The sequence below is a fragment of the Pseudonocardia ailaonensis genome, from assembly GCF_039531635.1.
Lineage (GTDB): Bacteria > Actinomycetota > Actinomycetes > Mycobacteriales > Pseudonocardiaceae > Pseudonocardia > Pseudonocardia ailaonensis.
Genome location: NZ_BAAAQK010000019.1, coordinates 111,682 through 167,240, shown reverse-complemented (window position 1 = coordinate 167,240; position 55,559 = coordinate 111,682). Strand labels below are relative to the sequence as shown.

Sequence of the window (55,559 nt, the reverse complement as noted above, 5' to 3'; positions counted from 1 at the left end):
CATCGCGGTGCTGGCCGTGGACCCGACCCGGCGCAAGGGTGGCGGCGCGCTGCTCGGCGACCGGATCCGGATGAACAGCCTCAAGGGCGACCAGGTCTACTTCCGCTCGCTCGCCACCCGCGGCAACGACGGGGTCATCCCGGAGAACCTGGGCGACGTCATCTCCGTGCTCAAGGCCGCCGCGTTCGACCTGATCATCGTCGAGACCCCCGGCATCGGCCAGGGCGACGCGGGCATCGTCCCGTTCGTCGACCGCTCGCTGTACGTGATGACGCCGGAGTTCGGTGCCGCGTCGCAGCTCGAGAAGATCGACATGCTCGACTTCGCGGACGTCGTGGCCATCAACAAGTTCGAGCGCCGCGGCGCCGAGGACGCGCGCCGGGACGTGGGGCGCCAGCTCGTGCGCAACCGCGAGGCGTTCGACAAGAGCTGGGAGGACATGCCGGTCTTCGGCACCTCCGCCGCCACCTTCAACGACGACGGTGTCACCGCCCTCTACCAGGAGCTCGGCGCGCTGCTGGCCGAGAACGGGCTCGTCCTACACGACGGGCGCCTGCCGCGCGTCGACACGAAGACCTCGCACACCCACGCCGCGGTGATCCCGCCGGAGCGGGTCCGCTACCTCGCGGAGATCTCCGACACCGTGCGGAAGTACCACGCGGACACCGAGTCCGAGGCGGCGAAGGCCCGGGTGCGCCAGCACCTGCGGACCGCGCAGGAGATCGTCGGATCCAGTGTGGACGAGGCACTGCACAAGGCCGAGCAGGACCTCGGCGGCGCGTCGGCCGAGCTGCTCGACACCTGGCCGCAGGTCGTCGAGGACTACTCGGGCGACGAGCTCGTCACGAAGGTCCGGGACAAGGAGCTGCGCACGCGGCTCACCCGGGAGACCCTGTCCGGCAACAAGATCCCGCGGGTCTCGCTGCCGAAGTACACGGAGGACGCGGAGCTGCTCCGCTTCCTGCGCAAGGAGAACCTGCCCGGCCGGTTCCCGTTCACCGCCGGCGTGTTCCCGTTCAAGCGGGAGGGCGAGGACCCGGCCCGCATGTTCGCCGGCGAGGGCGACCCGTTCCGCACCAACCGCCGGTTCAAGTACCTGTCGGCGGACTCGGACGCCAAGCGGCTCTCGACGGCGTTCGACTCGGTCACGCTGTACGGGCACGACCCGGACACCCGCCCGGACATCTACGGCAAGGTCGGCACGTCCGGCGTCTCCATCGCGACGCTGGACGACATGAGGGAGCTCTACGCGGGCTTCGACCTCTGCTCGCCGACGACGTCGGTCTCCATGACGATCAACGGTCCCGCACCGACGATCCTCGCGTTCTTCCTCAACGCCGCGGTGGACCAGCAGGTGGCTCGCTTCGCGGAGGACGAGGGACGGCAGCCCGACGAGGCCGAGCTCGAGGAGCTGCAGGCCTTCGCCTACGCGAACGTCCGCGGCACCGTCCAGGCCGACATCCTCAAGGAGGACCAGGGCCAGAACACCTGCATCTTCTCCACCGAGTTCTCGCTCCGGATGATGGCGGACATCCAGGAGTGGTTCATCCGGCACAAGGTGCGGAACTTCTACTCCGTCTCGATCTCGGGCTACCACATCGCCGAGGCCGGGGCGAACCCGATCAGCCAGCTCGCGTTCACGCTCTCCAACGGCTTCACCTTCGTGGAGAGCTACCTGGCGCGCGGCATGAGCATCGACGACTTCGCGCCCAACCTGTCGTTCTTCTTCTCCAACGGCATGGACGCCGAGTACACGGTCATCGGCCGGGTCGCGCGGCGCATCTGGTCGGTGGCGATGCGGGACCGCTACGGCGCGGGCGAGCGGTCGCAGAAGCTCAAGTACCACGTCCAGACGTCGGGTCGCTCGCTGCACGCGCAGGAGATGAACTTCAACGACATCCGGACCACGCTGCAGGCGCTGTGCGCGCTCTACGACAACGCGAACTCGTTGCACACCAACGCCTACGACGAGGCGATCACCACCCCCACCGAGTCGTCGGTGCGGCGCGCGATGGCCATCCAGATGATCATCAACAAGGAGTGGGGCCTCTCGATGAACGAGAACCCGCTCCAGGGTTCCTTCGTCGTCGACGAGCTGACCGACCTGGTCGAGGAGGCCGTGCTGGCCGAGTTCGACCGGATCTCCGAGCGCGGCGGCGTGCTCGGCGCGATGGAGACCGGCTACCAGCGCGGCAAGATCCAGGACGAGTCGATGCTCTACGAGCACCGCAAGCACACCGGCGAGCTGCCGATCGTCGGCGTCAACACCTTCCGCAAGCCGGGCGAGGAGGAGCCCCTCGAGATCGAGCTCGCCCGCGGCACGGAGTCCGAGAAGCAGAGCCAGCTCGAGCGGCTGGCGGACTTCCAGGCCCGGCACAAGTCCGAGGCGGTGGCCGCCCTGCGCACGCTGCAGGACGTCGCGACCGGCGAGGGCAACGTCTTCGACGAGCTCATGAAGGCCGCCCGGGTCTGCTCGCTGGGCCAGCTCACCGACGCGTTCTTCGAGGTCGGCGGCCAGTACCGCCGCAACATGTAGGACCCGCGAGCCGCACCTGGTCAGCGGTGCCACCCCGTGAGTGGCGATGGTCGCTCCGGCGACTATCGCCACTCACGAGGCCAGGGCACCCCGGATGAGCGCGGTCAGCTCGGCGTCGCTGATCTGCGTGCCCATGTCGGGCGTGATCTTGAGGGTGCCCCGCCCGCTCGTGGCCTTCGGGAAGCGGGCCGCGAGCCCGCCGTCCGCCTCCCCGTTCCAGCCGTAGAGCGAGATGCCGTGCTTCCACGCGGCGACGTGCAGACCTTTCGGGCCGACCCGGTAGGTCGGCATCTTGTAGGAGAACACCACCTCGACCTGCGGGAACGCCGCCCGGACGAGCCCGTCCACCCGGTCGAACAGCACCCGGCTCCCCGGCTCGATCGCGTCGATGTACTCCTGCACCGCGGCATCCACGCGCCCATCCTGCCGCCCGCCCCCCGCGGTGAGCGAACGGCACTCTCGCTCACACCTAGTGAGCGAGCGGCACTCTCGCTCACCCGCTGAGCAGCCGCCCCCCGCTTGAGCGAGCGGCGCTGTCGCTCACATCTAGTGAGCGAGCGGCCCGTTCGCTCAGCGGCGGTGGGCCGCCAGCACCCGGTCCAGCGCCCCGGTGATGGTGCTGCGCTCCTCCGGGGTGAGGTGGTCCGCGAAGTGCCTCGCGATCCCGTCGAGGTAGCCGGGGGCCGCCTTGCGGAGGCGGTCCCGGCCGGCGGGCGTGAGGACCGCCCAGCTCCCTCGCCTGTCGGTCTCGTCCTTCTCCCGCACGACCAGCCCGGCCCGCGCCAGCTCGTCGACGATCCGGCTCACCCGCGAACGCGACACCACCGCCCGCTCCCCCAGCTCCTGCATCCGCAGCTTCCGCTCCGGCGCCGCGTTGAGCTCGAGCAGCACGTCGTACCAGGTCAGCGGCATGTTCTGGGCGCGCTCCATGTCGCCTTCGAGCTCCCGCAACACCGCGGCATGGGTTCGTAGCAGCGCGGCCCAGGCCGCCACCCCAGCATCGTCTCGGTCAGGCATGCCGACAGCATAGGACTTGTGCGTGCGCACGCACCATGCCTATTCTATGCGTGCGCACGCACCTTCAATCGAGGAGCTCCCATGACCCACCTCCTGCACGTCGCCGCCTCGCCCCGGGGCGCCGCCTCCGAGTCCCTCGCCCTCGCGAGCACCTTCCTCGACGCCTACGCCGAGGCGCACCCGGAGCGCGAGATCACCCACCGCGACCTCTGGGACGGCACCCTGCCCGCCTTCGGTCCCCCGGCCGCCGAGGCCAAGATGGCCGTGTTCGCCGGCGCGCAGCCCTCCGGCGAGGGCGCCGCCGCCTGGGCCGCCGCGACCGCGGAGTTCCGCCGTTTCGACGCCGCGGACGAGTACCTGTTCAGCGTGCCGATGTGGAACGCCGGGGTGCCCTACGTCCTCAAGCAGCTGATCGACGTCATCAGCCAGCCCGGCCTGGTCTTCGGCTTCGATCCCGAGCACGGGTACCGCGGCCTGCTGCGCGGGAAGCGCGCCGTGGTCGTCTACACCAGCGCCGTGTACGGCGACGGGCGCGGCCCCGCGTTCGGCCGGGACTTCCAGGCGACCTTCTTCACCGACTGGCTGCACTGGGCCGGGATCGCCGATGTCGAGGAGATCCATTTCCGCCCCAACCTCGCCACCGCCGACGCCGCCACCGCCCGCCAGGCCGCCCACGCCCGGGCCCGCGACCTGGGAAAGACCTGGTAGCCCCCCGTGAGTGGCAATAGTCGCTCTAGCGACTATCGCCACTCACGGGTCGTGAGCAGGGACAAGGCGAGGGCGCCGGCGAGGAGCACGGTGAGGTAGGCCGTGATGCCGCCCCAGCCGAGGTGGTCGTAGACCACTCCGCCCACCGTGCCGCCGATGCTGCTGCCGCCGTAGTAGCCGAGCAGGTACAGCGAGGAGCCGATCGCGGGCGAGCCCCCGGGCAGCTCGGCGGACCGGCGCCCCACCCACCCGCTCGCCACGGAGTGCGCGGCGAAGAAGCCGACCGTCAGCACGATCAGGCCGAGCAGCACGGACGGTAGCCAGCCCGGCAGCGCGATCCAGGCACCGGCGGCCGCGACCCCCACGCCGACCGCGAGCACCCGGACGCGACCGAGGCGGTCGGCGAGCCGCCCGGCGACCGTCGAGGTGTACGAGCCGGCGACGTACCCGAGGAAGATCAGCGCGACGACCGCCGCGGGCAGCCCGAACGGCGGGCGGAGCAGCCGGAAGCCGAGGTAGTTGTACATCGTCACGAACGTGCTCATCAGCAGGAACGCGATCCCGAACAGGCCCAGCAGCCGCCGGTCGCGCAGGTGCCGCAGCACCGGACCGCCCAGGTCGCGCAGCCGCACCGGCTCCGCGGGCGGCGCCTGCGCGGCCGGCAGCAGCAACCGGAACACGACGGTGCAGCCCAGCGACACCAGCCCGACGACGAGCAGCGCGGCCCGCCAGCCCGCCAGGTCCGCGACCCCGGAGGCGATCAGCCGCCCGCAGAGCCCGCCGATGCCGTTGCCGGCGATCAACAAACCGACCGCGCCCCCGAGGTACCGGGGCGCCACCTCGCGGGTCATGTGCGCCATCGCGAGCGCCGGCAGGGCCGCCAGAGCGACCCCCGTCAGCCCCCGGATCGCGACGAGCACCGCGAAGGTCGGGGCGAGCGGCGCCAGCAGGCAGAGGACGACGGCCGAGGCGAGCGCGACCGTCATCACGCGGATGCGCCCCCACGACTCCGCCACCGCGGACAGGGGGACGACGGCGAGGGCGAGCCCCAGCGTCGTCGCCGACAGGGCGAGGCTGGAGGTCCCCGAGGACACCCCGAACTCCTGCGCGAGCGTCGGCAGCAGCCCCTGCACGGCGTAGACCAGCACGAACGTCGCCAGACCCGTGCACCACATCGCGAGCCCGAGACGGCGGTACTCCCGCGTCCCGCGCTCCAGGCCCATGGTGGTCACGGGGCAACGGTAGGAACCGAGCTTCCATACGTCCAATGCATGTCTCGCCCTGGAATGATGCAGAAGTGGATGAAACCAGGCTGCTGACGGCCGTGGCCCCGCGGCTTCGCTGGTTCGTCGCGGCCGCGCGTGCCGAGCACCTCACCCGGGCGGCGGACGAGCTCGGCGTCCCGCAGCCGACCCTGTCCCGCGGCATCGCCCGGCTCGAGGCGGAGCTCGGCGTGCCGCTGTTCACCCGCGCCGGCCGCGGGGTGCGGCTCACGCGCGAGGGCCGCACGCTCCTGCGCGCCGCCGAGCGCGCCACCGGGGAGCTCGCCGTCGGGGCCGCCGAGCTGGCCGGGGAGGGGCCGGCCGGCGTCGTCACGCTCGCGTTCCTCCCGACCCTCGGCACGGACGTCGTGCCCCGCCTGATCGGCGGATTCCGCGCCCGGCATCCGCGGACCCGGTTCGAGCTGGTCCAGGGCGCGCACGCGCTCCTGGTGAGCCGGGTCCGCGAGGGCGAGGCGGATCTGGCGCTCACCTCCCCGCTCCCGCAGGAGCCGCAGCTCGCCACGGAGGCGCTCGGCGAGGAGGAGCTCTGCCTGGCCGTCCCGGCCGGGCACCACCTCGCGACCCGCACCGACGGCGTCCGGCTCGCGGAGGCGGCCGGCGAGCCGTTCCTCGGCTTCCTCCCCGGCTACGGCCTGCGGACGACCGTGGACTCCTGGTGCCGGGACGCCGGCTTCACCCCACGGCTGGCGTTCGAGGGCGGCGACACCGCGACGATGCGGGGGTTCGTCGGGGCCGGCCTCGGCGTCGCGCTGCTGCCCGTCTCGCACCACGGCCCGCCGCCCGGCGTCGTCGAACTGCCGGTGACGACCCCGCGCACGACGCGCGTGATCGGCATGGTCTGGGCCCGCGACCGCGCGCTCAGCCCGGCGGCGCGGGCCTTCCGGGAGTTCGCCGGAACCCGTGAGAGGGTCGGACCATGAGAACCGTGATCGACGACGAGGGCCGCACCGTCACCCTTCCGGCGCAGGCCCGGCGGATCGCGTCGATCGTCCCGTCGCTCACCGAGGCGATCGGGGAGACGGACGTGACGCGGCTGGTCGCGGCCACGGACTGGTGCACCCATCCCGCCGGGCTCGACGTGCCCCGGGTCCGCGGCACCAAGAACCCGGACGTCGAGGCGATCGTCGCGCTCGAGCCGGACGTGGTGCTGGCCAACCAGGAGGAGAACAAGCCCGGGGATCTCGACGCGCTGCGCGAGGCCGGGCTGGCGGTCTACGTCACCGACATCCGGACGGTCGAGGGCGGCCTGGAGTCGTTGGGCCGCATGCTCTCCGCCTGCGGATTCGAGGACGTGCCCTGGCTCGACGAGGCTCGGGCGCTGTGGTCGGCCCTGCCGGCACCGACCGCCCGGCGACGTGCGGTGGTCCCGATCTGGCGCAAGCCCTGGATGGCGTGCGGTTCGGACACCTTCACGGGCGCCGTCCTCGCCCGCCTCGGCATCGACAACGTCCTGGCCGACTCCCCCGAGCGCTACCCCCGCTTCGACCCCGCGGACCTGCCGCCCCACGATCTGGTCGTCCTCCCCGACGAGCCCTACACCTTCACCGCCGACGACGGCCCCGAGGCCTTCGCGGCCCCCTCCGCCCTGGTCAGCGGCCGCCTCCTCACCTGGTACGGCCCCAGCCTCGTCCAGGCCGCCCGCGAACTCCCCGACGCCCTCCTCTAACCCCCGCGAGTCGGCACTTTCGGGAGCCTGAAACACACGTTCACGACGTCGTGAACGTGTGTCTCGGCCTACGGAAAGTGCCGACTCGCGGGTGTCATGGCGGCTTCAGCAGGTCGGAGCACTTCTCCCCCACCATCATCGTGGTGATGTTGGGGTTGATCGCGGGCAGGAACGGGAGGACGGAGGCGTCGGCGACGCGGAGGTTCTCCACGCCCCGGACGCGGAGCTGCGGGTCCAGGGGCGCAAGGGGATCCGTCTCCGGGCCCATCCTCACCGTGCACGCCGGGTGGTAGACGGTGTTGTGGGTCCGGACGATGTAGTCCTCCAGCTCGTCGTCGCTCACCGCCTCCGGACCGGGGGCCAGCTCGCGGGCCACCCAGTCCTTCAGCGCGGGCTGCTCGGCGATCCGCCGGGCCAGCCGGATCCCGGTCTGCATGACGCGCATGTCGTGGCCCTCGGAGTCCGTGAAGTACCGCGGGTCCACCCGGGCCCGGTCGCGGAAGTCCCTGCTGCGCAGGCGGACCGTGCCCCGCGAGCGGCCCCGGGTGACGTTGGGCGTCAGGCAGAAACCGTTGTCCGTGGTCGGGTAGCCCCAGCGCACCGTGTTGAGGTCGAACGGCACGGAGCCGTAGTGCATCATCAGGTCCGGCCGGTCGAGGCCGGGCTCGGTGCGGTGGAACAGCCCGATCTCCCACCACTGCGTGGAGCGGGTGACCATGGGCCGCGCCGCGTCCCACATGACGAGGCCCTCCACGTGGTCGTCCAGGTTGGACCCGACGCCCGGCGCGTCGACCAGCACGTCGATCCCGAAGTCCCGCAGGTGTTCCGCCGGGCCGATACCCGACAGCATCAGCAGCTTCGGGGTGTCGATCGAGCCCGCGGAGAGGATCACCTCGCGGTTCGCGGTGACCGCCCGTCGGCCGGGCCCGATCCCCTGCTGGTACTCGACGCCGGTGGCCCGGCGGCCGTCGAACAGCACGCGGGAGGCCCAGCAGTCGGTGAGCACGGTCAGGTTGGAGCGCGTCGCCATCACAGGGTGCAGGTAGCTCACCGACGCCGACGCGCGCGTGCCGTCCGGCAACGAGTTGATCTGGAAGAACCCGGCCCCCTCGCAGACCGTCACGCCCTCGTTGAAGCGCACCGTCGGCAGCCCGACGCCCGCGCACGCCTCCAGCACCGCGACGCCGCACGGATCGTCGGGCGGGACCTGCATGAGGTTCACGGGTCCGGTGCGGCCGTGGCCGTGGTGGGCGGGTCCGCGCCACTGTCCGTCGTTGGTCTCCAGGCGGCGGATCAGCGGCCAGCACTCGTCCGCCGACCAGCCGTCGCAGCCCGACGCCGCCCACTCGTCGAGGTCCTCGCGCGGGGTCCAGAAGGCGATGCAGGAGTTGTGCGAGGAACAGCCGCCGAGCACCCTGGCGCGAGCGTGCCGCAGGAACGAGTTGCCGTGCTCCTGGGGCTCGACGAGGTAGTCCCAGTCGTAGCCGGAGTCCAGCAGGAACATCCAGTCCTCGAGCCGCAGGATCGCCAGATCGTCCACATCGGAGGGCCCGGCCTCCAGCAGGCACACCGTGGTCCCCGGGTCCTCGGACAACCGGGAGGCCAGCGCGCAGCCGGCCGATCCCCCACCCACGACGACGTAGTCGTAGCCCGGTACTGACGGTTCGCTCGCGAGCTCGCTCACGGAGCCTCCCCCATCTGCTTCGCCATGTGCTCGGGCAGCGTCCCGAGGTGATGCCGCCCCCGCAGCCGGAACCACAGCAGCCCGACGAGCGCGATCGCCCCGATGAAGAGGAAGGCGATCCACTTCAGCACGCCCTCGCCGTACACCTCCACCCGCGGCCACGCCAGGTTCAGCGCCATCGCCGCGCCCCACAGCACGGCGACGATGTTGATCGGCAGCCCGAGGCGCCCCAGCGAGAAATACCGCCGGTCGGTGCGCGGCCCGGGGTACTCTCCGCGGAACCGCTTGACCAGCATCGGGATCGTGACCAGCAGGTACGCCACGTAGATCATGATGACGGCCACGCTCGTCACCGCCGTGAAGATCGCCGGCGTGCCGATGTTGACGGCCAGGATGAGCACGGCGACGACGCCGATCAGGATGGCCGGGATGACGGGCGTCTTGCGCTTGGGGTCGATCTTCGCGAGCCGCGCGCCGGCCGGCAGCGCGTTGTCGCGCGCCATCGCGAACATCAGCCGGATCCCCGCCGTGTGCACGGCCAGCGAGCACACCGTGATGGCCACGACGATGCACACCAGGAACACCTTGCCGAGCGGCCCGCCCAGGGCCTGCAGGACGATCAGCTGCAGCCCGCCGGTCGTCTTCCCCAGCTCCGGATCGTCGAGGTTCGGCGCGGCCAGGATGCCGAAGAGCAGGATCAGCCCGCCGATGACGAAGGACGCGATCACAGCGCGCAGGATCGCGGTCGGCGCCGTCTTGCGCGGGTCGACGGTCTCCTCCCCCAGCGAGCTCGCGGTGTCGAACCCGTACATGACGTACGCGGACGCGATGGCCGCCACCAGGAACACACCGAAGTACCCGCCCGGCTGGCCGGCACCGAGGTCCTTGGTGTCGAACAGGATCGACGGCGGGTGCACGATGTTGATCCCGAGGATGATCACCAGCAGCACGGCCGCGATGAGCTCGATGAACACGCCCGTCGAGTTGATCCGGGCCATGAGCTTGACGCCGAACGCGTTGACCAGCGTGGTGAACAGGATCAGGATCGCGCCCCATATCACCGCGCTGTAGCCGAAGTCCGTGTCGCCCGTGCCGTCGCCGACCAGCTGGAACCCGGACCAGAGCTGCGGCAGCGTGACCTGGTAGGCCAGCACGACCGCGGCCAGCGTGACCACCGAGGCCGTGAACATCATCCAGCCGGCCAGCCACGAGACCGTCGGCCCCGCAAGGCGTTTGGACCAGTTGTAGACCGAGCCCGCCACGGGGTAGCGCCCGGCCAGCTCCGCGAAACAGAGGGCGACGCACAGCTGCCCGACGAACACCATCGGCCAGGACCACCAGTACACGGGCCCGCCGAGCCCGAAGCCGAAGTAGAAGAGCTGGAACGTGCCGGTGAGGATCGAGATGTAGCTGACGCCGGCCGCGAAGCTGGCGAACTTCCCGATCGATCTCTCCAGGGACTGGCTGTAGCCGAACTCGGTGAGGCCGTGCTCGCTCTCGTTGTCCGTGGTGCTCATCGCCGGGTACCTCCGCCTGCTGGAAGGGACGTGCGGATCAGCCCTTGAACCACCGCTGCGGTTCGGGAGCGGTGTTGTGCCAGATGTGCTTGGCCTCCTGGTACTCGCGCAGGCCCGTGGGCCCGAGCTCCCGGCCGTTGCCCGAGCGCTTCATCCCGCCCCACTCCGCACCGGGCACGTACGGGTGGTAGTCGTTGATCCACACCGTGCCGTGGCGCAGCGCGCGCGAGACGCGGTGGGCCCGGCCCATGTCCCGGGTGAACACGGCGCCGGCGAGGCCGTAGTCGGTGTCGTTGCCGAGTGCGATCGCCTCCTCCTCGGTGCGGAACCGCTCGACGGTGAGGATCGGGCCGAAGGTCTCCTCGCGCACGACGCGAGACTCCCGGGTGACGCCGGTGATCACCGTGGGCAGGTAGAAGAACCCCTGCTGCAGAGCAGGATCCGACGGCCGGGTCCCTCCACACACGACGGTCGCACCCTCGTCCCGGGCGGACTGCACGTACGCCTCGATCTTCGCGCGGTGCGCCTCGGACACCATCGGGCCGACCTCGACGCCGTCCTCCAGTCCGTTGCCGAGCCTGATCTTCGCGGCGCGTACGGCGATTTCGGCCACCAGCGCGTCCGCCAGGGAGTCCTCGACGACGAGCCTCGCGCCGGCGGAGCAGACCTGTCCGGAGTGGAGGAACACGGCGAGCATCGCGTAGTCCACGGCGAGCTCGAAGTCGGTGTCCGCGAAGATGATGTCCGGGTTCTTGCCGCCCAGCTCGACCGCCGTGCGTTTGACGGTGTCCGCCGAGGCCCGGATGATCGACTGCCCGGTGGCGAGCCCGCCGGTGAAGCTGACCATGTCGACGTCGGGATGCGAGGTCAGCGGCGCGCCCACCGACGGCCCGTCCCCCAGCACGATGTTCACGACGCCGGGCGGGACCCCGGCCTCCGCGCACAGCTTCACCAGATGGATGGACGTCAGCGGGGTGACCTCGGAGGGTTTGATCACCATCGTGTTGCCGGCGGCGAGCGCGGGCGCGACCTTCCACGACAGCTGCAGCAGCGGGTAGTTCCAGGGCGTGACCAGGGCGCAGACGCCGACCGGCTCGTGCACCACCAGGCTGACGACGGCGGCCTGCCCGGTCTCCACCAGGCGTCCGGAGTCCTTGTCGGCGAGGTCGGCGTAGTAGCGGAACACGGCGGTGACGTCGTCGACGTCGATCCGGCTCTCGACGAGCGTCTTGCCGGTGTCGAGGGTCTCGGTGCGGGCGATCTCCTCCTTCTCCCGCTGGAGGAGCTCGGCGATCCGGCGGAGGAGGGCGCCGCGCTCCGGGGCCTCGACGCTCCGCCACGGGCCGCCGTCGAACGCCCGCCGGGCGGCGGCCACCGCCTCGTCCACGTCGGCCGCCGAGGCCTGGTCCACGTGGCGCACCACCGAGGCGTCGAACGGGTTCAGCACCGGGGCGGTGCCGGATCCGGACCGCCACTCGCCGTCGATGAAGAGGTCGGGCACGTAGCGAGCGTGGACCGCTGATCATGACGGGTCAAGCGCAGGCGCGTAGAGTTGCGCCATGAGCAACACGGAGCGTCCGCGAGATGGCGGCGTGCAGTCCGTCGACCGGGCCATCACCGTGCTCGAGATCCTGGCACGCCGGGGCGAGGCGGGTGTCAGCGAGGTGGCCACGGAGCTCGACGTCCACAAGTCCACGGCATTCCGGCTGCTCGGGGCCCTGGAGGAGCGCGGGCTGGTCGAGCAGGCGATCGACCGCGGCAAGTACACCCTCGGCTTCGGCCTGATCCCGCTGGCCGGAGCGGTCTCCGGGAGGCTCGACGTCACGCGGCAGGGGCGTGAGGCGTGCGAGCGGCTGGCGCTGGAGTTCGGCGAGACCGTCAACATCGCGGTCCTGCAGGAGCGCTGGGCGGTCAACGTGCACCAGGCCCGCGGACCCGCCACCGTCCTGAGCTACAACTGGATCGGCCGGATCACGCCGCTGCACTGCACGTCGTCGGGCAAGGCGTTGATCGCGTGGCTCGATTCCGCCGAGCTCCCCCCGGCCCTGAAGGACGCCCTCGACCAGCCGGAACGCTTCACCGACCACACCCTCCGCGACCGGGCCGCCATCGAGGCGGGCCTGACCCGGGTGCGGGAGCGGGGCTACGCGACGGTCGTCGAGGAGTACGAGATCGGCCTCAACGCCGTCGCCGCCCCGATCCGGGACCAGACCGGCGGCGTGGTGGCGGCCCTGTCCCTCGCCGGCCCGTCCTACCGCCTCCCCCCGGAGCGCCTCGACGACCTTGCCCCCACGGTCGTCGCCGCCGGGAAGGAGGTCAGCCGTCGCATGGGCTGGTGGGACTAGCAGCACGGTAGTTCGATCATGCTCCGAGAGCCTTGGTGCTGATCGCAGCGCGGACGAGCCCGACGATCCGCGCCGGGTCGTCCCATTTCGTGAAGCGGAACATGCGCCAGCCGGCCGCTGTCAGGGCCGTGAAGCGGGCGGTGTCGCGGAGGACCTGCTCGGGGCGGAGGTGGTCCGCGCCCTCGTACTCGAGGCCGATCCGCAGCTCCGGGTAGGCGAGGTCGAGCCGGACCGCGCGCCGGGCGACGGGGTCCTGCACCACCCACTGCACCTCCGGGCGCGGCAGCCCGGCCCGGACCAGCGCGAGGCGCATCCGCGTCTCCGGTGGTGAGCCGGCGCGACGGTCGGCCAGCTCGACGAGCCGGGGCAGGCGCGAGCCGGAGCGCGTGCGAGGCCGGCGCAGGCGCAGGACCTCGACGGGATCGAAGCGTTCCGCGTTGGCCAGGGCGTCCAGCGCGACCACCGCCTCGGTCTCGTCGGGAACCCATCGGGCCAGGTCGAAGGCGGTCCGCAGGGTGGTGACGGCGGTCCCCCGCCCGGTGGTGATCTCGTCGGACTGCAGGTCGTCGCGGTGCAGGACCAGGCCGGGCCGTGGACGGATGCCGCCGATCCGCAACGTCACGTCCGCGGGAGCGTCCCAGGGGCCGCAGTCCGCACCGTGCAGCCTCGCCGCGGCGTACCCGCTGAGCACCCCGCGCCCGTCGACCAGCGCGAGCGCTGGTGCTCATCTCACCCGCTCGGCCACCCAGGCGTGGAACTCGGCGATGTGGTGCTCGGACGGGACGAGGTTGCCGCCCCGGGCGTAGATGCGGCTGGACATGGCGGGCTGGGTGCGTTCGCAGGCGGCGAAGTCCTGAGCGTTGACCCGGTGGAAGAGCTCCACGCTCGCGGCGAGGTCCGCATCCGAGGCGACCACCTCGGAGAGGAAGAGCCAGTCGCACTCCACCAGGGTGCGGTCCGGGGCGACGGGCGTCATGCGGTGGACGATCACGTGGTCCGGCACCAGGTTCACGAAGACGCCGGGGCGGATCGTGATGGCGAAGTACCTGCGGTCCTGCTCCGCGGAGACCCCGGGGATGCGGGTGTGACCGGCCGAGCCGTCCACGGTGAAGCCCTGGACGCCGGCGCCGAACGCCGCGCCGTGGCCCACGTAGTACTGCGCCGCATAGCCGTCGGCGAACTCCGGGAGGACCTCCGTCAGCTCGGGATGGATCGTCGCGCAGTGGTAGCACTCCATGAAGTTCTCGACGATCAGCTTCCAGTTCGCCGCGACGTCGTAGGAGATGCGGCGGCCCAGCGCGAGGTTCTCCACGCCGTAGTGGTCGATCGACTCGACGTCCCCGAGCCGGGTCACGACGGCCCCGATCACCTCCTCCTCGAAGGAGGGCGGATCGGGCGCGACGCACGCCCACACGTACCCGATCCACTCCCGGACGGCGACGGGCGCGAGGCCGTTGGCGAACCGGTCGACGTCCGGCATCCGGGTCAGGTTGGGGGCGGCGATGAGCGTGCCGGTGAGGTCGTAGGTCCACGCGTGGTAGGGGCACTGGAGCTTGTTGCGCACCTGGCCTGCGGGTTCGGTGCAGATCTGGGCGCCGCGGTGGCGGCAGACGTTGAAGAACGCCCGGATCTGCGAGTCCCGCCCGCGCACGACGACCACGGACTCCCGGCCCAGCTGCACGGTCCGGTAGCTGCCGGGCCCGGTGAGGTCCGCCGCGAGCGCGACGCACACCCACCCGGCCTCGACGATGTGCTCCTGCTCGGCCGCGAAGATCGCGGGATCGGTGTACCAGTGCCCGCCGAGCGTGGGGACAAGGCTCGGGGCGGGATCCAGGGTGGTCATGCCGGCTCCGGAGAAGTCGCGGGGCGGACTGTGTGGGCGCAGGGCGGTGCCGGAGCGCTCACAGGGGCTTGAGGCGCTTGCCCTCGGGATCGACGAGCGGTTCGGCGGCGACGGTGCCGGGGAGGCGTTCCCCGAAGTACTCCACCGAGACCGACGTGCCCGGGGTGGACAGCGAAGGTGGGAGCCACGCGTAGGCGATGCTCCGCTCGAGCGTCGGGCCGTAGGCGGCGCTGGTGACATACCCGGCGCAGGATCCGTCGGCGTACACCGGTTCCCCGCCCAGGACCACGCCCGCGTCGAGCAGGATCGGGACGAGGCGGCGGCGTGGCTCGTCGAAGCTGCGGCCCTTCACCGCGAACGCCAGGCCGGCCTCGACGGGGGTGTCCTCGCTGGTCATGTCCAGGCCACTGGCGCGGTAGCCCTTCTCGATCCGCAGGGCGGTGAAGGCGTGCCGGCCGCCGGCGACCAGGCCGTGCTCCTCCCCCGCCGCCCACAGCCCGTCCCACAGACCCAGGCCCTGGTCGGCACTGGTGTAGAGCTCCCAGCCGAGCTCACCGACATAGGACACGCGCAGCGCCAGCACCGGAATCGCCCCGACGTGGATCGGGCGGGCGCGGAAGTAGCCGAACGACAGGTCGTCCGCGCTCACCGCGGAGAGGATGTCGAGGGCGCGCGGACCCCAGAGGCCGAGGCCGCACGTCCCGGCCGTCACGTCGCGGACGGACACTCCGGCCGGGGCGAGCCGGCGCAACCGGTCGACGTCCACCTCGCCGTTGGCCCCGACCTGGAACAGCTCCTCGCCGAGCCGGGTCACGGTGAGGTCGCTCAGCACGCCGCCGGCGTCCGTGAGCATGAGGGTGTAGACGACCCGGCCGACCGCGACGTCGAGCTTGTTGCTGGTCAGGGCGTCGAGGTAAGCGCATGCGCCGGGGCCGGACACCTCGACGCGGGTCAGCGGCGTCATGTCGTAGAGCGCCGCGGCCTCACGGGTGGCGACGGCCTCCGTGACCGCGACCGGTGACCAGTGCCGCGCCGCCCAGCCGTCCCGCTCCGGGGCCGGGGAAGGTGCGTTGGCGGCGAACCAGAGTGGCCGCTCCCAGCCGCCGATCTCGCTGAACACCGCGCCGAGCTCCTGATGGCGCGGATAGAACGGCGAGGTCCGCATCGGGCGCGGGCCGGCGGGCGGGTCGAGCGGGTGGAGGATGTCGTAGACCTCCTCGAAGTTCCGGGACGCGCGGGCCTCGACGTAGGCGGGCGAGCGCTGGGCCTCGCTGAAGCGGTTGAGGTCGCAGGCGTGGACGTCGAGCGTGGGATGCCCGTCGACCAGCCACTCCGCGAGGGCCCGCGCGACGCCGCAGGAGTGCGTGACCCACACCGCCTCGGCGACCCAGTACCCGGACAGCGAGGGGTGCTCGCCGAGCAGGGGCATCCCGTCCGCGGTGAAGGAGAAGACGCCGTTGAAGCCGTGCTCGATCTCGACGCCGTCCAGCGCCGGGAGGAGCTTCCGAGCGTCGGCGTAGGCCGGCTCCCAGTCCTCGAGCGTGAAGTCGAAGGACGACGGCATCTCGGTGTGCGCCGGGAGGTTCGCCGGATCGACCGGGATGGGCCGGTGGGCGTAGGACCCGATGCCCAGCCGCGACCCGTACTCGCGGAAGTAGAGGTCGGCGTCCTGGTGGCGCAGGATCGGCGCCGTCGCCTCCTGCGCCGCGGCCAGCCCGGGGACGGGTGCGGTGCGGGCGAACTGGTGGGCCATCGGCAACAGCGGGGTCGGCAGGTCGACGAGCGCGCCGGTCAGCGGGCCCCAGAAGCCGGTGCACTGGACGACGTGGTCCGCCGGGAAGGTGTCGTCCTGCGTCCGGACCCCGGTCACCCGGGAGCCGCTGCGCAGGATCTCGACGACCTGCTGCGAGCCGAGGAACCGCGCGCCCCGGGAGATCGCCCGCTGGGCCTGGGCCTCGACCGCCCGGGGCGCCTTGGCCAGTCCGTCGGTCGGGATGTGCAGGCCCGCGAGGACGTGCGAGGCGGGCAGCAGCGGATGCAGCGCCGCGCACTCCTCCGGCCCGATGATCGCGGACTCCACGCCGATCGACGAGAGGAAGCCGTGCCGGCGCCACAGCTCGGCCGTGCGCTCGGGAGTCGTCGCCACCTCGAGGCCGCCGACCTGGGTGAAGCAGCCGTCGAGGGAGGTCAGCTTCTCCACGGTGTAGCGCGCGAAGCGGCCCATGGTCCGCGACGGGTTGGCCTGGAAGACCAGCCCGGGGGCGTGCGAGGACGACCCGCCGGGCAGGGAGAGGGGGCCCCGGTCGAGGACGGTGACGTCCGTCCAGCCGCGCTCGGTCAGCTCGTCCGCGACCGCGGCCCCGACCACCCCGGAGCCGATGACGACGACCCGGGGGCCCATCAGGCGGTCGCGCGGTGCGGCGGCAGGTGCGGCAGCCGTTCGGAGAGCTGCAGGTAGACCCCGCCGTCGGAGCAGACGACGGTGTGCGTGCGCACCGGGTACCGCGCGATCAGCCCGTCCGCCTCGCCGGTGCGCAGGTCGAAGATCGCCGCGTGCAGCGGGCACTCGACGGCGCAGCCCTCCACGAAGCCGTCGGCGAGCGAGGCGTCGGCGTGGGTGCAGGTGTCGTCGACGGCGAACAGCTCCCCGTCCTCGGTGTGGAACACCGCGACCGGAGGGCTGCCGGGCAGCTCGGCGAGCCGCAGGGAGCCGCCGCGGGGGAGGTCGGTGAGCTGGCAGGCGTAGATCATGTGCCCGTCCTCGGAGATGCCGGGATATGAGTGCGTCCTGCGAAACGATCGGCACGACTCGCAACACGGTGAGGGCCGAGGGGTGCCGCTGTCAAGGGTCGGGACTGCCGGAAAAGCACTGGTAACACGGGTTGGGCCGGACGGGCGAGGACGGCAGGCCCGACAGACGACGGACGGCCCGGCCGCACCGCGACCGGGCCGTCCGTTTCGGGCGGTTCTCAGCGGCGGCGGCCGCGGTTCCAGCCGCCGAGGATGCCGAGCGCGTCGACCAGGCCGGAGGAGAACTTGCCGAGGGCTCGTCCGAGGTTCTTCATGGACTACTCCCGTGTGTCGGAGGGTGGGGGGCGGACACCTCCACGGTCTCAAACGGGTGAGACGCGCTCCCGCACAGGGTCACGGGAAGATCACGGACCCGACAGGGCTGGTCGGGCCGCAGGTCCCGGGCGTGTCGGACCCCGGGAGAGCCCGGTGGCCCGCCGGGAGCGCGGTCGACGAGCGGGCCGGTGTGATCGGTGGGCGGTGTGGGCGGGCGGCCCCGGATGCGATGCTGGCGGGGAACCGATCATCGCCCACGAGTGGAGCTCCCCGTGACCGTCACCGTCGTCGTCGGCAACCCGAAGGCCGCCAGCCGCACCTCGCAGGCGGGCGTGCTGCTCGCCGAGAAGCTGACCGGCGCCGCGCCCGACCACGTCATCGAGCTGGTCGAGCTCGGCCCCGGCCTGCTCGGCTGGGGGGACGAGGCCGTCGCCGCCGCCAAGAAGACCGTGCAGTCCTCCTCGCTGGTCGTCTTCGCCAGCCCCACCTTCAAGGCCACCTACACCGGCCTGCTCAAGCTGTTCCTGGACCAGTTCGAGGGCGGGACCGGGCTGAAGGACGTCGTCGCCGTCCCCCTGATGCTCGGCGCCGGTCCGGCCCACGCCCTGGCCCCGGACCTCACGCTCAAGCCCGTGCTCTCCGAGATCGGCGGCACCTGCGCGCTGCCCGGCCTCTACCTCATCGACTCGACGTTCGCCGAGGGCCCCGAGCTCGACGCGTACGTGGAGCGGTGGAAGCCCGTCGCCGACGCCCTGACCGCGCTGCGCGGCTGAGCGCCGATCCGACCACTGTGGTCGCCGGATGTGGTTGTCTTGTCCGGTCCCTGGCGGTGGCCGACGAGAGAGGCGTCCGTGTCCGAGAACCACTCCGACCCCGCGAGGTCGGCGCTGCGCGCACTCGACGACCAGCTCGCGCGCACCATCGCGGACCTGACGCGGGCGCGTGAGCGGGTCGTCGAGCTCGAGGAGCTGCGCGACGCCGGCCGCAGCTGGCACGAGATCGTGTCCCACGAGGAGCGTCCGCTGGTGGTCGAGGCGGTCACCCGGGCGCTCGACGACCTCGGCACCGTCGGCGGGCGCTTCCGCCGGCAGGAGGCCATGGCGCTGCAGCGCGAGTCCGTGTCGATCACCCGGATCGGGAAGCTGTTCGGGGTGAGCCGGCAGCGGGTCTCCGCGATCCTGCAGGAGGGGCAGCGGTCGCGCCCGGAGGACGGACCCGGCGCCTGACCGGGCTCAGCGCTCGGTGATCTGGACGCCCATCGCCGCGAGCATCAGTGCCCCGACCGAGACGAGCTGCTCGGGCCCGATCCGGCAGCCCTGCAGGGCGAGCGGGCCGCGCAGGTCGTCGACGCCGGAGCCGTGCAGGTCCGTGCCCGCGAGCCGGGCGTCCTCGATCGACGCCTCCCCCAGGTCGCAGCGCAGGAACGCGCAGCCCGACGCGGTGAACCGGTAGAGATCGGCGCCGCGCAGGGTCGTGTCCTCGACGTGCAGGAACGTGCCCTTGGCCATCCGGAGCCGGACGAGGTCGGCCCGGCAGCCGGAGATCCGGACGTCCGTGAGACCGGCGCCGTTGAGCTCGGTGCCGGTGAGCCGGCAGTCGGTGAAGGTGACCCGCTGGAAGACGGTGTCGTCGAGCTGGGCCCCGGAGAGGTCGCAGTTGACGAACTCGGTGTCCCGGCAGTGCAGGCCGCCGAGGCTGCGCCCCGAGAGGTCGACGCCGCGGATCCGGCACTCGTGCAGCCGCAGGTCCGCGACGTGCTCGGGGAAGACGATCCCCGGACCGGCCTCGACGCCGTCCCAGAGGTCACCGTCGGCGGGGGGCCCGGGGGCGGCGTCGAACCGCGGCGGGAGGTCCGGCGGATCGGGCTGGGTCTTGGTGCTGCGAGATCTCCGGGCCACGCGACGACGCTACTGGGGTGGCCCCAGTGCCGTGCACCGACACAGGGGCCACCCCGGTGGCGGTCACAGGATGAAGAGCATCTCCTGGTAGGTCGGGAGCGGCCACAGGTCGTCCGCCACCACGCCCTCGAGCGCGTCCGCGGCCTCGCGGACCGCGGTCATCGCCGGGAGGAGCTTCGCCGCGGCGTGCTCCGCCTCGCCCACCGCGGTCTCGGCCGCCTCGTCGGCCAGCTCGGCCTTGAGGGTGACCAGCGCCGCCCGCAGCGCCGTCAGCGGGGCGGTGACCTCCTCGAGCGCCGTGACGTCCGCCTCGACGCCCGCGGCCTTCAGCGTCGCGATGTTCTGCGCGAGCTCGGTCTGGTAGCGCACCGCGGCCGGGACGATCTGCGTCGCGCCGATCTCGGCGGTCAGCTTGGCCTCGACGCCGACCGTGAGCGCGTACTGCTCCAGCGCGATCTCGTAGCGGGAGTGCATCTCGCGGTGGTTGAACACCCCGTACCGCTCGAACAGCTCCATCGCCGACTCGGTGACCAGCTCCGGCACGGCGTCGATGGTGGTGCGCAGGTTCGGCAGGCCCCGCTCGGCGGCCTCGATCTGCCACTTCTCCGAGTAGCCGTCGCCGTTGAAGATGACCGCGCCGTGCTCGGTGATGATGTCCTTCAGCAGCGCCTGCACCGCCGCGTCGAAGTCGCCCTCCGCGGCCTCGAGGATGGTCGCGCAGTGGTCCAGCGAGTCCGCCATGATCGTGTTGATGGTGACGATCGGGGCCGCGACCGTCTGCATCGAGCCCGGGGCCCGGAACTCGAACCGGTTGCCGGTGAAGGCGAACGGGCTGGTGCGGTTGCGGTCGCCGGGGTCGGTCGGCAGCACCGGCAGCGTGTCGACGCCGATCTGCATGGCGCCCTTGCCCTTCGACCCGGACAGGTCGCCCTCCGCGATCTGCTCGAAGACGTCCGCGAGCTGGTCGCCGAGGAAGATCGAGATGATCGCGGGCGGGGCCTCGTTGGCGCCGAGCCGGTGGTCGTTGGTGGCGCTCGCGACCGAGGCCCGGAGCAGCCCGGAGTACTTGTGCACCGCCCGGATGACGGCCGCGCAGAACACCAGGAACTGGGCGTTCTCGTGCGGCGTGTCGCCCGGGACCAGCAGCGAGCCGAGCTCGGAGTTGCCCAGCGACCAGTTGACGTGCTTGCCCGAGCCGTTGACGCCGGCGAAGGGCTTCTCGTGGAAGAGGATCTCCAGGCCGTGCTTCTTGGCGATCGTCTTGAACGTGGTCATCAGCAGCTGCTGGTGGTCGCTCGCGACGTTGCCGCGCTCGAACATCGGCGCGATCTCGAACTGGCCGGGCGCGACCTCGTTGTGCCGGGTCTTGGCCGGGATGCCGAGCTTGAACAGCTCCCGCTCGGTGTCCATCATGAAGCCCAGGACGCGCTCGGGGATGGCGCCGAAGTAGTGGTCGTCGAACTCCTGGCCCTTGGGCGGCTTGGCCCCGAAGAGCGTGCGGCCGGCGCCGAGCAGGTCCGGGCGGGCCACGAAGAAGTGCCGGTCGATCAGGAAGTACTCCTGCTCCGGCCCGCAGAAGCTCACCACGTGCTCGGGGCTCTCGTGCCCGAACAGCTTGAGGATCCGCTCGGCCTGCCGGCCCATCGCCTGCTGGCTGCGCAGCAGCGGGGTCTTGTGGTCCAGGGCCTCCCCCGTCATCGAGACGAAGACCGTCGGGATGCAGAGGGTGTTGCCGTTGGGGTTCTCCAGCACGTACGCCGGGCTGGTGACGTCCCAGCCGGTGTAGCCGCGGGCCTCGAACGTGTTGCGCAGGCCGCCGTTCGGGAAGCTCGACGCGTCCGGCTCGCCCTGGATCAGCGTCTTGCCCGCGAACTCGGCGAGGGCGGTGCCGTCGCTGGTGGGCTCGAGGAAGCTGTCGTGCTTCTCGGCGGTGGCGTGGGTCAGCGGGTAGAAGACGTGCGCGTAGTGCGTCGCCCCCTTCTCCAGGGCCCAGTCCTTCATCGCCGAGGCGACCGCGTCGGCCACCACCGGGTCCAGCGGCGTGCCCTTCTCGATGGTGCTGATCACCGACTTGTACACGGTCTTCGGCAGCCGCTTCTGCATGACCGACTTGCTGAAGACGTTCGCACCGAAGATCTCCCCGGGGGCTTCCCCGGCCACGAAGCTGACGGCGGGCGGCACGTAGGCCTCGACGTCCTTGATCGCCTGCAACCGCGCGGCGTTCCCACTCATGCTTGATCCCCTTCGCGTCGACCCCGACGGTTCAGCCTGTGCGGTTGCACGCCCGAACGGGTTGCGACGCCGTGACGGTCTCGTTGACAGTCGTCACGCAGGGTTCGGCGATCACCCGAACGGGTGTGCCGGTGTGGCCGAGGGCCGGATCAGCGGCGGCGGTGCACCAGGACGGCGACCGGGCGGACCGCGAGAGCGGCCGCGGCGAGCACCAGGGTGACGGCGACCGGGGCGCCCAGCGTGGCGCTGACGATCACGCCCACGGCCAGCACGACCATGAGGGCCGCGGCCGTGGCGACGAACGCGACGGGGAGGCGGGCCGGCGGCGCCGCGAGGGAACCGCGGTCCCGGCCGGGCGGGACCAGGCAGCTCCGGTCGAGCACCCGGACCTGCCGAACGACCGGCCTCGCGTTAGCCATGTCTAACGGTATCGCCCGGGTCCCTCTATCAGGCAAGGAAGTGTCGTTTTCTGAGACACGTCACACCGCCTCACCCGGCACGCCCAGGACCCGGTCGAGATAGGCGTTGCGGAAGCGTCCCTCGGGATCGAGCCGGTCGCGCAGCGCGACGAACTCCTCGAAACCCGGGTAGACCTCCCGCAGCTGGGCCGCGGTGCGGGTGTGCAGCTTGCCCCAGTGCGGCCGGCCGCCGAGCGCGGTCATCACCGCCTCGACCGCCCCGAAGTACGCCTCGTGCGGCCTGCCCCGGAAGACGTGCACCGCGAGGTAGGCGGTGTCCCGCCCGGACGCCGTGGAGAGCGGGATGTCGTCCGCGCCGGTCACCCGGACCTCGACGGGGAAGGTGACGGCGCGCCCGTGCCGGTCGACGGCCGCGCGCAGCCCGGCGAACGCCTCGGGCAGCGCCTCCCGCGGCACCGCGTACTCCATCTCCAGGAACCGCACCCGCCGCGGGCTGCAGAACACCCGGTACGAGCGGTCGACGTACTCGGCCGCGGCCATCTGCGCCGCCATCAGCCGGTTGAGCCCCGGGACGGCCCCGGGCAGCCGCGCGCCCAGGCGGCAGGCGAGGCCGAAGGCGCCGTTGCCGAGCAGGTCGTCGCCGATCCACTCGGCGGCCCGCCCCCGTACCGGCCCGGCCGCGTGGGTGCGGTCGTTGCGTTTGGTCGCGGCCACCTCGGTGTGGGGGAACCAGTAGAACTCGGCGTGCTCGGCCCCGTCGAGGAGCTCGAACGCCTGCGCCAGCGGCACCGCCCGCTCGACGGCGTGCAGCCGGAACGCCGGGACGGTCTCGAGGGTGAGGCTCGTGAGGATGCCCAGCGCGCCGAGCCCTACCCGGGCCGCGCGCAGGATCTCGGGATTCTCGTCGGCGGAACAGCGCAGCAGCGTGCCGTCCGCGAGCACCATCTCCAGCGCTCTGACCTGCGACGCGATGCCGTGGAACCCGGCGCCGGTGCCGTGGGTGCCGGTCGAGATCGCGCCGGCGATCGTCTGGGCGTCGATGTCGCCGAGGTTCGGCAGGGCTCGGCCGCGCTCCCAGAGCAGCTCGTTCAGCCGGTGCAGCGGCAGGCCCGCGGGAACCGTCGCGAGGGCACCGTCGAGCGTGATCACCGGGGCGGCGGGCGGGCGGACCGCCACGTCGTCGGCCACCGCGATCCCCGTGAACGAGTGCCCGGTGCCGAGCGCCTTGACCCGCAGCCCGTCGCGCGCGGCGGCCTTCACCGCCTCGGCGACCTCGCCCGCGTCCCGCGCCACGACGGTCCGTCGAGGGTCGGTCCGCTGGTTGCCGGCCCAGTTCGCCCAGCTCACGAGCCCACCCCCGCCGTCCCGGCCCTCAGCCGGTGCCGCAGCACCAGGACGTACCAGATCCCGGCGAGCGCCAGGGCGCCGAGCACGACGTAGTCCGCGCCCCGGAACGCGTCCGGGAGCGTCAGCGCGGCGACCACCGCGACCAGCCACACCAGCGCCAGGACCGCGACCGGGACGGCGAAGCGGCCGATTGAGAACCCGGTCTCCCCCGGCAGCGCCTTCCGCCGGGCCAGGTAACCCCCGAGCGTCAGCAGGTAGACCAGATACGGGACGAGCGCGGTGGCCCCCACCAGCACCCCGAACGCGTCCCCGTCGAGGGTCCCGTAGGCGAGCAGCAGCAGGCAGACGACCAGCGAGGCGACCAGTGCCGGGATGGGGGTGCCGGTTGCCGGGTTGACCCGCCGCAGCCAGGCCGAGACGGGCAGCAGCCCGTCGCGCGCCATCGCGAAGATCAGCCGAGAGTTCGAGGCCGCGGCCACCACGACCAGCGCGAACATCGAGAACACCACGACGGCGAGGAAGATCCGGGTGAGCACCGGGCCGAGCCAGTACGCGGCGATGTCCGCCAACGGGACGGGCGAGGCCTGGATCGCCGACAGGTCCGGGATGGCGAGGGTGAAGCCGACCAGGGCCGCCATCCCGAGCACGCCGGACACCACCACGGACAGGATCATCGCCCGCGGTACCGCTCGGCGGGCGTCGACGGCCTCCTCCGCCATGTCCGCCGCCGCCTCGAACCCGACGAGGGTGAAGATGCCGGTCAGGGCCCCGCCGACGATCGCCGCCGCGAGCGGCTGGTCGGTCGCGGAGGTGAACAGGAACCCGGCCCCGTGCGGCTGCGGTGTGCCCGACCCACCCCGTACCCAGGCGACGAACACGACGACGCTGAGCACGACCGTCCCGAGGATCTCCGCGAACACCGCGACGTTGTTCACCCGGGCCGCGAGCTGCACCCGGACGATGTTGATCCCGTAGGCCACCACCAGCGCCACCACCGCGATGAACACCGTGAGCCGGGCGTCGGCGGAGTCCAGCCCGAACACCTCGGCGGCGAGCGGGGCGAGCCCCAGCAGCGCGATCCCGGGGAGCCCGACCGCGCCGTAGAGCACGCCGAGCGCGCCGACGAGGTATCCGAACCGGGTGCCGACCAGCCGCGCGGCCCACTGGTAGTTCGCGCCCGCCAGGGGGATCCGTCCGGCGAGCTCGGCCAGCACCAGGACCACCAGGAACTGCCCCACCGCCGCGACCGGCCAGAGCCACACGGACGACGGGCCCAGCTGCGTGAGCCCGTAGGAGTAGTTCACGAAGATCCCGGTCGTGATCGAGACGATCGAGAACGCGATGGCGAACAGGGCGAAGCGGCGCAGCACCCGGGGGAACCGCTCGCGGTAGCCGAAGCTCTCGGTCGTCTCAGTCACTGGTCGGTAGGGTGCGACCTGGACCACACTGTGTCAAGCGTCCGGGTCGAGCGACCAAGAAGGGGGTGGCGATGCCGCGGGTACCGGCCACCGAACGCCGCCGCCAGCTCGTCGAGGCCGCCTTCCGGGTCGCCGCGCGGGACGGGTTCGGCGCCCTGACCACCCGCGCGGTCTGCGCCGAGGCCGGCGCGCCGCTCGCGATCTTCCACTACTGCTTCGCGTCCAAGCAGGAGCTCCTCGCCGAGCTGACCGAGCAGACCATGAGCGCGCTCTTCGACCCGTCGCGGGTGGAGCTGGGACCGGACGTGCGGAGCTCGCTGCGGGCGGTCCTGCGCGCCTACTGGTCGACCGTGCAGGAGGAGCCGCAGCGCGAGCCGGTGCTGATGGCGCTCACCCAGCACGCCCTGCACGAGCCCGGCCTGGAGCAGATCGCGGTCCGCCAGTACGAGGCGTACCACCGCACGGCCCGGGCGGCGCTGGAGCTGATCGCCGAGACCTGCGCCGTGACCTGGACGCTCCCGCTCCCCCGGCTCGCCCGGATGATGGTCGCCGTGACGGACGGGGTGACGCTCGCCTGGCTCGTCGACCGGGACTCCGCCGCCGCCCTGGAGGCGCTGGACTCCTTCGCCGACACCCTCGCCGCCCACACCCTGTGAGTGGCAATCGTCGCCATAGCGACTATTGCCACTCACGAGGGCTGGTAGGGATAGCCCCCGTCAGGTCTCGTGTGCGCCCCCTCGTCCGCGAGCCCGGCGACGAGCAGCATTGCGCCCGTGACCCCGCGCCTCCCGCGCCCCACGGACGAAGGAACCCCATGACCGACAACCCGACCTTCGCCCCGCCGCCCGTCGGCGTCCCCGCCTACCCGCCGCCCACCGCGTTCGCCCACCCGGCGGCGGTCACCCAGCCGAAGCCGCACTGGGGCCTGGCGTTCGTGGCCTTCCTGCTCTCCGGGATCTGCGGCGGCGTCGCGCTGTACTTCGCGTACCAGACCGACCGCCGCTTCGACCGCGGCGACCTGCACGGCGCCCAGGAGGCCTCGCACCTGGCGAGGACCTGGGCGACGATCGGGCTCGTCGTCGGCGTCATCATCGCCGCACTGGTGGGGGCCCTGACGGCGGCCGCCTCGGCCAGCGGCTACCTCTGAACCAGCGACTCGTCCGGCACGTACTCGAGCAGGTCGCCGGGCTGGCACTCCAGCACCCGGCACATCGCCTCGAGGGTCGCGAACCGCACCGCCTTGGCCCGCCCGTTCTTCAGGACCGCGACGTTGGCCGGGGTCAGCCCGACCTGCTCGGCGAACTCCCCCACGCTCATCTTCCGCCTGGCCAGCTCCACGTCGATCCGCACGACGATCGCCATCAGATGACCGCCTCCAGGTCGCTGCGCAGCGTCGTGGCCTGCTGGAGCAGCGCCCGCATGACCACCAGCAGCAGCCCGAACACCGCCACGCCGACGGTCAGGAGGAACAGCACCATCGGCATCCCGGGATCGTCGGCCTGCAGCACCACCCAGATCGCGATGCTCGCCAGCACCAGCCAGCCCGCCGCCACCGCGCCGATGATCACGTCCACCCAGCGCAGCGCCGCCCGCGTGAAGATCCGGTCCTTCGAGACCATGCCCAGCAGCTTCCAGGTGCACACCAGCACCACCTGCACGCACACCACCCAGAACACGGCGATCGCCGTCAACGGCCAGCGCAGCGGCGCGTCGTTCGGGTTCTGCGCCGTCTGGTAGGCGATCCCGCCCGGCAGCGAGAGCGTCTCGAACACGACGAGGATCCCGAACAACACCACGAGGAAGATCCGCAAGGGCACGACCGCGGCCCGATGCACTGTGCTCATGGATCGAGTATCGATCACTAGCTATCGAAAGTCAATCGGTCACGGTCCCGGCGAGCAGCGGGGCGAAGGTGACGTCCGGGAACTTGCGGATCACGACGTCCATCCGCCACTTGTTGCTGAACACGGCCAGCTTCACGCCGTCGCTGCGGGTCAGGACCTCGCACTCCGACTGCGACGACAGCGCCGCCTCGCCGGCCTCGTCCGTGACCCGCGCGATCTGGTAAGGCAGGCCCTCGAGCCGGATCGGCGCGTTGAACTCGGACTCCATCCGCGCCGCCACGACGTCGAACTGCAGGGGCCCGACGGCGGCCAGCACCGGCGCCTGGTCGCCGCGCCGGTCCGAGCGCAGCACCTGGATCACACCCTCGCCGTCGAGCTGCTCGATCCCCTTGCGGAACTGCTTGGTCTTGCCCGCGTCCGCACAGCGGGCCACGGAGAAGTGCTCGGGGGCGAAGCTCGGGATGGCCGGGTACTCGATCGGCCCGGAGGCGTAGAGCGTGTCCCCCGGCCGCAGGGCGTTGGCGTTGACCAGGCCGACGATGTCGCCGGGGAAGGCCTCCTCGACCGTCGTGCGCTGGTTGCCGAACACCGCCTGGGCGTACTTGGTGGCGAAGGGCTTGCCGGTGGCCGCGTGGGTGAGCACCATCCCGCGCTCGAAGCGCCCGGAGTTGATGCGCAGGAAGGCCATCCGGTCCCGGTGCGCCCGGTCCATACCGGCCTGCACCTTGAAGATCAGGCCGGAGAGCGGGGTGTCGAGGGCGCGCGGGCGACCCTCCGCGTCCTCCCTTTCCGACGGCGGCGGCGCCAGGTCCACGAGGGCGTCGAGCAGCCGGGCGACGCCGATGTTCGACAGCGCGGCCCCGAACAGCACGGGGGTGGCCGTGCCGGCGAGGAACTCCTTCTCGTCGAACTGCGCGCCGATCTCCTCGAGCAGGGCGATCTCGTCCTGCGCGGTGGACCAGAACTGGGGCTCGTCCGCGGCGACGACCTCCGGGGCCACGACCTCGGCGCTCGCCCGGGTTGCCCCGCCGGCGGCCCGGGTGAACTTCGTGTACTCCCCGGTGGCGACCTCGATCAGGCCCTTCAGCTCGCCCGCGATCCCGAGCGGCCAGGTCAGCGGCATGGGGCGCAGCCCGATCCGCTGCTCCACCTCGTCGAGCAGCTCGAGCGGTTCGCGACCGGGCCGGTCCCACTTGTTGACGAAGGTGAGGACCGGGATCTTGCGGGAGCGGCAGACGTCGAACAGCTTGAGGGTCTGCGGCTCGAGGCCCTTCGCGGCGTCGAGCAGCATGACGGCCGCGTCGACCGCGGCGAGGACGCGGTAGGTGTCCTCGGAGAAGTCACCGTGGCCCGGCGTGTCGAGCAGGTTGATCACGGCGTCGCGGTAGGAGAACTGCAGCACCGCGGACGACACGGAGATGCCGCGCTGGCGCTCCATCTCCATCCAGTCGCTCGTGACCCCGCGGCGGCCGGACTTGCCGTGCACCGCGCCGGCCGAGTCGATGACCTGGGCGTGCAGCGCGAGTGCCTCGGTGAGCGTGGACTTGCCCGCGTCCGGGTGGCTGATGACGGCGAACGAGCGGCGCCGCTGCGCCTCGGCGAGGATCCCCGATGACGACCCCGCCGATCCTGCCGCGGGACTCTCGCTCCGGTCGACGCCCTGGCTCACCACACGCTCCTCCCGCCACGCGCACCTGCGGCGGCGGGTCCCAGGATACGGGCGCCTACCTGCGGGCGAACGACCAGGCGGCCACCCACACCGCGCCGACCAGCAGGGCCAGCGCGAGCGGGACGTGCACCATCAGGTTGCCGTTGTCGCCCGCGAGCGCCTGCAGGAAGGTCACCACGAACACGACCCCGGCCAGCACCACCGGCCACCACGCCCCGCCGCGGGCCCGCCGGTACAGGAACGCCGCGATCAGCGTCAGCCCGGTGAGCACGTGCAGCACGATCGCGCCGATCTGGTGCACCGCCAGGCCTCCGCCGCCCGGCGAGAGCAGTGCCCCGGCCGTGATGCCCTGGCACACGATGCACAGGACGGACAGGGTCGCGAGGACGCGGACCGCGTTGAGCGTGGTGGTGGTGCTGCGGTCGGGGTCGACAGCCGTCATGACCGTCCTACGGACGCACCCCCGCCGGGGATTGCGACCCGACATCACGATCACGTAACGGCGACTTCCCTGACAGCGGATGACAGGGACGTCCGGGACGCTCTCGGGCATGAGCACCTGGTCCGAGTTCGCCACCGAGGCCCCCCGCATCGCCGAGATCTTCCGCCGCCGTCACCGCGCCGCGGGCAACCTGTGCATGCTCGGCACCCTGCGCGAGGACGGTTTCCCGCGGATCAGCCCCATGGAGCCGCGGTTCTTCGAAGACCGGCTGTGGGTCGCCGGGATGCCCGACACCGCCAAGTTCCGCGACCTCCTGCGCGATCCGCGGTTCACCCTCCACACCGCCACCGTCGACACCCAGGTGTCCGACGGCGACGCCAAGATCTGGGGCACCGTCGTCGACGTCCAGGAGCCGCGCCTGCACGAGGGCCTGCTGCAGGACCTCTTCGACGAGACCGGCATGGACCTGCGCGGGCAGGAGATGAAGCCCTGCTTCGAGGCGCTGCCCGTCGGTGCGGCCGCCGTCGAGGTCGGCGACGGCCACATGGACGTGACGGTGTGGAGGGCCGGATCCCCGGAGCGGGTGATCCGGAAGCACTAGCAGTCGCAGCTGTTGCTCAGCTGTTTCCCCGCCGCTCCTGCTCGCGCTCGATCGCCTCGAACAGCGCCTTGAAGTTGCCCTTCCCGAAGCCCAGCGAGCCGTGCCGCTCGATCAGCTCGAAGAACACGGTCGGCCGGTCGCCCAGCGGCGCGGTGAAGATCTGCAGCAGGTAGCCGTCCTCGTCCCGGTCGACGAGGATCCCGCGGCTCTGCAGCTCCTCGATCGGCACGCGGACCTCGCCGATCCGGGCGCGCAGCTCGGGATCGGAGTAGTAGCTGTCCGGGGTCGCGAGGAACTCGACGCCGCGCTCGGCCAGCACGTCGACCGCGTGGCAGATGTCGTCGCAGGCCAGGGCCAGGTGCTGCACGCCGGGGCCGGCGTGGAAGTCGAGGAACTCGTCGATCTGGCTGCGCTTGCGGCCGGGCGCGGGCTCGTTGAGCGGGAACTTCACGCGGTGGTCGCCGCTGGCCACGACCTTGCTCATCAGCGCGGAGTAGTTCGTCGCGATGTCGTCGCCCACGAACTCGGCCATGTTCCGGAAGCCCATCACACGGCCGTAGAAGTCGACCCAGGAGTCCATGCGGCCGAGCTCGACGTTGCCGACGACGTGGTCGAGCGCCTCGAACACAGGCGTGCGCGGCGTGCCCAGCCGCGCGGTGAACCCAGGCAGGTAGGGGCCGGTGTAGCGGGACCGGTCGACGAGGGTGTGCCGGGTCCGGCCGTACGTGGCGATCGCGGCGAGGCGGACCGTCCCGTGCTCGTCGGACACGTCGTGGGGCTCGTCGAGGATCGTCGCCCCCTGCGCGCGGGCGTGCGCGATGCACCGGTCGACGTCCGGGACCTCGAGCGCGACGTCGCTGACCCCGTCGCCGTGTGTGCGGTGGTGGTCGTGCAGCGCGCTCGCCGGGTCGACGCCGCCGCGCACCACGAACCGGACGGCGCCGGCCTGCAGCACGTACGCGCGATGGTCGCGGTTGCCGGTCTCGGGCCCGGAGTAGGCCGTGAGCCGCATGCCGAACACGGTCTGCAGGAACAGCGAGGTCTGGGTGGCGTTGCCGACCGTCCACACGACGGCGTCCCAGCCGGTCACGGGGAAGGGATCGGCGGCGGTGTCGTGCTCGACCAGCCCGATCAACCGGCGCAGGCGCTCGGGATCCAGGTCGGCGGCGCGCTCGGCGGCGGTCAGCTCGTCGATGGAGAGGGTCATGGCGGCCTCCTCGGTCGGTCCGGTGAATGCAGGAGACCTCGTGTGAGCCTGCTGCGCAACCGACCCTCGAGCAGCCGAACTTACTGACCAGATCGGGCAGTTGGTGGCCAGTCCTGCTGTACATTCCGCCCACATGGATGCCCTCGACGTCGACCTGCTGGAAGCCCTCCGTGACCACCCCCGCGTGGGGGTCCTGGAGCTGTCCCGCCTCCTCGGCGTCGCCCGGGGCACGGTCCAGGCCCGCCTCGACCGCCTGGAACGCGACGGCGTCCTCACCGGCCACGGCCCGGACGTCGACCTGGTCGCGGCGGGCTACGGCGTCCACGCCTTCGTCAGCCTGGAGATCGCCCAGGGTGCCCTCGACGAGGTCACCACGGAGCTGGAGGCCCACCCGGCGGTCCTCGAGGCCTACGCGACCACCGGCTCGTCGGACGTCCTCTGCCGCCTCGCCGCGTCGTCGCACGAGGACCTCCAGCGGACCCTCCTCGCCCTGGACCGCTTCCCCATGATCACCCGCTCCACCAGCGTGATCGTGCTGTCCGACGTGGTCGCCCCGAGAACCCTCCCCCTCCTCCGGTCGACCCACCGCGACACGCCCCGCCGCGCCCCCGCCTACCGCTGACCCTCGACCAGCCCATCCCGCCCCGGCCCCCACCTCCCGCGAGTCGGCACTTTCGGTAGGCCGAAACACACGCCTGCGACGTCAGGTGCCCTCCGGCCGGAAGGTACCGAGCGCGATCGCGAGCATCGCGTAGTAGCCGGTGAGCCAGACCAGCGCCGCGAGCGTCGCGTCGCCGAGGACCTCCCGGGCCTCCGCGTAGCGCCCGTCGTCGAGGGTCCCGTCCGCCCGCAGCCGGCGGACCGTCGCGACGGCCAGCGCCTCCCGCTCGTCCAGACCGGGCGGCTCGGCCTCGTCGAGCAGCGCCTGCAGCTGCTCGGCCGTGGCGCCGGCGGCCAGCGCGGCGGGCTCGTGGGCGCTCCACTCGAACCGGGAGTCGGCGGAGGCCGCGACGGCGAGGATCGCCAGCTCCCGCATCCGCGGCGGGAGATCGGGATCGGTCCGCAGCGCCGCCCCCACCTGCTGCACCGCACCCCCGATCCGGGGCGTGAGCAGCATCGGGCCGAACGGACCGCGAAGCCGCCCCTCGTCGTCGGCGAGGGGGACGCGGGTCTGGGCGCGCCGCGGGCCGTCGGCGATCGCGCGGTGCACCGCGGCCTGGTCGGGATCGAGCTCCGCGAGGGTCGGGGCACGGAAGCGGGGCGGGCCGGCCGAGGCCGGGCGGCCGGTCAGACCGGGAAGGTTCGTGACGTCGTCGGGCACGGGTTCAGCGTGCCCCGGCGACGTGACGCGGGCGAGATCGCCGCGTCGGGTAACGCCCGCCGGAATCGGGCGGTCACCCCGATTCCGGGGCTGCGGGGTCCAGGGTTCCCTCGCTGCGCATCCGCCAGGCGTCGAGCAGCAGCTCACCGAGCCGGGCGACGCCCACCTCGGGCAGCCGCAGCATGACGAGCGGGACCCCGTCGTAGCCGGGCGCGGTGAAGAACAGCTCGGGTTCGCCGAGCAGCAGGGCCTGCTTCTCCGCCTCGTCGCCGACGTAGACGACGGCGACGTCGGTCCGGATCGTCCGCCGTTGCCCGGGGATCCGCTCCGGATAGGACCACACGAAACCCCTGCCGCCCACGCGGAAGTCGAACCCGTCGCTCTCGATCTCCACCACGCCCGAGAGCCCCAGCGCGATCCGCCGCACGTCCTCCGCGTCCGCCACGCGGGCAGGTTACCGGGGCTCGACACCGGATCGGGCGGAACGGGATGATGCTCGCATGGGCCTGCTGTTCGCGCTGTCGCTGCCGGGCCTGGTCTGCCTGCTGATCCTGCTCGCGACGATCGAGCGGCTGGGCCGCGGCCGCGGCTCCGGCGGGAGCTCGCCCTTGTCGGCCACCGGGTTCGAGGAGGTCGACGCCGCACTGAACGGCGCCAAGCGCGCCGAGCTCGCCGCCCGGCACTCGCAGTCCCTGCTCGCGGACGACGAGGAGTCCGGCGCCCCGCCCCGCACCACGGTGGATCTCGACGCCGGCGTGGTCCGCTTCCGTCGCCAGACCTGACCCCCGCCACTCGGGTGGCCCGAGCTGCGGCGCGGCTCAGCAGGCCGGGCCGGTCCCGTTGGCCGCCCGCCCGTCCCGCGGCGCGATCGCCACGGCGACGTCCACCGTGTCGTCCTCGCCGATCCCCTCGGCCCTGCGGACCGCGACCTTGAGCGGCAGCACGTAGCCACCGTCCTTGGGCAGCAACGAGGTCTCCCACTCGGTGCCGCCGATCCGCGCCCGCACCGGGATCGCGCCCCAGCCGTACGAGGCGGCCGCGGCCTCGGCCCGCACGAGATCGCACCCCTCCTCGGGCAGGCGCAGCCAGTAGAACGGGGCCGGCCCCCGCCATTCCCAGACGTCGGCGCTGAACTCGAGATCCACGCCGGTCACCGTACGACGGCCTGCCTGACGGGCGGCCCGGGCACGAGCCGCCCGCCGGATCAGCTGTACTGCACCGACGTCGTCCCGGACGTGCCCGGATGCACGACCCGCAGCCGCGCGACGTAGGTCCGGCCGGCGAACAGCTTGTGCTCGATCGCCGCGTGCCGGTCCTGCGCGCTGTCGTCGTCACCGGACAGGTAGCGCGGCTCGCCGTCGATCATCTCGAACAGCAGGAGCAACGCGTCCGAGGCCCCGGTCGTCTCGATCCGGTACTTGCGGGACTCCTCGGGCTTCAGCACGAAGTCCGCCTGCTCCCCCGCCGCGAGCCTGGCCGGCGCCGCCTGGAAGGAGTCGAGCCGCTTGGGCTCGGCCGCCGCCCCCGGATACCACTTCACGGCCCACTCCTTGTCCGCCGCGGAGAGCGTTCCGGGCGGGGTCAGGCCCCGGACGTCGAACTCCTCGGGGAGGTCGATCAGGCCGGGCCCGAACTCGTACTCCATGATCGAGTCCTTGTCCCACGTCGAGCCCTGCACCTGGCTCGGCGGGAGCTTCGCCAGGATGTTGTGGAACGTGGTGTCGCGGGTCCAGTTGTTCGGCGGCCCGCCGAGCTCCGCGTAGACCGCCTCCTCGTGCCAGACGATGCCGGCGTTGGGGTTCTGGTGCTCGTGCTCCATGCCCAGGACGTGCCCGAGCTCGTGCAGCGCGGTCCCGTGCCCGTAGGGCGTGGTCAGGTCCCAGCCGTACACGGTGGTCGGTTCGGTCACCGGGACCATCAGGATCTCCCGGCCGACGTTGGACGCGGAGCTCCCGTCGGCGAGCGAGAACCCGATCCGGACCTCGGCCTCCGCGAGCTTCGGCACCTCGACGAAGTCCAGCCCGATGCCCACCCCCTTCCACTCGGCGAACGCGGCCCGCACCGCGTCGGCCTGCTTCTTCGGGATCGCGTAGTGCCCCTTGGTGAAGAAGCTGTAGTGCAGGACGGTCCGGTTGGCCCACTTGCCCTTCGCCCCGATGATCGCGGCCGCGCGGCCCGGATCGCCCGCCACCGCGGCGGGCAGCTGCGGCACCGGACGATGAATGTTGCCGCACAACGGTTTCCCGCCGGCGTCCTTCGACGTGCGCGCCATCACGCGCCCCCTCTCTCGGTGTGCGCGGCCGAGCACCCGTGACGGCACGGGCACCCGGCCGGCGGATCAGAAGTCCGGGTCCGCCACGGCCTCGTCGGAGATCTTCTCCAGGGTGTTGATGCTGACGTGCGGCCACTCGATCCGGCCGGGCATCCCGTCCTTGCGGCCGAAGAACTCCAGCACCACGATCTGCAGGTACTGCAGCTGCAGCGGCTTGTTCGGGCGCTCCTCGATCCAGAAGAACGAGCGCATGGTCGCCGCGTTCGCCTGCTTGACCACGAACGGGATGTTGCTGATCCCGCCGACGACGTCCGTGCTGGCGAACTCGAGCTGGGTCGTGCGGGTGATCTCCTCACCCTGGATCGCCAGCTCCAGCAGGGCCTGCGCCCCGACCGGGCTGAACCCGGGGAAGCCGGCCGCGGCGACCGTCCCCTTGAAGGGGTTGGTGATGAAGAAGTCGTAGGGCGCCAGGTACTTCTCCCGCTCGCTCGGGTCGGTCGGCGCACCGATCGGCCGGGCGTCGATGAACGGGATCGTGGGCGGGCCGTCGACCTGGGTGGCGTTGCCCAGCGCGGTGACCGAGTCGCCGTGCGGGATGGTGGCGAGCCGCGCGATGGTGGGCCCGCCGTCGGTGTGGTTGAGCAGGTCCAGGAACAGGCCGGGCTCGTGGTGGATGCCGGCGGGCGGGTTCACGGCGCCGCGCAGGTCGCTGGCCGGCTCGTCCTCCACCGCGACCTGTTTGATCAGCTGCTCGTAGTCCAGGGCCACCAGCTTCTGGTCGGGATCCGGCCCGCCGATCCCGCGGTTCGGGACCCCCTTGTCGACCAGCGAGAAGGTGAGCTGCTCGTTGTACTGGTTCATCAGGAGCCGGAAACCGCTGTCCCCCTGCGCGAACGGCAGGGCGATGAGGTTCCAGCCGGTGCCCTTGCCGCTCCAGGTGCCCGGCAGGTCCTGGAAGCTGCCGAGCAGCGGATCGCCCGGCTGCGCGAGGGCGAACGAACGTTCCTGGCTGTCGACGCGCTGCAGGCGCGCGGCGCGCGGCATCGGTTGCGGGTTGTTCACGGCGACGTCTCCTCGGTGGGAACGGACTCACGTGCACTGCGACCCGGTCTGTCGGGACCCGGGCACGCCGGACACACAGGGGAGGGTCCGGCCCCCCGGATCAGGCTGCTCCGGCCGGGGGACGGCAGTACGCAGAACCCGCACTTGACACCGCGGAGTGCGTCAGGGGACGGCCGCGATCAGCCCATGAGGGGGCCCAGCGCCGTCGGCGCGTGCCAGGGCTCCTCGGCCAGCTCCTCGTACTCGGTGACCGCGTCGATGTCCGACCCGCCCATCGCGATGTTCGTGACCCGCTCGAGCACGACCTCGACCACCACCGGGACCTTGTGCTCGCGGGCGAGCACGCTCGCCCGTCTCAGGGTGGGGGCGATCTCCTCGGGATCGGTCACCCGCAGTCCGAGGCACCCGAGTCCCTCCGCGACGACCACGTGGTCCACTCCGTACCCCTTGGGCGCCGGCACCTCGACGTCGGGATCGTCCCGGGTGTTGATGTTGTCGAAACCCAGCTGCACGTGGAAGTCCATCTCGAAGGCGCGCTGGGCCTGGCGGATCAGGCCGAGGTAGGAGTTGTTCACCAGCACGTGCACGTACGGGAGCTGGAACTGCGCACCGGCGGCGAGCTCCTCCATCATGAACTGGAAGTCGTAGTCGCCGGAGAGGGCGACCACCGGGTTCTCCCGGTCCGCCGTGACCGCGCCGAGGGCGGCCGGGATGGTCCAGCCGAGCGGGCCCGCCTGCCCGCAGTTGATCCAGTGCCGGGGCCGGTACACGTGCAGGAACTGGGCGGCGGCGATCTGCGACAGCCCGATCGTCGTCACGTAGCGGGTCTCGGGGCCGAAGACCCGGTTCATCTCCTCGTACACGCGCTGCGGCTTGATCGGCACGTCGGTGAAGTGCGTCCGGCGCAGGAGCGTCGCCTTGCGTCGGCGGCACTGGTCGGCCCACTCGCGGCGGTCGGGCAGGGTCCCTGCCGCTCTGCGCTCGCCGGCCGCGACCAGCAGCATCTCCAGCGCCGCACCCGCGTCGGACACGATCCCGTAGTCCGGGGCGAACACCCGGCCGATCTGGGTCGGTTCGATGTCGATGTGCACGAAGGTCCGGTCGCCCCGGTACGTCTCGAGCGAGCCGGTGTGCCGGTTCGCCCAGCGGTTGCCGATGCCCAGCACCGCGTCGGAGGCCAGGAAGGTCGCGTTGCCGTACCGGTGGGAGGTCTGCAGACCGACCATCCCGGCCGCGAGGGGATGGTCGTCCGGGATGGATCCCCAGCCCATCAGGGTCGGGACCACCGGGACACCGAGAAGCTCGGCGAGCTCGACGAGCGCGTCGGACGCATCGGCGTTGATGATGCCGCCGCCCGCCACGATGAGCGGCCGCTCGCCGGCGCACAGCAGGTCGAGAGCCTTGCGGGCCTGTTCGATGCTCGCGGCGGGGCGGTGGACCGGAAGGGGCCGGTAGGTCTGCGGGTCGAACTCGATCTCGGTCAGCTGGACGTCGAGCGGCAGATCGATGAGGACCGGCCCCGGACGGCCGGACCGCATGAGGTGGAAGGCCTGCGCGAACGCGCCTGGCACCTGCGCGGCCTCCAGCACGGTCATCGCCATCTTGGTGACCGGCTTCGCGATCGAGGCGATGTCGACCGCCTGGAAGTCCTCCTTGTGCAGGCGGGCGACCGGGTGGCCTGACCGGTGACGGCCAGGATCGGGGTCGAGTCCGCGGCGGCGGAGTAGAGCCCGGTGATCATGTCGGTCCCGGCCGGGCCCGAGGTCCCGACGCAGACCCCGATGTTGCCCGCCTTCGACCGGGTGTACCCCTCGGCCATGTGGGCGGCGCCCTCGACGTGGCGGGCGAGCACGTGGGCGATCCCGCCGTGCGCCCGCATGGCGGCGTAGAACGGGTTGATCGCGGCTCCGGGGACGCCGAAGGTCTGCATCGCCCCTTCGAGCTCGAGGATCCGGACGGCGGCGTCGGCGGCGCGCATCCTGGGCATTCGGTCCTCCTACGGGGTCGGGTCCCACGGGCTGCGCCCGGCGAGCCGGGCGATGGTGCGGTAGAGCGCGGAATGGTCGAGCGAGCCGTCGCCGGCCGCTCGGGTGGCCGCCACGAGCTGGGCGACGATCCCACCGACCGCGAGGGGGACCTCCGCCTCCCGCGCGGCCGCGGTGACGATGCCGAGGTCCTTGTGGTGCAGGTCGATCCGGAACCCGGGACCGAAGTCCCGGGTGAGCATCTTCGCCGCCTTCTGGGTCAGCACGGCGGAGCCCGCGAGGCCGCCGCCGAGCACCTCGACGGCGGCGGGCAGGTCCGCGCCGTGCGCCTCCAGGAACACCAGCGCCTCGGCGAGCAGCGCGATGTTCCCCGCGACGATCAGCTGGTTGGCGGCCTTGACCGTCTGGCCGGCGCCGCTCGGGCCGACGTGCACGACGGTGCTGCCCACCGTCTCCAGCACGGGCCGGGCGGCCTCCACGTCCTCCGCCGCGCCCCCGACCATGATCGACAGGCTGGCGGCCTCCGCCCCGGCCTGGCCTCCCGAGACCGGCGCGTCGACCAGCCGCAGGCCCCGGTCGACGGCCCGGGCGTGCAGCTCGGTCGTGACGTCGGGCCGGATCGTCGAGAAGTCGATCACGAGGCTGCCCGGGGCCGCGTGGGCGAACACGCCGTCCTCCCCGGTCAGCACCCGGGTCACGTCCGGGGAGTCCGGCAGCATCAGCGCGACGACGTCGGCCTCCCGCACCGCGTCGGCGATCGAGTCCGCGGCCCGGCCGCCGGCCTCGACCAGCGGCCCGGTCTTCTCCGGCGAGCGGTTGTACCCGGCCACGGCGTGCCCGGCGCGGGCGAGGTGGACGGCCATGGGGCTGCCCATGATCCCCAGGCCGATGAAGCCGATGGTGGTCATCGTGTCCTCCAGCGGTGGTCAGGCCCGGTCCGCGACGCGGTGCAGCCAGGCGAAGGGATCCGCGGTGACGGGCCTGTACTCCAGGCCCACGAGTCCCGCGTACCCACGCCCGGCCAGCCCTTCCAGCCACGTCTGCAGCGGGAGCTCCCCCGTGCCCGGCTCGCCGCGGCCCGGGGCGTCGGCGATCTGCACGTGCCCGACCCGGTCGGTGCTCGTGTCGAGCACGGCGTCGACGTCGTCCCCGTTGGTCGCGAGGTGGTAGAGGTCCGCGAGCAGCCGCAGCGACTCCACGCCGTGCTCCTCGCGCACCCGGTCGACGACGGCGAGCGCCTGGGCCGCCGTCCGGAGGGGATAGCGGTCCACGCCGCTGAGCGGCTCGATGAGCAGGGTCGCGCCGATGGCGGCCACGGCCTCCCCCGCGAACGCGAGGTTCTCCGTGGCGAGCGCGTCCTGGTCGGCGGGCTCCACCCCGTCGAGGCGGTTGCCGTACAGCGCGTTGAAGCCCACGACGCCCAGCCGGGCGCCGATCGCGACCGCCACCGCGACGCCGTCGCGGAACTCCGCGGACCGGGACGGGTCCGACAGGATGCCGCGTTCGCCCGCCGGCATGTCGCCCGCCGGCAGGTTCAGGCCGGTGAGCTCCACGCCCGCGTCGAGCACGGCCGAGGTGAACCCCGCGACCTCCGCCTCGTCGGGGACGGTCAGGTCGAAGGGCCACCAGAACTCGACGGCGTCGAAGCCGGCGGCCCGGGCGGCCGCGGGCCGGTCGAGCAGCGGCAGGTCGGGGAACAGGATCGAGCAGTTCGCCGTGAGCCGTAGCGCGGCGGCGCTGCCCGGGAGTCGTGGTCGCGTCATCGAGTCGCCTCCTGGGGTGTGCACGCGAGTGGTCGCCTCAGAGCAGAACATCGCCGCCGTTGGGCGACAAGGTCTGCCCGACGTAGTTGGAGCCGGCCTCGGACGCCAGCAGCAGTGCGGTGGGGGCGATCTCCTCGACCTGACCGACACGCCCCAGGGGCAGCGAGGCCTTCTTGTCCCGCAGCCAGCCGTCGCTGTGCCCGTTGAGCAGGGCGGTGTCGACGGGGCCCGGGGCGATCCCGTTCACCAGGACGCCGAACGGGGCCGCCTCCAGGGCCAGCGCGCGGGTCAGGCCGACCACCCCGGCCTTCGACGCGCAGTAGTGCGCCAGCCCGACGCCACCCTTGTAGGCCAGCTGCGAGGAGATGGTGATGATGCGCCCGGCGCCGCGCTGCCGCATCGGCTCGTAGAAGGCGCGGGCCACGAGGTAGGTCCCGCGCAGGTTGACCCCGACCACCCGGTCCCACTCCCCCGGGTCGATCTCGGTGAAGGGCAGGTCCCCGCCGCCGACCCCGGCGGAGGTGACGACGATGTCGACGTGCCCGACCGTCTCGGCGGCCCAGGCGGCGAGCGCGTCCACCTCCGCGACGTCGGCCACGTCGCAGGAGCGCGAGACCACCCGGCCGGTCCCGTCGGGGTCGAGCCGGGCGCACAGCGCCGCCGCGTTCGCGTCGTCGTCGCGGTGACAGAACGCCACAGTGGCCCCGTGCTGCACGAACAGCTCCACGATGCCGGCGCCGATGCCCCGGCTCCCGCCGGTCACCACGGCGGTCCGGCCGCTGAGGTCGAAGGGATCAGCCACGACGCTCCTCCTCGCCCTGCAGCCACGCGGCGTACGCCTCGAGGCCCTCCGCAAGGGTCCATTTCGGACGGTAGCCGAGCTCGGACGCCGCCCGCTCGGTCGACAGCGGGCCCTGCCGGTCGGGGTCGTCGGGATCGGGGCCCTCGCCCAGCTGCACGTCGACACCGGGGACGACGTCCGCCGCCGCGTCGGCCACCCCGCGCATCGTGAGGTAGGAGCCCCCGCCGATGTTGTAGACCCGGCTCGGGACGGTCTCGGCGTCCCAGGCGAGCACGAGGGCGTCGGCGGCGTCGTCGACGTACAGGTACTGGCGGGGGAAGTCGCGGCCGAACGGCAGCTCCGTGCGTCTGCCGTCCCGCGCGTCCTCCAGCACGGTCCGCACGAAGCAGGCGGTCCGCCGGCCCGGGCCGTACACCGTCCCGATGCGCAGCGCCACACCGTCGACGCCGTGCTGGGCGGCGTAGGCGAGCATGAGCGCCTCGCCGGCGACCTTGCTGGCCGCGTAGACGCTCGTGGGGTTCGTCGCCATCGTCTCCGTCACCGCCGCCGCGTCGGTCGGCCCGTAGACGGTGAGGGACGAACAGATCACGACGCGGCGCAGGCCGTGGAGGCGTGCCGCCTCGAGCAGGTTCGCCGTCCCGTCCACGTTGACGTCGACGATGGTCCGGGGCGCACCGCGGGCGACCATCGGCCCGGAGATCGCTCCACAGTGGATGACACCGGTCACGCCCTCCCGGGCGATCAGCGTCTCGACGACGGCCGCGTCGGTGACGTCGCACCCGATCACGTCCTCGAGGCCCGGGGCGACGTCGGTGGCGACGACCTGGGTGCCGCGGCCGCGGAGCCGGTGGACCACCGCCCGGCCGAGCAGCCCGGCGGCGCCGGTGACCAGGACGGTGTCGGGCGATGCAGGCTGTGTGGTCATGACCTTCCTCGTTGTCTCCGGTCCGGCGGGGCCGCGGGACCTCAGGTGAGCAGGGCGTCGTCCAGGGGATGGGTCTCGAGGAAGCGGCCGACCGGTCCGGGATCGTGGAACCCGTCCTGGTCGAGGACCACCCGCCCGCCGGCGACCACGTGAGCGGGCCAGCCGGCCAGGGCGAGGCCCTGGTAGGGGGTGTAGTCGGTGGCCATGTGGAGGTCCGCGGCCTCGGTCGTGCGGAAGGCCGCGGGGTCGACGGTGTAGAGGTCCGCGTCGGCACCCGGGCCGATCCAGCCCTTGGCGTGCAGCCCGTTGAGCCGCGCCGCGTTGGTCGAGGTCAGTGCCACGAAGCGTTCGAGCGAGACCCCGGCACCGCTCACCAGCGCCGTGAAGGCCGCCGGGATCCGCGTCTCGACGCCCGGCAGCCCGTTCGGCATGTGCCGCACGTCGTGGCGGGTGGCGCTCTTCTGCTCGAGGGTGAAGCAGCAGTGGTCCGAGCCGATGGTGTCGACGTCGCCGACGACCGCCGCGGTGACCAGGCCGGTCCGGCTCCGCTCCGGCCGCAGGGGCGGGCAGCACACGTAGCCCTCGGCATTCGGCTTGGTGTACACCGACTCGTCGAGCAGCAGGTAGTGCGGGCAGGTCTCGGTGTAGGCGCGGAGCCCTTCGCGGCGGGCCGCGCGGACCTGGGCCACGGCCTCGGGGGTCGACTGGTGGACGAAGTAGACCGGCGCGGACAGGTGCTGCGCCGTGGCCAGGACCTGCGCCACGGCCGCGTTCTCCGCCAGCTCCGGCCGGGTCTCGGCCAGGTGGGACGCGTCGATCCGGCCCTTCTCGGCGCAGAGGGCCAGCGCGTCCTCGATCACGTGGTCGGCCTCGGCGTGGACGTACCCCATCCCGCCGAGGCGGTGCAGGGTGCGCAGGACCTCCAGCACGACCTCCGGCTCGACCATCCGCTCACCGCGGTACGTCGTGAACATCTTGATGGTCCGGATGCCCATCGCGCCGAGCTCGCCGATCTGCTCCACCAGATCCGGGTCCCACCGGACCAGGCCCCCGTGCAACGCGTGGTCGGTGCGTGCCACGGCGCCCTCCGCGAGCCGCCGCCGGGCACACTCGACCGACGTCTCCCGATCCCCCTCCGGGATGGCGAAGTTCACCACGGTGGTCGTCCCGCCGTGCAGCGCGGCGATCGTGGCGCTCGCGTAGTCGTCCTGGCCCGCGTGGTCGCCCACGATCTCCCCGATGTGACAGTGCGGGTCGACCCCTCCGGGCAGCACGAACCGACCCCCGGCATCGACCTCCCGGCGGGCGGCCGGGACCGGCGCCGCGGGATCGAGCAGGGCCGTGACCCGGCCCTCGTGCACCACGACCGTGGCCGGCTGACGGTGCGAGGCGTTGACGACGACGCCGTTCGTGACGACGAGATCGACCGGTGCGTCCTGGGTGGTCATCGGAGCTCCTTCCCGCTGCTGCGCAGCGACCGATCGGCGGGGGCGGCGGCGGTTCGCTGCCGGCGCAGCTCCCGGTCGTCGGCGCCGAACCTCATGCACACCGCGGACACGGCGAGGAAGATCGAGCCGGCCACGATCGCCGACCAGGACATCGACACGCCGAACGCCAGCATCGCGGCGAGGATGCCGGAACCGAAGATGCTGCCGACGGGGGCCAGGGCGTGCGCGAGGTTCGCCCCGCTCCCCCGGGCCTCCTCCGGGAACGACTCGCCCATGTAGAACAGCAGGGCGGCGTACGGGCCGAGCTGGAAGAACAGGAACAGGGAGTAGGCGACGAACACGAACGGCTCGTTGGCCGGGCCGAGCAGCAGCACCACACTGAGCACCGCCCCGATCGCCCAGCTGCGGACGATCGTGTTGCGCCGGCCGAACCGGTCGCCCAGCCAGCCGTGGACGACGTACCCGACGAACGCCGCGACGTTGGACACCACGAGGATCACCAGGCTCCGCTCGAGCGGGATCCCCTTGGCCTCGATGAGCACGGTCGTGCCCAGGACCGTCAGCACCTGGTTCCCGAACCAGTTGAACAGCCACGCCCCGCACATCGCGAGGGTGTGCCGGCGCAGGTGCGGCGCGAAGAGGATCCGCAGCTCGGCGGTGAGCCTGCGCTTCTCCTTCGGCGCCTCGGCCGGAGCTGCCTGGGCGCGCCGGGACTCCGGCAGCCTCAGGGCGAACGGGATGATGATCAGGGTGGCGAGCGCGGCGACCCCGAAGGACCAGCGCCAGCCGACGAGCGGCAGCGTGACGGCACAGACACCCGCCCCGAGCAGGGCGCCGATCGGCCAGCCGCTCTGGACGAGGCTGTAGATCAGACCGCGCCGCCTGATCTTCTCGAGCATCTCGCTGAGGTAGACCGCGTTGACGACCTCCTCGGCCAGCGACAGCCCGGAGAGCGAGCGGATCACGATCAGGCTGAGCGCCCCCATGGCCAGGCCGGTGAGCCCGGACACGAGCGTCCCGCCGATCATCAGGATGATCAGCGCCCGCTTGCGGCCCAACCGGTCGATGAGCGGGCCGGGGACGAGCGAGACGAGGAAGATCCCGACCTGGCAGATCGTGTTGACGGTCGCGGCCTCGGCACTCGACCACCCGAAGTCCGCGGCGATGGCCGGGAGCAGGGTGCCGAACAGCGTGAAGTCGTACACGGACATGATCCAGGCCAGACCGCAGATCACACAGACGAAGGCGATGGTGCGGCGGCTGTGGTCCGGCGGCGGCGCGACTGCCCCGTCCTGCGCGGGAACGGCTTCTCCGGTCATTGGTGTCCTCCGAGCCGATCAGTGCCAGCGCCGGGTGCACGTTCTGACAGCTCTGGCGAAACCTGAATTCCGATGTCATCGGTCGGCGATGCCCGGGTACGCGATTAACGCGTACGTCCGTGCTGCTGCCCGGCCTGGTCCTGCGGACAGCCCATCCGCCTGCCTCCACCGCTGCCGACCCGCCCGCCGCGAAGAGACGGTCCGCCTGCCACATGGGGGGCGTCGGTCGATGAGGTGGCGCAACGGTTGCACGCTCCCCGCGCACCTGTCAACAAGTATCAGAGCGATTGTTAACAAGAATCTCGCGGAGGGCAGGCCTCTGACCAGGCACGATGCCGAGCGCCGACCAGCTCCGACTACTTTCGGCAGCGTCCACGGCCGCGCCGCCGAGCGGGCGGATGTGGTATCCCTCTGTGCAGCGACGACACACTTCCCGCGCTCGGCCGCGGGGAGCACGGTCCGGCAGAAAGCGGGTACGACGGTGGGCAGCGCGATAGCTGCGGCCGGTCAGGGCGCGGCGGCCTTCGGCCGCGACCTCCCGGGCGACCAGATCTACACGCGGATCCGCGAGGCGATCCTGCGCAACCGCCTCGGGCCGGGCACGAAGCTCGCCGAGGTGAAGCTGTGCGACATCTTCGGCGTGAACCGCGAGGTGGTGCGGCGCGTCCTGATCAGGCTCGCGTCCGACGGGATCGTGGACTACTACCCGAAGCGCGGCGCCTTCGTCGCCAGCCCGACCCCCGAGCAGGTCGCCCACGTGCGGGACGCCCGCATCGCGATCGAGACGTTCCTGGTGGCCGACCTCGCCGGCCGGGCCACCGAGGAGGGTCTGCGCTCGCTCGACGAGATCGCCGAGCGACAGGTGGAGGCCCAGCGGGTCGGCGACCGGGACATCGCCGTCGAGCTCTCCGGCGCCTTCCACGTCCGGCTCGCGGAGATGGGGGGCAATCCGCTCTGCACCAAGTACCTGCTGGAGCTCACCGCCCTGACCTGCCTGGCCATCGTCAAGTTCGGGGTCGACCCGAACAAGGGCTGCCTGCACCAGGACCACTTCGCCGTGACCGCGGCCCTGCGCCGGGGCGAAGGAGCGGAGGCCGCCGAGGTCATGCGCACCCACCTGGGCGGGGTCCACACGGCCGTCCTGGAACAGAGCCGCCGCACCCCCCGCAGCTGGGACCTGTCGGGGATCCTCACCGACCCCCCGGACGCCACGGACCAACTCCGGCAGGGGTGAGCCGCGGACGATCCAGTGGGACGATCACGCCCGGTCATCCGGGTGAGTTCGCCGCGAGTCACCGGCCAGGTGCTCAGCAAGACGCCCGCAACGGAGTTCGACCGCGCCGGCGTCCCGGCGAGGCAGATCGCGGATCAGCTCACGCACGCGAAAGCGACGTTCGCCGGTGAGCCTCGGAACTGGGAGTGTGGCTCCTCCGACTGGACTCGAACCAGTAACCCTGCGATCCAGGATCAAGACCTGCGACAAACTGCCACTGGCGCCGGAAAGCTGTCATGACATGCCGGAACGTCTCCGCGACACCTGCGGCTGTCTGCTGCCGTTGGTGAGCTCGTGTGGCGGTTAGCGGGAGGTAAGCGGTGCCCGCCAGCGGACTTCCCGGCCCTGGTCGCTCCTCCCCCATCCTCGTCGTCCCCGCTGCCTCATGGACCGCGCCGGGTGGGTCAACCCTGGAACAGCTCGACGCCGGCCCCGGCCCCCGATCGGATCAGGCAGCTCGCCTCGAGGTCCGGGCCGGGGCCGGCGTCGAGATGCGCGCAGCGGGGTTGATGCGCCCGGTGCGGTCTATGACGCTGGCTGCGGACGAGGATGCCCCGCACTCGCCCCGGGGTCCTTCAACGTCTCAGCTCGGTCCGCGGTTGGGCACTGCCCGGGCGCGCCGGCCCGGGAGCGGAGCGGCAAGGGCCGAGCGCGCATAGAGGGCAGTGCCCCGGCCCGCCAGGGCCGGGGCTTGAAGACGTACAGAAGGTTCTCCCCGGGTCGAACTCCGGACTTGCCTTGCCCCAGCCGCTGGTGTCACAGAGCCAGACTGGGTGTTGCCAGAAGTACCGCCTAGCGCGCATTTTCGGCGCCTCGGCGCTCGCCAGTACGACGTCACCCTAAAGTGGAGTAACGTGCGATGGCCCGCCCACTTCAGCTGGAGATCCGCAACAGTGCGCATTCGAATTCTAGCAATCTCCGCAGTAATTGTGGTAGCGGGATGTACAACGCCCACAACTAGTGCACCGCCACTCTCGCAACAGGTGAGTGCCGCAGCCGGCGGCACGGTGCTGTCACCGGACGGCGTGCGCGTGGTTGTTCCGCCAGGGACGTTGGCACAGGACGGGAAAGTCGAGATTACGGGGGTTGCACAAGACGAGTACGAGGTCCACATTACGTCCGCATGGAACGGATTGGTGGAGGTCGGGCTTCCAGACAGCTCTAGTAGCGCATCAGCGAGCAACCTCTTCGCGCATCAAGTCAATGGCGAATGGCGAATCGAAGAATCCAGCTACATCGACGGTCGAGTTGTTGCGAATCTATCGTCCCTGTCTCCGGTCAAACTACTGAAGTGCGTTACAAGCGCCACCGGCGGTTTGCCTGGTATCGCGAAGTGCCTACTAAAAGAAGGTATTAAGAGTCTACCCAAGTCGATTGCCCGGAAGATTGGCTTCAAGATTGCTGACAACTTCCTGTGCGGAGATGTGTTCGATATTCAGTCTTACATTGGCGATGGCTCCTGCAAGGTGGGCGATCCCCCCAACTGGCAGCAGTATGTGACCACCTCGAAGGCGCCGCCTGCCGCACCACAGCCGAGTGCGCCAGCACCAAACCCCGCACCGGCGCCAAACCCTGCACCAGCCCCCAATCCGGCACCGAAACCTGCGCCAAACCCGAACCCCGCGCCTCCCGCTGCGCCAGTCACAGCTAAGATCACCGTGTCAAACAAGATCACTGCTGGCGCGACCGGAACGACCGAGGACTCGACCCCGGCGTACCTCTCGACCGCGATGAAGCCCTTCTGTAAACGAGACGGCTGCGCGGTCGCCAACACTGATATGAGCAGCGGCGTAGTTCTAACAGCAACATGTCATTCCAACGGCGCGAGCATGACAAATGGAAACGACAACGCGAACGCTACAGCCGATGACAATAATCCCGAACGGATTACCAGTTCTCTCTGGTATCGCGCAAGCAATGCGAGCGGAGCAACGGGCTGGATCTCCGAGGTATACATCTCGCCAAATGACCGCGGAGGCAAGGCGCTACCGACTTGTTGACCCCTTAGAGGTCATCAAGGAGAGGCAGTAGCGCCGCCATTATTCCTGGCGCAACAGCGACGACCGATTCTGAGTGCAGACCGTGCGGCCGACCGTGCCGATCTACAACATTGGCTCCGCTTTCGCGTGCAATGAGGACCCCAGCAGCGGTATCCCATGGATTGTTTGAGAGCATAACGCTCGCCCCGATGCGGCCCTCTGCAACCCAAACAAGGTCAATTGCAGCTGACCCAAACATGCGGACTCGCTCGACGTTCTCCGCAAGCCGCTGGGTGATACGAATCCTGTCGGCATTCTTTTCAACTGAGCCAACACCTACCGCGTAGTCGCCAACGGCTACTACTGCCGATCCTAGGCTTTGAAGGGGAGCTGGCGAAACCTGCTGCGACCCCCTAAAGGCTCCACCGCCAGCAACAGCCGAGTAGTGAAGATCCAAGAATGGGACATCCACGACTCCCAGGACAGGTCTGCTACCGCTGATCAACGCAAGAGATACAGCGCACAATGGAAGACCGTGCATAAAGTTTACTGTGCCGTCAATCGGATCGAGTGCCCAGGTGAACTCGGCGTCGGACCGTCCTGAATGTCCACCTTCCTCTCCGAGAAACGCTACATCGGGTGCCATCGCTCGGAGATACCTACGAACCTCATCCTCAACGGCGTAGTCAACCTCGGTGGCAGGATCGCGGTCGCCCTTCATCACGACCCGCCCGGGCGCGCGCTCCCGGATCATTCGTGCGGCTCGGTCGACTGCCTCGGTTGCGATCGGCAGCAGCTCGGCGAGAGTGGGCGGCACCCGCCCAGTCTTAGGCACAGGCCTTCCCGCTGTCCCACAGGGTCGTCAGGACACGCTCGAAGCTGCCGAACATGCCTGAGCCGTCCGGGCGCCGGCGCAGGACGAAGGTTGGCGAGTCCACTCCGCGCACCGCGGGCATGTAGGGCTGCACCACGGCCTGGCGGCCGTCGACGATCGTGATGTTGAAGCGGACCGGCTCGTCGTACGTGCGCAGCTCGATGCGGTCCTGGTCCTCGACGGGCAGCTCGTCGCGGATGCGGCGCAGCATGTCGATGTTGAGCCGGGTCAGGCCGGACAGGGCGCCGAGTGTCAGGCCCTCCTCGGCCTCACGAGCCTTGATCGCCTCTCCGTCCGGGTCGAGGAACAGCGCGTGCACGGTGGCACCTGCCGCCAGCGTCGTGCGGAGTCGCTGGTCGCTGTACTGCTGGCAGATCATGTTGAGCGACAGCCCGGCCGCCTGGATGCTCGACGCCTGGTCGAACAAGGTGTGTGGCGGCATGTGCTCGGCGAACTCCGCGCGGGTCGCGAACGCCGCAGTCAGGTCCGAGTAGCCGGCGCGCTTCGGGGTCTCGACCGCATGGCCGGCGAGACGCGCAGCCTGCGTTGCGGGTCCGAGGTCGGGCAGGGGCCGGCGCTCGTCCCACTTCTCGAACAGCTCGGCCGCACGGCAGCCCGGGAACATCGCTTCGAGGACCCGGCAGTGATCGGGATGCGGCAGCTTCGCCAGGTCGCCGCCGAGCCAGCGGTAGAACGTCGCCTTGCTCGGCGTCCGCCCCACGAGGCTCGCGTCGAGCTGCTTGGCCGCCTTGTCGTAGGCCCTGCAGAACGCCTTGTGCTCCTGCATGTGCCGTGACGTCAACAGTGCCTTCAACATCGTCTGACCGTCGGCCACCTCGACCCCCTCATGACTCGGTGACCAGCTCAGTCTACCAGATATGAGACATAAATGAGACTAGTTGAGTCTGCCTGATCGCAGGTGAGACAGCCACGGCAGCCGGACGAGACGAATCCGGGGTGACGGTGGAACCGCTCCACCACACCAGCTCGGTGGAGCCCACCCGATGCCCTGGAGGGCCACCGTCATGGAACTGTTGATCGACGTCTCCCGCAAGAGCTTCACCGTCGGCCGCCCGTTCGACCGCCGCCTCGACGACAACGGCGTCCACCGCCTCGACCGTCGCACCAGCCTGCCCCTGTGGGCCGCTCAGCTCGTCGTGATGGACGAGGGCGGCGCCGACACCATCGTCGTCACTCTGGCCACGCACGAGCCGCCTCAGCTCCAGCAGGGCCAGCAGGTCACGCCCGTCCACCTCATCGCGCAGCCCTGGTCGCGCAACGGGCGGGAGGGCGTCGCCTTCCGGGCCGCGGAGATCCGCACGGTCGCGGCTGCGAAGAGCGCGTGATCACCGTGCAGGAACTGACCATGGTCTCGGCGACGTCGGACCCGGCCCGGCTCTACCGCACCTACCAGGACCTCAGCCGCGCCTTCGACACCGCCGCCGCCCGCGTCGACGTCCTGGCCGACACGGTCCACCGCCTCGCCGCGGACGATCCGCACCGGCGGGACCTGGCCGCCGAGCTCGACGAGCTCAGCATCGGGCGGACCGTGCTCCTCGGTTGGGTCTCCGCCTACTTCGCCGCCTACACCTTCGCCCTTCACGGCACCGACTCCGAGCTGATGAGCACCGCAGCCCGCGCCGCGACCGCGTTCCTCGACACCGCCGGCAACGCCATCGGCCCCGCCGGCCCCGACGTCCTCGCCCATTGGAGGCGGCCATGAGCACTCGCGTCCGCTCCACCCGGGACCGGCTCATCCGGACCGAGCCGTTCGAGACATTCCACCGCCCGCAGCGCTCCCGACCCGCTCGCATCCTGGGCCTGCTGATCCGTCTGCGGGCCGAGCTGCTCGTCCTGGCGCTGGCTCTCACCTGCTGGGTCTGGCTCGTGAACAGAATGCCGACCTGGGCCGCGGGAACGGTGCTCGGCGCCGCGGTGCTCGTCGTGCTCCTCTGGCCCGGTTCCCGGCGCTACGTCCTCCGCCGTGGGTGGGCCGTGATGACCCGCCACCGCATCCGGACCACGTTCGTCGAGCGTCGCGTCATGAACTACTCGGGCAACGTGCCGCTCCTGCTGTGGGCTCGACCGAGCGCCGCCGGCGAGCAGGTTCTTGTCCTTCTCCGAGCGGGGATCGACGCGCACGATCTCGAACTCGCGGCGTCGTTCATCGCAGTGTCCTGTGTGGCCTCCGATGTCCGGATCACCCCGCACCGCAGGCTTTCCGCGTTCGTCCTCATCGAGGTCATCCGCCGCGATCCGCTGACCGGTCCCGCCGTCGTCTCGCCCCTCACCCGGGTTGCGCCGGCCTTCCACGGGGCCGGCCATGCGTAGCCGGCGCGAGATCGCCCCGCTGTCGATCTACGACCCGGTCTATCTCGGCATCGACGAGAACGGTCGTCCGGTGGACATCACGCTGATCTACAAGAACCTGCTCACCGCCGGGGAGCCCGGGGCCGGGAAGTCGGGCGCGCTGAACAACGTGGTCGCCCACGCTTCCCTGGCCGAGGACTGCCGGTTGTGGCTCATGGACGGCAAGCGCGTCGAGCTGGGCCTCTGGCGCGATCGCGCGGAGGTGTTCGTCGGCGCCTCGCTCGACGACGCGATCGACCGGCTCCGCGAGCTGCAGACGGAAATGGATGGTCGCTACGACCACCTCGACGGCTGGAAGCTCCGCAAGATCAGCCGGGGAGACGGCAACCAGCCGATCATGCTGGTGATCGACGAACTCGCCTACTACTCGGCGACCGCGGGCGACAAGCGGACCCGCGAGACCTTCTCGCTGTTGCTCCGGGACGTGATCGCCCGCGGTCGGGCCGCCGGGATCATCGTCGTCGCCGCGACCCAGCGGCCCAGTGCGGACATCATCCCGACGAGCCTGCGGGACCTGTTCGGCTACCGGCTCGCATTCCGCTGCACCACCGAGACCAGCTCCGACATCGTGCTCGGGCACGGCTGGCACGCGCGCGGTTTCGACGCCTCCCAGGTCGACCCCTCGACACCTGGGGTCGGGCTCCTCCTCGCGGAAGGTGGCATCCCGCGCCGGATGCGCTGCGCGTACCTGTCCGACAACGAGATCAGCAGCATCGCGGGCGACGGGAGCGCGGCATGATCCCCGGGCCGATCGACCAGTCCCCGCGCCGGCTCCGGGAGCCCTACGACGTCCCGGACGACATGCGCCAGCCCTTCGGCATCGAGTCCGATGACGCCTGGCGCACCCGCATCCACGCTGACAACCGCTCCGCGATCATGGAACAGCTCGACAGCATCCCCCTCGGCGAGTACGACCGCCGCATCATCGAGTGGCTCGCGGGCTGGGACGTCCCGACGATCGCCGTGGTCGCCTCCCTGCTCCGCCGTGCCTGGTGGGCCGGCCACGGCTCGGTCTGCGACACGCACCACCCCGGGAGGTCCCGGTGATCAAGTTCCTCGCTGGGCTCGCCGTCACCGTCGCCACCGTCATCGTGGTGCTCCGGCTCATCGGCGCAGCCGAGAGCGCCGCCCTCACCCCCACCGGCCACGTCGGCTCCTCGTCGATCACCGTCGTGGACCCGTGTGAGGCCGGGGAGCGGGCCGTGATTCGCGCCCTGCCGGACGGCTCCATCGAGGGGGTGCAGTGCCGGTGAGTGCTAAGGAGGCGCACCAGGTCGCCGTGACGGTGTTCCTGACCGTCGAGGGCATCGACGACCGCGACGCCGTCAACCGCGCCGAGCAGACCATCGCCGTCGCCACCGACAGGACACCCGGCGTGTACTCGGTGATCGAGACCAGCCGAGCCCTGCGCGCGGGACGGTTCTCAGTAGAGCCAGCAAGGCGCCCCCGATGAATGAGGGACTCGTCGACGGGCTGGTCCGCCGGGCCGGCTCGCCCGACTTCGACCGATGGCGCGGACACATCACCGCGGCCGCGGGCTGCTCGCACCCGATCCGGCTCACCGGCGAGATCCACCGCGTCGAGACCTCTACCGGACGGATCACCCGCAGCACCGCGACCGCGGACATGCCCGACGGCGTGATCTACGTGCCCTGCGGCAACCGCCGCGCCACCGTCTGCCCCTCCTGCGCCGAGACCTACCGCGCCGACACCTTCCAACTCGTCCGCGCCGGACTCGCCGGCGGCAAAGGCGTCCCCGCCACAGTCGCCGAACACCCCTGCGTGTTCCTCACCGGCACCGCCCCCAGCTTCGGCGCGGTCCACGCCCACCACCGCGACGGCCGCCCCTGCCGACCCCGCCGCGACCCCGAGACCTGCCCGCACGGCGTTATCCTCGACTGCCGCACCCGCCACCGCGACGACCCCGCTGTCGGGCGGCCGCTGTGCCTGGACTGCTACGACCACGCCCACCAGGCCGTCTGGAACGGCTACGCCGGCGAGCTGTGGCGCCGCACCACCAACACCGCCAACCGCGCCCTCCGACGGCTCGGAGACCGCTACGGCGCCCGCCTGCGACTCTCCTACGCCAAGGTCGCCGAGTTCCAGCGCCGCGGAGTCGCCCACATCCACGCCATGGTGCGGCTCGACGGCGTCGACCCCCTCGATCCCGACAAGATCATCGCCCCACCGTTCGGGATCGGCGCCGGACACCTCGCGCAGCTGCTCGCCGAGGCCATGCGCGCAACGTCGTTCACCACCCCGCCGCACCCCGACCGGGCCGAGGGCTGGGAGATCGCCTGGGGCAGCCAGCTCGAACCCCGACAGGTCCGGCTCACCGTCCGCGACCTCGACGACCGCGGCGAGATCACCACCGGCGCCGTCGCCGGCTACCTCGCCAAGTACGCCACGAAGGCCACCGAGATCACCGGGCACGCTTCCAAGCGCCTCGACGAGGAGACCGCCCGCATCCACGGGATCCGGACCACTCACCCCGGCCGGCTCATCCGGGCCTGCTGGGACCTCGGCAGCCCGTCTGCCCAGATCCGCCAGGAGCACGCCGCCTGGATCCGCAACGGCGGCGCCCCCTCCGACCCGGAGTCACCGCTCGGTCTCTGGAACGCCGGCTACGGCCGCCTGCGCCGCTGGGCCCACATGCTCGGCTTCGGCGGGCACTTCTCCACCAAGAGCCGGCGCTACTCCACAACCCTCGGCACCCTGCGGCAAGCCCGCCGCGACTGGCGCCGGGCCCAGCTCCGCGACACCGGCCCCGAGGACGAGCGCCAGGACCTCGGCGAGGACGAGACGACCGTCGTCATCAACTCCTTGGCCTTCGCGGGCATCGGCTGGCACACCACCGCGGATGCCCTGCTCGCCAACACCGCGGCGTCCAACGCCCGCGCGCAACGGCTCACCGCCCGCGAGGAACTGTCCCTGACCAGCTGAGAGGCACCGATGGCACCGGCCACCACTCCCCCGCCCGACCCGATCGAAAGGAGCACCATGGCCACGCCACCGGCTCGGCTCTGGACCGTGCAGGACGTCTCGACCTACCTCGGCGTCCCGGTGATGACGCTCTACCACTGGCGCCGCAGCGGCTACGGCCCCAAGGGAAAGCGCATCGGGCGCCACCTCCGGTACCGCTCGGAGGACGTGCGTGCGTGGGTCGATGCGCAGGACCGCGAGGCGGGCTGACGATGGCTCGTCCGCCACTGCCGATCGGCACCTACGGGAACATCACGACGCACAAGCTGCCCGGCGGCGGCTACTGCGCCGTGACCAGGTTCCGCGACCACGACGGCGTCACCCGCAAGGTCAAGCGGGTCGGACCAACGGAGGCCGCTGCCAAGAACAAGCTGCGCGAGGACCTCCGTGACCGTGCCCGCCAGGGCCCGAGCTCGGGGCTCACCGGGGACTCGCGGTTCCGGGTGGCGGCCGAGGAGTGGATCGAGACGGTGAATCACGCTGTGGCACAGGGGCTCCGGTCGCCCAACACTGCGCAGCTCTACCGGCTGAACATGAACGTGCACGTCCTGCCGGCGGTCGGTGAGCTGCGGCTGCGAGAGATCACCGTGCCGCGCCTCGACCGGGTCATCCAGACGTTGCAGCTCCACAAGGGCAGCGCAACGGCCAAGATCGCGCGAACCGTGATCTCGGGGTCGCTGGGCCTCGCCGTCCGGCACGGCGCCATCAGCTCGAACCCGGTCCGCGACATCGGCCGGATCGCGAGCGCTCCTCGACGAGCACCGCGGGCGCTCACGCCGAACGAGCGAGTCGAGTGGATCTCCCGTCTCCGCGCTGACGAAGACGCGGTGCGGAAGGACCTGCCGGATCTCTGCGAGTGGATGTTGGGCACCGGCGTGCGGATCGGGGAGGCTCTGGCGGTGAGCTGGGACGAGGTCGACTTGGCTGGCGGCCTGGTCGAGATCGAGCACACGATCGTCCGAATCACCGGCGTCGGCCTACTCCGGAAGGGCACTAAGAGCACCGCAGGCGAGCGAACCCTGCGGCTTCCTGCCTTCGCGGTCGCGATGCTGCGCCGGCGCAAGCTCGCCTCGGGCGGTCGTGGTCCGGTGTTCCCCGACTCGGCCGGCGGCTGGCGGGATCCGTCGAACACGAGCCGCGACCTCCGCAACGCCCGTGGCTCCGAGGAGTTCGCCTGGGTCACGAGCCACGTCTTCCGTAAGACCGCGGCGACCGAGCTGGACCGGGCCGGCCTCACCGCGCGGCAGATCGCCGACCAGCTCGGGCACGCGAAAGTGTCGATGACACAGGATCGATATCTGGGCAGGCGAGCCCTCGATCAGGCCGCAGCAGACGCTCTCGATCGCGCTCACAAGAGCGCCACGACGGATCAGGAAAGGAAGGTTTCCGGTCCGTAAGCGGTACCGTGATCTTGTGATTGGCCGGGCTGGAAGCCGCTGACCTGGGGAGAAAGCTCCTCCGACTGGACTCGAACCAGTAACCCTGCGATTAACAGTCGCATGCTCTGCCAATTGAGCTACGGAGGACCGCTGTGTCGCGATCGGTGCCCCGCTCGCTGACGTCAGGAACCCTACAACACCCCCTCCGACCCCCTGCCGACCCCCCTCCCCGGCCCCGGGACCGACCACGTCCGGGGGTGTGGGGCAGGATGGGTGTCGGCGGACCCATCACCCCGGAGGCGAGATGCTGAAGTTCCTGATCGGTGCCGCGGTCGGCTACGTGCTGGGGGCCAAGGCCGGTCGTGAGCGCTACGAGCAGCTCCACCGGACGTACCAGCGGGTGGCGGACCATCCGGCAGTGCAGGGTGCGGCAGGGGTCGTGCGGGCCCGGGTCGAGGACGTGGTGAGCGGCGGGCGGGGCGACCAGAACGGTTCCCGCTGAGCCGCGTACGGCCTCCCCGCGGTGCCGGGATCTTCCTGCGCCGCATCACGATCGGGGACGAGCAGGACTGGTCCTCCTACCCGTTCGCGCTGCCGGTCGTGGCGGGGCTGCGGGGGCGGACCCTCGAGCTCGGGCCCGGTGTCACGTTCCTGGTGGGCGAGAACGGTTCCGGCAAGTCGACGCTGGTCGAGGCCGTCGCGACGGCCGCGGGGTTCAATGCCGAGGGCGGCTCGCGCAACTTCCGGTTCGCCACCCGGGCGAGCGAGTCCGCGCTGGGCGAGGCGCTGACGCTCGTCCGGGCACCGGGCAAGGAGCGGTCGACCTTCTTCCTGCGGGCCGAGACCTTCTACAACGTGGCCACCGAGATCGAGAACCTGGGCATCGAGCTGGACGCCTACGGCGGCGTCTCCCCGCACGAACGCTCCCACGGCCAGTCGTTCCTCGATCTGCTCACCCACCGCTTCCACCCCCGCGGCCTCTACCTGCTCGACGAGCCCGAGGCGGCGCTCTCCACGCAGGGTCAGCTGGCCGCGCTCGCGCGGATCGACGAGCTCACCCGCG

The 55,559-nt window shown here is 71.5% G+C and carries 59 protein-coding genes, 1 tRNA gene and 1 pseudogene (2 of these 61 only partly in view); 26 read left to right on the top strand and 35 right to left on the bottom strand.

Annotation, left to right across the window (positions count from 1 at the left end):
• Positions 1-2,536: the 3' portion of a fused isobutyryl-CoA mutase/GTPase IcmF gene (gene icmF / locus ABD324_RS25840; protein ID WP_344422348.1), read on the top strand. 665 nt of this gene lie to the left of the window's left edge; the window shows 2,536 of its 3,201 coding nt (coding positions 666-3,201); the start codon falls outside the window, past its left edge; its stop codon occupies positions 2,534-2,536.
• A gap of 72 nt (positions 2,537-2,608) precedes the next feature.
• Here icmF and ABD324_RS25835 read toward each other — a convergent pair whose 3' ends face one another.
• A complete protein-coding gene (locus tag ABD324_RS25835) occupies positions 2,609-2,950 on the bottom strand; it encodes a DUF1801 domain-containing protein (protein WP_344422345.1) in 342 nt (113 codons plus the stop codon).
• 156 nt (positions 2,951-3,106) lie between these two features.
• Entirely contained in the window at positions 3,107-3,553 is a 447-nt protein-coding gene (locus ABD324_RS25830; RefSeq protein WP_344422342.1) for a MarR family winged helix-turn-helix transcriptional regulator, read from the bottom strand.
• 81 nt (positions 3,554-3,634) lie between these two features.
• Here ABD324_RS25830 and ABD324_RS25825 point away from each other — a divergent pair, with 81 nt between their 5' ends.
• Positions 3,635-4,261 (top strand): FMN-dependent NADH-azoreductase, encoded by a 627-nt coding sequence (locus ABD324_RS25825; protein ID WP_344422339.1) that lies wholly within the window; start codon positions 3,635-3,637, stop codon positions 4,259-4,261.
• A gap of 32 nt (positions 4,262-4,293) precedes the next feature.
• On the opposite strand, the gene ABD324_RS25820 is transcribed toward ABD324_RS25825, so the two are convergent.
• Entirely contained in the window at positions 4,294-5,484 is a 1,191-nt protein-coding gene (locus ABD324_RS25820) for an MFS transporter (protein WP_344422530.1), read from the bottom strand.
• Positions 5,485-5,558: 74 nt separating this feature from the next.
• On the opposite strand from ABD324_RS25820, the gene ABD324_RS25815 reads away from it, so the two are divergent.
• Both ABD324_RS25815 and ABD324_RS25810 read left to right on the top strand, forming a co-directional pair.
• Positions 5,559-6,464: a LysR substrate-binding domain-containing protein gene (locus ABD324_RS25815; protein WP_344422336.1), complete on the top strand. Its 906-nt coding sequence runs from the start codon at positions 5,559-5,561 to the stop codon at positions 6,462-6,464.
• Positions 6,461-7,210, top strand: a complete 750-nt coding sequence (locus ABD324_RS25810) for a helical backbone metal receptor (RefSeq protein WP_344422333.1) — start codon at positions 6,461-6,463, stop codon at positions 7,208-7,210. The genes ABD324_RS25815 and ABD324_RS25810 overlap by 4 nt, the downstream gene beginning before the upstream one ends.
• 94 nt (positions 7,211-7,304) lie before the next feature.
• Here ABD324_RS25810 and ABD324_RS25805 read toward each other — a convergent pair whose 3' ends face one another.
• Genes ABD324_RS25805 through ABD324_RS25795 form a run of 3 tightly spaced genes read right to left on the bottom strand, consistent with a single transcriptional unit; the run spans position 7,305 to position 11,912 of the window.
• On the bottom strand, positions 7,305-8,894 hold the full coding sequence (locus ABD324_RS25805; RefSeq protein ID WP_344422331.1) for a GMC family oxidoreductase: 1,590 nt from the start codon (positions 8,892-8,894) through the stop codon (positions 7,305-7,307).
• Positions 8,891-10,411, bottom strand: a complete 1,521-nt coding sequence (locus tag ABD324_RS25800; protein WP_344422328.1) for an APC family permease — start codon at positions 10,409-10,411, stop codon at positions 8,891-8,893. The genes ABD324_RS25805 and ABD324_RS25800 overlap by 4 nt, the downstream gene beginning before the upstream one ends.
• Before the next feature lie 37 nt (positions 10,412-10,448).
• The gene (locus ABD324_RS25795; protein WP_344422325.1) at positions 10,449-11,912 is read right to left on the bottom strand and encodes an aldehyde dehydrogenase family protein; all 1,464 of its coding nucleotides are present in this window, start codon (positions 11,910-11,912) and stop codon (positions 10,449-10,451) included.
• A gap of 58 nt (positions 11,913-11,970) precedes the next feature.
• On the opposite strand from ABD324_RS25795, the gene ABD324_RS25790 reads away from it, so the two are divergent.
• On the top strand, positions 11,971-12,756 hold the full coding sequence (locus ABD324_RS25790) for an IclR family transcriptional regulator (RefSeq protein ID WP_344422322.1): 786 nt from the start codon (positions 11,971-11,973) through the stop codon (positions 12,754-12,756).
• A 16-nt stretch (positions 12,757-12,772) separates the two neighbouring features.
• Here ABD324_RS25790 and ABD324_RS25785 read toward each other — a convergent pair whose 3' ends face one another.
• Genes ABD324_RS25785 through ABD324_RS25770 form a run of 4 tightly spaced genes read right to left on the bottom strand, consistent with a single transcriptional unit; the run spans position 12,773 to position 17,350 of the window.
• Complete coding sequence (locus ABD324_RS25785) at positions 12,773-13,447, bottom strand: endonuclease domain-containing protein (RefSeq protein WP_344422319.1); 675 nt, start codon at positions 13,445-13,447, stop codon at positions 12,773-12,775.
• 33 nt (positions 13,448-13,480) lie between these two features.
• Positions 13,481-14,599: an aromatic ring-hydroxylating oxygenase subunit alpha gene (locus ABD324_RS25780; RefSeq protein WP_344422316.1), complete on the bottom strand. Its 1,119-nt coding sequence runs from the start codon at positions 14,597-14,599 to the stop codon at positions 13,481-13,483.
• A gap of 58 nt (positions 14,600-14,657) precedes the next feature.
• Positions 14,658-17,000, bottom strand: a complete 2,343-nt coding sequence (locus tag ABD324_RS25775) for a GcvT family protein (protein ID WP_344422312.1) — start codon at positions 16,998-17,000, stop codon at positions 14,658-14,660.
• On the bottom strand, positions 17,000-17,350 hold the full coding sequence (locus ABD324_RS25770; RefSeq protein WP_344422309.1) for a bifunctional 3-phenylpropionate/cinnamic acid dioxygenase ferredoxin subunit: 351 nt from the start codon (positions 17,348-17,350) through the stop codon (positions 17,000-17,002). Before ABD324_RS25770 ends, ABD324_RS25775 begins: the two co-directional genes overlap by 1 nt.
• A 587-nt stretch (positions 17,351-17,937) precedes the next feature.
• On the opposite strand from ABD324_RS25770, the gene ABD324_RS25765 reads away from it, so the two are divergent.
• Positions 17,938-18,438 carry an NADPH-dependent FMN reductase gene (locus ABD324_RS25765; protein ID WP_344422306.1) on the top strand — a complete coding sequence of 167 codons (501 nt, stop codon included), beginning with the start codon at positions 17,938-17,940 and terminating at the stop codon, positions 18,436-18,438.
• 78 nt (positions 18,439-18,516) lie between these two features.
• Positions 18,517-18,891, top strand: coding sequence for a hypothetical protein (locus ABD324_RS25760; RefSeq protein ID WP_344422303.1), 375 nt, complete (start codon positions 18,517-18,519; stop codon positions 18,889-18,891).
• Positions 18,892-18,897: 6 nt separating this feature from the next.
• On the opposite strand, the gene ABD324_RS25755 is transcribed toward ABD324_RS25760, so the two are convergent.
• The 5 genes from ABD324_RS25755 to ABD324_RS25735 form a co-directional block, all read right to left on the bottom strand.
• Positions 18,898-19,563, bottom strand: a complete 666-nt coding sequence (locus tag ABD324_RS25755) for a pentapeptide repeat-containing protein (RefSeq protein ID WP_344422300.1) — start codon at positions 19,561-19,563, stop codon at positions 18,898-18,900.
• 63 nt (positions 19,564-19,626) lie between these two features.
• Complete coding sequence (locus ABD324_RS25750; protein ID WP_344422297.1) at positions 19,627-21,795, bottom strand: glutamine synthetase III family protein; 2,169 nt, start codon at positions 21,793-21,795, stop codon at positions 19,627-19,629.
• A 149-nt stretch (positions 21,796-21,944) separates the two neighbouring features.
• The gene (locus ABD324_RS25745) at positions 21,945-22,214 is read right to left on the bottom strand and encodes a hypothetical protein (RefSeq protein WP_344422294.1); all 270 of its coding nucleotides are present in this window, start codon (positions 22,212-22,214) and stop codon (positions 21,945-21,947) included.
• A 60-nt stretch (positions 22,215-22,274) separates the two neighbouring features.
• Positions 22,275-23,561 (bottom strand): D-arabinono-1,4-lactone oxidase, encoded by a 1,287-nt coding sequence (locus ABD324_RS25740; protein WP_344422291.1) that lies wholly within the window; start codon positions 23,559-23,561, stop codon positions 22,275-22,277.
• Entirely contained in the window at positions 23,558-24,979 is a 1,422-nt protein-coding gene (locus tag ABD324_RS25735) for an APC family permease (RefSeq protein ID WP_344422288.1), read from the bottom strand. Before ABD324_RS25735 ends, ABD324_RS25740 begins: the two co-directional genes overlap by 4 nt.
• A gap of 71 nt (positions 24,980-25,050) precedes the next feature.
• On the opposite strand from ABD324_RS25735, the gene ABD324_RS25730 reads away from it, so the two are divergent.
• Positions 25,051-25,635, top strand: coding sequence for a TetR/AcrR family transcriptional regulator (locus ABD324_RS25730; RefSeq protein WP_344422284.1), 585 nt, complete (start codon positions 25,051-25,053; stop codon positions 25,633-25,635).
• 158 nt (positions 25,636-25,793) lie between these two features.
• The gene (locus ABD324_RS25725) at positions 25,794-26,126 is read left to right on the top strand and encodes a CD225/dispanin family protein (RefSeq protein ID WP_344422282.1); all 333 of its coding nucleotides are present in this window, start codon (positions 25,794-25,796) and stop codon (positions 26,124-26,126) included.
• On the opposite strand, the gene ABD324_RS25720 is transcribed toward ABD324_RS25725, so the two are convergent.
• Genes ABD324_RS25720 through ABD324_RS25705 form a run of 4 tightly spaced genes read right to left on the bottom strand, consistent with a single transcriptional unit; the run spans position 26,117 to position 28,934 of the window.
• On the bottom strand, positions 26,117-26,341 hold the full coding sequence (locus ABD324_RS25720) for a helix-turn-helix domain-containing protein (RefSeq protein ID WP_344422279.1): 225 nt from the start codon (positions 26,339-26,341) through the stop codon (positions 26,117-26,119). The two genes, ABD324_RS25725 and ABD324_RS25720, sit on opposite strands and share 10 nt — an antisense overlap.
• Positions 26,341-26,823, bottom strand: coding sequence for a DUF2975 domain-containing protein (locus ABD324_RS25715; RefSeq protein WP_344422276.1), 483 nt, complete (start codon positions 26,821-26,823; stop codon positions 26,341-26,343). Before ABD324_RS25715 ends, ABD324_RS25720 begins: the two co-directional genes overlap by 1 nt.
• A 31-nt stretch (positions 26,824-26,854) precedes the next feature.
• A complete protein-coding gene (locus ABD324_RS25710) occupies positions 26,855-28,492 on the bottom strand; it encodes a peptide chain release factor 3 (protein WP_344422273.1) in 1,638 nt (545 codons plus the stop codon).
• Positions 28,493-28,547: 55 nt separating this feature from the next.
• Positions 28,548-28,934 carry a hypothetical protein gene (locus tag ABD324_RS25705; protein WP_344422270.1) on the bottom strand — a complete coding sequence of 129 codons (387 nt, stop codon included), beginning with the start codon at positions 28,932-28,934 and terminating at the stop codon, positions 28,548-28,550.
• Between the two features lie 109 nt (positions 28,935-29,043).
• Here ABD324_RS25705 and ABD324_RS25700 point away from each other — a divergent pair, with 109 nt between their 5' ends.
• Positions 29,044-29,535 (top strand): pyridoxamine 5'-phosphate oxidase family protein, encoded by a 492-nt coding sequence (locus ABD324_RS25700; protein ID WP_344422267.1) that lies wholly within the window; start codon positions 29,044-29,046, stop codon positions 29,533-29,535.
• A 16-nt stretch (positions 29,536-29,551) separates the two neighbouring features.
• Here ABD324_RS25700 and hppD read toward each other — a convergent pair whose 3' ends face one another.
• The gene (gene hppD, locus ABD324_RS25695) at positions 29,552-30,742 is read right to left on the bottom strand and encodes a 4-hydroxyphenylpyruvate dioxygenase (RefSeq protein WP_344422264.1); all 1,191 of its coding nucleotides are present in this window, start codon (positions 30,740-30,742) and stop codon (positions 29,552-29,554) included.
• Positions 30,743-30,875: 133 nt separating this feature from the next.
• Here hppD and ABD324_RS25690 point away from each other — a divergent pair, with 133 nt between their 5' ends.
• Complete coding sequence (locus tag ABD324_RS25690) at positions 30,876-31,364, top strand: Lrp/AsnC family transcriptional regulator (protein WP_344422261.1); 489 nt, start codon at positions 30,876-30,878, stop codon at positions 31,362-31,364.
• A gap of 81 nt (positions 31,365-31,445) precedes the next feature.
• On the opposite strand, the gene ABD324_RS25685 is transcribed toward ABD324_RS25690, so the two are convergent.
• Positions 31,446-32,063, bottom strand: a complete 618-nt coding sequence (locus tag ABD324_RS25685) for a carboxymuconolactone decarboxylase family protein (RefSeq protein WP_344422259.1) — start codon at positions 32,061-32,063, stop codon at positions 31,446-31,448.
• A gap of 73 nt (positions 32,064-32,136) precedes the next feature.
• Entirely contained in the window at positions 32,137-32,508 is a 372-nt protein-coding gene (locus ABD324_RS25680; RefSeq protein WP_344422256.1) for an MmcQ/YjbR family DNA-binding protein, read from the bottom strand.
• Positions 32,509-32,563: 55 nt separating this feature from the next.
• On the opposite strand from ABD324_RS25680, the gene ABD324_RS25675 reads away from it, so the two are divergent.
• The gene (locus ABD324_RS25675; protein WP_344422253.1) at positions 32,564-32,845 is read left to right on the top strand and encodes a DUF6191 domain-containing protein; all 282 of its coding nucleotides are present in this window, start codon (positions 32,564-32,566) and stop codon (positions 32,843-32,845) included.
• Positions 32,846-32,881: 36 nt separating this feature from the next.
• On the opposite strand, the gene ABD324_RS25670 is transcribed toward ABD324_RS25675, so the two are convergent.
• The 10 genes and pseudogenes from ABD324_RS25670 to ABD324_RS25625 all read right to left on the bottom strand — a co-directional run bounded on the left by ABD324_RS25670 (position 32,882) and on the right by ABD324_RS25625 (position 43,639).
• Positions 32,882-33,208, bottom strand: a complete 327-nt coding sequence (locus ABD324_RS25670; RefSeq protein ID WP_344422250.1) for a DUF1905 domain-containing protein — start codon at positions 33,206-33,208, stop codon at positions 32,882-32,884.
• A gap of 59 nt (positions 33,209-33,267) precedes the next feature.
• Entirely contained in the window at positions 33,268-34,335 is a 1,068-nt protein-coding gene (locus ABD324_RS25665) for a zinc metalloprotease (protein WP_344422247.1), read from the bottom strand.
• Positions 34,336-34,401: 66 nt separating this feature from the next.
• Positions 34,402-35,397 (bottom strand): heme-binding protein, encoded by a 996-nt coding sequence (locus ABD324_RS25660; protein WP_344422245.1) that lies wholly within the window; start codon positions 35,395-35,397, stop codon positions 34,402-34,404.
• 179 nt (positions 35,398-35,576) lie between these two features.
• Positions 35,577-37,384, bottom strand: a pseudogene (gcl, locus tag ABD324_RS25655) (glyoxylate carboligase).
• 9 nt (positions 37,385-37,393) lie between these two features.
• On the bottom strand, positions 37,394-38,290 hold the full coding sequence (locus ABD324_RS25650; protein ID WP_344422242.1) for an NAD(P)-dependent oxidoreductase: 897 nt from the start codon (positions 38,288-38,290) through the stop codon (positions 37,394-37,396).
• 18 nt (positions 38,291-38,308) lie between these two features.
• Positions 38,309-39,145 (bottom strand): hydroxypyruvate isomerase family protein, encoded by an 837-nt coding sequence (locus tag ABD324_RS25645; protein ID WP_344422238.1) that lies wholly within the window; start codon positions 39,143-39,145, stop codon positions 38,309-38,311.
• A 37-nt stretch (positions 39,146-39,182) separates the two neighbouring features.
• Positions 39,183-39,947, bottom strand: a complete 765-nt coding sequence (locus ABD324_RS25640; protein ID WP_344422235.1) for an SDR family NAD(P)-dependent oxidoreductase — start codon at positions 39,945-39,947, stop codon at positions 39,183-39,185.
• Entirely contained in the window at positions 39,940-40,872 is a 933-nt protein-coding gene (locus tag ABD324_RS25635; RefSeq protein WP_344422232.1) for an NAD-dependent epimerase/dehydratase family protein, read from the bottom strand. The genes ABD324_RS25640 and ABD324_RS25635 overlap by 8 nt, the downstream gene beginning before the upstream one ends.
• Before the next feature lie 41 nt (positions 40,873-40,913).
• Positions 40,914-42,320 (bottom strand): amidohydrolase family protein, encoded by a 1,407-nt coding sequence (locus tag ABD324_RS25630; protein ID WP_344422229.1) that lies wholly within the window; start codon positions 42,318-42,320, stop codon positions 40,914-40,916.
• Entirely contained in the window at positions 42,317-43,639 is a 1,323-nt protein-coding gene (locus ABD324_RS25625) for an MFS transporter (RefSeq protein WP_344422226.1), read from the bottom strand. Before ABD324_RS25625 ends, ABD324_RS25630 begins: the two co-directional genes overlap by 4 nt.
• 481 nt (positions 43,640-44,120) lie before the next feature.
• Here ABD324_RS25625 and ABD324_RS25620 point away from each other — a divergent pair, with 481 nt between their 5' ends.
• Together ABD324_RS25620 and ABD324_RS25615 are read left to right on the top strand one after the other, a co-directional pair.
• Positions 44,121-44,873: a GntR family transcriptional regulator gene (locus ABD324_RS25620; RefSeq protein ID WP_344422223.1), complete on the top strand. Its 753-nt coding sequence runs from the start codon at positions 44,121-44,123 to the stop codon at positions 44,871-44,873.
• Between the two features lie 1,022 nt (positions 44,874-45,895).
• A complete protein-coding gene (locus tag ABD324_RS25615) occupies positions 45,896-46,912 on the top strand; it encodes a hypothetical protein (RefSeq protein WP_344422220.1) in 1,017 nt (338 codons plus the stop codon).
• A gap of 4 nt (positions 46,913-46,916) precedes the next feature.
• On the opposite strand, the gene ABD324_RS25610 is transcribed toward ABD324_RS25615, so the two are convergent.
• Positions 46,917-47,708 (bottom strand): inositol monophosphatase family protein, encoded by a 792-nt coding sequence (locus tag ABD324_RS25610; RefSeq protein ID WP_344422216.1) that lies wholly within the window; start codon positions 47,706-47,708, stop codon positions 46,917-46,919.
• A gap of 10 nt (positions 47,709-47,718) precedes the next feature.
• The gene (locus ABD324_RS25605; RefSeq protein ID WP_344422213.1) at positions 47,719-48,582 is read right to left on the bottom strand and encodes a DUF5919 domain-containing protein; all 864 of its coding nucleotides are present in this window, start codon (positions 48,580-48,582) and stop codon (positions 47,719-47,721) included.
• Between the two features lie 208 nt (positions 48,583-48,790).
• On the opposite strand from ABD324_RS25605, the gene ABD324_RS25600 reads away from it, so the two are divergent.
• The 10 genes from ABD324_RS25600 to ABD324_RS25555 all read left to right on the top strand — a co-directional run bounded on the left by ABD324_RS25600 (position 48,791) and on the right by ABD324_RS25555 (position 54,514).
• The gene (locus tag ABD324_RS25600; RefSeq protein WP_344422210.1) at positions 48,791-49,111 is read left to right on the top strand and encodes a hypothetical protein; all 321 of its coding nucleotides are present in this window, start codon (positions 48,791-48,793) and stop codon (positions 49,109-49,111) included.
• The gene (locus ABD324_RS25595; protein WP_344422207.1) at positions 49,108-49,488 is read left to right on the top strand and encodes a hypothetical protein; all 381 of its coding nucleotides are present in this window, start codon (positions 49,108-49,110) and stop codon (positions 49,486-49,488) included. Before ABD324_RS25600 ends, ABD324_RS25595 begins: the two co-directional genes overlap by 4 nt.
• Entirely contained in the window at positions 49,485-50,096 is a 612-nt protein-coding gene (locus tag ABD324_RS25590) for a hypothetical protein (protein ID WP_344422204.1), read from the top strand. The genes ABD324_RS25595 and ABD324_RS25590 overlap by 4 nt, the downstream gene beginning before the upstream one ends.
• Entirely contained in the window at positions 50,089-50,874 is a 786-nt protein-coding gene (locus tag ABD324_RS25585; protein ID WP_344422201.1) for an FtsK/SpoIIIE domain-containing protein, read from the top strand. Before ABD324_RS25590 ends, ABD324_RS25585 begins: the two co-directional genes overlap by 8 nt.
• Positions 50,871-51,182, top strand: a complete 312-nt coding sequence (locus ABD324_RS25580) for a hypothetical protein (RefSeq protein ID WP_344422198.1) — start codon at positions 50,871-50,873, stop codon at positions 51,180-51,182. The genes ABD324_RS25585 and ABD324_RS25580 overlap by 4 nt, the downstream gene beginning before the upstream one ends.
• Positions 51,179-51,388, top strand: a complete 210-nt coding sequence (locus ABD324_RS25575) for a hypothetical protein (RefSeq protein WP_344422196.1) — start codon at positions 51,179-51,181, stop codon at positions 51,386-51,388. Before ABD324_RS25580 ends, ABD324_RS25575 begins: the two co-directional genes overlap by 4 nt.
• Positions 51,385-51,588, top strand: coding sequence for a hypothetical protein (locus ABD324_RS25570; protein WP_344422193.1), 204 nt, complete (start codon positions 51,385-51,387; stop codon positions 51,586-51,588). The genes ABD324_RS25575 and ABD324_RS25570 overlap by 4 nt, the downstream gene beginning before the upstream one ends.
• Positions 51,585-53,078: a replication initiator gene (locus ABD324_RS25565; RefSeq protein WP_344422191.1), complete on the top strand. Its 1,494-nt coding sequence runs from the start codon at positions 51,585-51,587 to the stop codon at positions 53,076-53,078. Before ABD324_RS25570 ends, ABD324_RS25565 begins: the two co-directional genes overlap by 4 nt.
• A 57-nt stretch (positions 53,079-53,135) precedes the next feature.
• Positions 53,136-53,327: a helix-turn-helix transcriptional regulator gene (locus tag ABD324_RS25560; RefSeq protein ID WP_344422189.1), complete on the top strand. Its 192-nt coding sequence runs from the start codon at positions 53,136-53,138 to the stop codon at positions 53,325-53,327.
• Between the two features lie 233 nt (positions 53,328-53,560).
• A complete protein-coding gene (locus ABD324_RS25555; protein ID WP_344422186.1) occupies positions 53,561-54,514 on the top strand; it encodes a site-specific integrase in 954 nt (317 codons plus the stop codon).
• Between the two features lie 56 nt (positions 54,515-54,570).
• On the opposite strand, the gene ABD324_RS25550 is transcribed toward ABD324_RS25555, so the two are convergent.
• Positions 54,571-54,643 (bottom strand) — tRNA-Asn (locus ABD324_RS25550).
• A gap of 157 nt (positions 54,644-54,800) precedes the next feature.
• Between ABD324_RS25550 and ABD324_RS25545 the strand changes: the two genes are divergently transcribed.
• On the top strand, positions 54,801-54,998 hold the full coding sequence (locus ABD324_RS25545) for a hypothetical protein (RefSeq protein WP_344422184.1): 198 nt from the start codon (positions 54,801-54,803) through the stop codon (positions 54,996-54,998).
• Between the two features lie 98 nt (positions 54,999-55,096).
• Positions 55,097-55,559: the 5' portion of an AAA family ATPase gene (locus ABD324_RS25540; protein ID WP_344422181.1), read on the top strand. 185 nt of this gene lie beyond the right edge of the window; 463 of the gene's 648 nt are visible here — the first part of the coding sequence; it begins with the start codon at positions 55,097-55,099; the stop codon falls past the right edge of the window.

Coding starts and splice junctions, on each gene's coding strand:
- ABD324_RS25830 (WP_344422342.1), bottom strand. CDS start 3,553: ATGCCTGACCGAGACGATGCTGGGGTGGCGGCCTGGGCCGCGCTGCTA.
- ABD324_RS25825 (WP_344422339.1), top strand. CDS start 3,635: ATGACCCACCTCCTGCACGTCGCCGCCTCGCCCCGGGGCGCCGCCTCC.
- ABD324_RS25820 (WP_344422530.1), bottom strand. CDS start 5,484: ATGGGCCTGGAGCGCGGGACGCGGGAGTACCGCCGTCTCGGGCTCGCG.
- ABD324_RS25810 (WP_344422333.1), top strand. CDS start 6,461: ATGAGAACCGTGATCGACGACGAGGGCCGCACCGTCACCCTTCCGGCG.
- ABD324_RS25800 (WP_344422328.1), bottom strand. CDS start 10,411: ATGAGCACCACGGACAACGAGAGCGAGCACGGCCTCACCGAGTTCGGC.
- ABD324_RS25790 (WP_344422322.1), top strand. CDS start 11,971: ATGAGCAACACGGAGCGTCCGCGAGATGGCGGCGTGCAGTCCGTCGAC.
- ABD324_RS25780 (WP_344422316.1), bottom strand. CDS start 14,599: ATGACCACCCTGGATCCCGCCCCGAGCCTTGTCCCCACGCTCGGCGGG.
- ABD324_RS25775 (WP_344422312.1), bottom strand. CDS start 17,000: ATGGGCCCCCGGGTCGTCGTCATCGGCTCCGGGGTGGTCGGGGCCGCG.
- ABD324_RS25770 (WP_344422309.1), bottom strand. CDS start 17,350: ATGATCTACGCCTGCCAGCTCACCGACCTCCCCCGCGGCGGCTCCCTG.
- ABD324_RS25750 (WP_344422297.1), bottom strand. CDS start 21,795: ATGAGTGGGAACGCCGCGCGGTTGCAGGCGATCAAGGACGTCGAGGCC.
- ABD324_RS25745 (WP_344422294.1), bottom strand. CDS start 22,214: ATGGCTAACGCGAGGCCGGTCGTTCGGCAGGTCCGGGTGCTCGACCGG.
- ABD324_RS25730 (WP_344422284.1), top strand. CDS start 25,051: ATGCCGCGGGTACCGGCCACCGAACGCCGCCGCCAGCTCGTCGAGGCC.
- ABD324_RS25725 (WP_344422282.1), top strand. CDS start 25,794: ATGACCGACAACCCGACCTTCGCCCCGCCGCCCGTCGGCGTCCCCGCC.
- ABD324_RS25720 (WP_344422279.1), bottom strand. CDS start 26,341: ATGGCGATCGTCGTGCGGATCGACGTGGAGCTGGCCAGGCGGAAGATG.
- ABD324_RS25715 (WP_344422276.1), bottom strand. CDS start 26,823: ATGAGCACAGTGCATCGGGCCGCGGTCGTGCCCTTGCGGATCTTCCTC.
- ABD324_RS25705 (WP_344422270.1), bottom strand. CDS start 28,934: ATGACGGCTGTCGACCCCGACCGCAGCACCACCACCACGCTCAACGCG.
- ABD324_RS25700 (WP_344422267.1), top strand. CDS start 29,044: ATGAGCACCTGGTCCGAGTTCGCCACCGAGGCCCCCCGCATCGCCGAG.
- hppD (WP_344422264.1), bottom strand. CDS start 30,742: ATGACCCTCTCCATCGACGAGCTGACCGCCGCCGAGCGCGCCGCCGAC.
- ABD324_RS25690 (WP_344422261.1), top strand. CDS start 30,876: ATGGATGCCCTCGACGTCGACCTGCTGGAAGCCCTCCGTGACCACCCC.
- ABD324_RS25675 (WP_344422253.1), top strand. CDS start 32,564: ATGGGCCTGCTGTTCGCGCTGTCGCTGCCGGGCCTGGTCTGCCTGCTG.
- ABD324_RS25665 (WP_344422247.1), bottom strand. CDS start 34,335: ATGGCGCGCACGTCGAAGGACGCCGGCGGGAAACCGTTGTGCGGCAAC.
- ABD324_RS25650 (WP_344422242.1), bottom strand. CDS start 38,290: ATGACCACCATCGGCTTCATCGGCCTGGGGATCATGGGCAGCCCCATG.
- ABD324_RS25645 (WP_344422238.1), bottom strand. CDS start 39,145: ATGACGCGACCACGACTCCCGGGCAGCGCCGCCGCGCTACGGCTCACG.
- ABD324_RS25635 (WP_344422232.1), bottom strand. CDS start 40,872: ATGACCACACAGCCTGCATCGCCCGACACCGTCCTGGTCACCGGCGCC.
- ABD324_RS25630 (WP_344422229.1), bottom strand. CDS start 42,320: ATGACCACCCAGGACGCACCGGTCGATCTCGTCGTCACGAACGGCGTC.
- ABD324_RS25625 (WP_344422226.1), bottom strand. CDS start 43,639: ATGACCGGAGAAGCCGTTCCCGCGCAGGACGGGGCAGTCGCGCCGCCG.
- ABD324_RS25605 (WP_344422213.1), bottom strand. CDS start 48,582: ATGTTGAAGGCACTGTTGACGTCACGGCACATGCAGGAGCACAAGGCG.
- ABD324_RS25600 (WP_344422210.1), top strand. CDS start 48,791: ATGGAACTGTTGATCGACGTCTCCCGCAAGAGCTTCACCGTCGGCCGC.
- ABD324_RS25590 (WP_344422204.1), top strand. CDS start 49,485: ATGAGCACTCGCGTCCGCTCCACCCGGGACCGGCTCATCCGGACCGAG.
- ABD324_RS25585 (WP_344422201.1), top strand. CDS start 50,089: ATGCGTAGCCGGCGCGAGATCGCCCCGCTGTCGATCTACGACCCGGTC.
- ABD324_RS25580 (WP_344422198.1), top strand. CDS start 50,871: ATGATCCCCGGGCCGATCGACCAGTCCCCGCGCCGGCTCCGGGAGCCC.
- ABD324_RS25565 (WP_344422191.1), top strand. CDS start 51,585: ATGAATGAGGGACTCGTCGACGGGCTGGTCCGCCGGGCCGGCTCGCCC.
- ABD324_RS25560 (WP_344422189.1), top strand. CDS start 53,136: ATGGCCACGCCACCGGCTCGGCTCTGGACCGTGCAGGACGTCTCGACC.
- ABD324_RS25545 (WP_344422184.1), top strand. CDS start 54,801: ATGCTGAAGTTCCTGATCGGTGCCGCGGTCGGCTACGTGCTGGGGGCC.